A 57,671-nucleotide genomic window follows, 5' to 3' on the forward strand; every position below is an offset into this window, starting at 1 on the left:
CGGCGACCCTGCGTCCCCGGGTCACCGTCGGCACCGCCGGCCGGGCGCTGCCGACGGCCGCCGCCGACCAGCTGGTACGGGTGGTGGTGGACACCCAGGCCGCCCTGCCGGACATGTTCGAGCTGACCTTCGCCGACCTGGACGGCAGGGTGCTGCGTACGGCCGGGCTGGAGCTGGGCACCGCCGTGCAGGTCTTCGGCCCGACCGGGGACGGCTCGGCCGAGCACCGGCTGATCAGTGGCGAGGTGACCGCCGTGGAGGGGCACTTCGTGGACCTCAGCGCCCACGTGGTGGTGCGCGGCTACACCCACGACCACCGGCTGCACCGGGTGCGGCGGACCCGTACCTTCCTCAACCAGTCGGACGCCGACGTCGCCCGGCAGGTGGCGACCGCCGCGAAGCTGTCGGTCGGCACGATCGACGCCACCAGCGGCCGGCTGGCCCACCTCTCCCAGGTCGCCCAGACCGACTGGGAGTTCCTCAGCGCCCGCGCCCGGGAGATCGGCTACGAGATCGGCGCGGACGGGGACCGGTTCCACTTCCGCCGGGCGGCCACCGCCCGCCGGGCCGGCAGCCCGGTGCCGTTGACCTTCCGGGGCAACCTGCGCCGCTTCCTGCCCCGGGTCAGCGCCGGCAACCTCGCCCCCGAGGTCGAGGTGCGCGCCTGGGACCCGGTCGCGGCGACGGCCGTGGCGAGCCGTGCCGCGACCACCGCCGACGGGGTGAGCCTGGCCGGCCGGACGCCGACCGGGGCGGCCGACACCTTCGTCCCCCGGGGCGCGCCGGCACCGCCACGGGCCGGCAACAGCGCGGTCGGTGACGTCGGGCCGGCCCCCGGACCCCGCGCGCACGTCCTGGTCGGTCGGGGACTGCCCGTGCCCGGCCGGGCCGACGGCGCGGTCACCCAGGTCGCGAAGGGGCTCGCCGCCAGCATCGGCGGCGGGTTCGCCGAGGCGGAGGGGGAGGCGCTGGGCGACGCCCGGCTGGTCGCCGGCAAGGCGGTCAAGGTGGACGGGGTGCCCGCACCGTTCGCCGGCACCTGGACGCTCAGCGCCGCCCGGCACGTCTTCGACGAGGCCGGGGAGGGCTACCGCACCGAGTTCACCATCGGCGGGACGCAGGACCGGTCGCTGCTCGGACTGGCGAACACCGGCGGCGGTGACCCGGGCGGTCCGGCCCGGATCGACGGGGTGGTCTGCGGGGTGGTCAGCAACGTCAAGGACCCGCAGAACCTGGGCCGGGTCACCCTGGCGCTGCCCTGGCTGTCGCCGGACCACGAGACCGACTGGGCGCCGGTGGGGCAGCTCTTCGCCGGCCCGACCGGTGGCGCGTTCTTCGTGCCGGAGCCGGGTGACCAGGTGCTCGTCGCCTTCGAGTTCGGCGACGTACGCCGCCCGTACGTGCTGGGCAGCCTGCCCAGCCGGCACACCGGTTACGGCCTGGACGGCGGCCAGACGTCGTCGACGAAGCCGGGGTCGAGCGGGGTGAAGTCGGTGGGGCAGACCAGTTCGGTGATCCGGCGCGGCCTGCTGTCGCCGTCGGGCAGCCGGTTGGTCTTCCACGACGAGGTGCCGCCCGGCGGCAAGGGGCAGCCGACCGCCGCCGACGTGGTGCTCGGCACCAGGGGCGACAAGCTCTCGCTGGCGATGGACCAGGTGGCCGGCACGGTGACCCTGCGCTGTGCGCCCGACAAACCCGGCAAGTTGCTGATCGAGTGCACCGGACAGACCGCCGTCGAGATCAAGGCCGGTCCGGGCGGCAGCCTCACCCTCGACGGCGGCACCAGCCTGAAGCTCAAGGGCAAGACGGTCGACATCAGCGGTACGCAGGTCAACATCAGCGGCACCGCGTCGACCGCCATCAAGGGCAAACCCATCCAGCTCAACTGAGGAGTGCCATGCAGGCCGACGTCATCGGCACCGGGTGTGCCTTTCCGCTGCGGGTGCAGCCCAACGGTCGACTCGCCACGATCAGCGGCACCGCCCTGCTGGAGCAGGCGATGTGCGTGATCCTGGCGACCTACCCGGGTGAGCGCCCGATGCGGCCGGAGTTCGGCTCCCGGCTGCGGGACTTCGTCTTCGAGCCGGTCACCGGGCAGACCCGGCGGGCCGTGGCGGTGGAGGTGCGCGCCGCGCTGGAACGCTGGGAGACCCGGGCCGAGATCGACGACGTCACCGTCACCGAGGACCCGGCCGGCGGCGACGGGCTGCTGCACATCGAGATCCGCTACCGGGTACGCGACACCGACGAGCCGGGCACCCTCGGGCTCAACCTGCGGACCCTCCCCGGTGACCGGGAACTGACCGGTACGGGGGTGCTCGGCTGATGGCACTGCCCGCCCCCGACCTCGACGACCGGGGCTTCGCCGACCTGGTCGGTGACGCCCGCCGGCTGATCGCCGACCGCTGCCCGGAGTGGACGGACCTGCACCCGGCCGACCCGGGGATCACCCTGATCGAGACGTTCGCGTCCCTGACCGACCAGCTCATCTACCGGCTCAACCGGGTGCCCGACCGGCTCTACGTGAAGTTCCTGGAGCTGATCGGGGTGCGCCTGGTGCCACCCACGGCCGCCCGGACCACGCTGACCTTCTGGCTGTCCACGCCGGCCCGCGCCACCCAGGTCGTGCCGGCGGGGACGCGGGCGGTGACCGTCGGCGACGGCGGGGACCCCCTGGTCTTCGCCACCCTCGCCGACCTCGCCGTGCCGCCCTGCGCGCTGACCCAGCTCCGGGTCCGGACCGCCGACGGGATCACCGACCAGACCGGCGCCCTGGAGTTGGGCGGCCCGGTCGCCGCGTTCTCCCCGGTGCCGCAGCCCGGCGACGAACTGCTGATCGGGCTGGACCGGGCGGTCGGCGGCTGCGCGGTGCGGCTGGAGTTCGAGGGACGCGTCGACGGCGTCGGGGTCAACCCGCTGCATCCGCCGCTGCGCTGGGAGGCGCGCGGCGCCGACGGCTGGCTCGGCTGCGAGGTCGGGCTGGACGAGACCGGGGCGCTGAACCGTCCCGGCGCGATCCTGCTGCACGTGCCCGCCGGACACCAGGCGACCCTGGTCGACGGGGTACTCGCCGGTTGGCTGCGGGCCCGGGTGGTGACCCCGCAGGAGGGTCAGCCCGGCTACAGCGCCTCCCCGGTGGTCCTCGGGCTGGCCGCGAACACCGTCGGCGGCACCACCGGGGCGGTGCACGCCGACCTGGTGGACGACGAGGAACTCGGCGACTCCGAGGGGGTGCCCGGTCAGCGGTTCGCCCTGACCCGCCGGCCGGTGCTGGCCGGCTTCGGCGACCCGGTGCTGGAGGTCAGTTCCGACGACGGCTGGCAGCAGTGGTCGCCGGTCGAGCACTTCGCCGGCAGCGGCCCCGAGGACCGGCACTTCCTGCTCGACGGGGTGGCCGGCGAGGTGGTCCTCGGCCCGGCGGTCCGGCAACCCGACGGCACCCTGCGCCGCTACGGCGCGGTGCCGCCCCGGGGCGGTCGGCTGCGGCTGCGCCGGTACGCGGTCGGCGGCGGCAGCCGGGGCAACGTCGGCGTCGGCGCGGTGACCGCGCTGCGGACCTCGATCCCGTACGTCGCCGGGGTGGAGAACCGGCACCCGGCCAGCGGCGGGGTGGACGGCGAGACGCTGGACGAGGCCCGTCGCCGGGGCCCGCTGACCCTGCGCAGCCGCAGTCGCGCGGTGACCGCCGAGGACCACGAGGTGCTGGCCCGGGAGGCCGCCCCGGAGCTGGCCCGGGTCCGCTGCGTGCCGAGCAACGGGGACGGGCCGCCGGTGGCGCGGCTGCTGGTGGTGCCGGCGGCGCCCGCCGAGGACGGGCGGCTGCGGCTGGAGGACCTGATCCCGGCCGAGTCGAGCCTCGCCCGGGTGGCCGGGCGGCTGGACGCCACGCGGCTGATCGGCACCCGGGTGGTCGTCGAGCCGCCCCGCTACCGGGGCGTGACCGTGGTGGCCCGGGTGATCGCCCGGCCCCGGGTCGTCGTCGAGCGGGTCCGGGAGGAGGGCCTGGCCGCCCTGTACGGCTTCCTCAGCCCGCTGACCGGCGGTGGCCCGGACGGTCGGGGCTGGCCGTTCGGGCGTCCGGTGCAGGCCGGGGAACTCTTCGCCGTGTTGCAGCGGGTACGCGGGGTGGAGCTGGTGGAGGACCTGCGGCTGTTCACCGCGAACCCGGTGACCGGTGAGCGGGGCACCGAGGCGGGCCGGATCGACCTGGAGCCGGACAGCCTGGTCTTCTCCTTCGACCACCAGCTCCGGGTGGAGGAGAACTGATGCGGGGCCTGGTCGACGTCGTGATGCCGTACCCGATCGCCGGTTTCCTGCCCGCCCTGTTGCAGGAGGACGACCTGCTGGTGCGTTGGACCGAGGGGTTGGACGAGGTGCTCGCACCGGTGTTGTCCACCCTCGACTGTCTCGACGCGTACCTGGACCCGGAGCTGACCCCGCCGGATTTCCTGCTCTGGCTCGGCCACTGGGTCGGTGCCCAGCTCGACGAGAACTGGCCGGTCGAGCGGCAGCGCGCGATGGTGGCCGGCGCGGTGGCCGCGCACCGGCTGCGCGGGACGGTCGTCGGGCTGCGGATGGCCGTGGAGCTGGCCACCGGGGGCGAGGTGGAGGTCCTCGACTCGACCGGGGTGTCCTGGTCGACCCGGCCGGAGCCGCTGCCGGCCGTGCTGCCGCCGGCCCGGGTGCATGTCCGGGTGCGGGTGGACGATCCGGCGGCGGTGGCCCGGCACGCCCTCGACGAGCTGTGCCGCGCGGTCGTTCCGGCGCACGTGACGACGACCCTGGAGGTGCTCGACCGTGATCATCTGTCGTGAGTGCGGCAACCACAACGGTGACGCGGACACCTTCTGCGGTTCCTGCGGCAGCTTCCTGGAGTGGACCGGCGAGAAGACCGTGCCGAAGATCCCGGTCGAGACGGTCCAGGAGGCGGAGCAGGAGCTTCGGCAGAAGCCCACGCTGCTGCAACGTATCGCCGGGGTGATCGCGCCCGCGCCGGGCGGCTCGCCGGTCAACGAGGGTGTGGTGCGGGTCGGCGACGGGACGGGCCGGGGATCGTCCGGCCTGCCCGGCGGCCCGCCCGGTCTGCGTCCCGGCCCCCGGGGGCACGCCCCGGGCCGCCCGGGGTGGCCCCGCCGGGGGCACGCCCGGGTCCGCCCGGGGTGGGTCCGCCGGGGATGCGGCCGGGTCCGCCCGGCCTGGTTCCGCCCGGTGCCGTGCCGCCCGGCGTGCGTCCCGGCCCGCCGGGGACGACGCCGCCGGGGGGCCGGTCCGGTCCGCCCGGGTCGCGGCCGGGTCCGCCGGGGTCCGGTCCGCCGGGCGTCCGGTCCGTGCCGCCGGGGCCGGGCGCTCCCGGGGTACGGTCCGTGCCGCCGGGGACGTCGCCGGCCGGTTCCTCCGCCGCCGTCGCGTCCACGACGGACGGCGGTCCGGTGTCGGTGTCGACACCGCCGCGCCGGCTGCCACCGCCGCCGCCGGGGGTGCCGGCGGCCCGGCTGCCGGACCGGGCGGCCCGCACCGTGCCGCCGGGTGTCCGTCCCGGTCCGTCCGAGGTGGACGCTCCGGCCGAGGACGCGTCGTCGTCGGCCGGCGGCGTCCCGGCCGGTCCGTCGGACACCGCCGCCGGGGCGAGCGGGTCGCCGCGCCGGCTGCCGCCCCCGCCGCCCGGGGTGGCCGGGGCGAAGCTGCCGACCGCCCCGAGGAATCCGGCGTCCCCGCCCCGGCGCGACACGCGTGCCGCGCCGCACACCAGCGCCCTGGTCGCCGCCGACGGGTCGGTCGACTCCGTGCTGCCCGGCGCGCCGGCCACCGGCGGGCGGGTCGGCTCCCGGGCCACCGCCGCCGCGTCCGTCGAGCCCGAGGAGGTCAGCCCGCAGGCGGTCCGGCCCCGGGTGGCCACCGTCGGCGCGAAGGCGTCCGCCCGGCGGCGGCAACCCGGTGACCTCATCTGCGGCGAGTGCGGCGAGGGCAACGCGCCGACCCGCCGCTTCTGTAGCCGGTGCGGTGACTCGCTGCGGACCGCCGAGGTGGTGCGTCGACGCTGGTGGCAGCGCCTGCTGCCGCGCCGTGGCCCCCGGGTCACCGCGGCCGGGACCCGCCCCGGCGCGCCCGGCGGCGGCCGAGCGGGTGGGGTCGGTGGCGTGCTGCACGCCGTCTACCAGCGGTCGAACGCGGTCGCCGCGGTGCTGCTCTTCGCGATCGGGGTGGCGTACCTGATCTATCCGCCGCTGCGGGAGCGGGTCAACGGGGCGGTCTCCGGGCCGGTGACCGGGGCGCGGGACTGGGTCGACCGGAAGATCAACCCCCGGTTCGTGGCGGTCCGGCCGGTGGAGGTGACCGGCGGCGCGTCGGTCCGCGACCACGGGCCGGAGCTGAGCGTCGACCAGTACCGCAACACGCACTGGCAGGTGCGCTGGGACCGGGAGAAGCCGCCGACGGTCACCCTGCGCTTCGCGGCGAAGGTCGACCTGGAGCGGCTGATCGTGACCGCCGGCACGGCCGAGGACTACACCGCGACCCACCGGCCGATGACCCTGCACCTGGTCTACTCCACCAACCGGTCGGACACCCTCACCGTCGAGGACACCGGGGAGCCCCAGACGTTGAGCCTCGACGAAGCCGACGGGGTCACCAGCGTGCAGATCCAGGTCACCGACGTGCACCGGGCCGAGAAGGGCACCGACGTCACGGTCAGCGAGTTCGAGTTCTTCGCCCGGGAGTGAGCGGTCGCCGGGCAGCGGGTGACGTCGGGGCACCGGGCTCCGGCGGCGGCACCCGACAACCACCACCACCGTCGGCCGACCGGCCCGACGGTCCCACGTCGGAGGTGTATCCGTGACAGAAGTCGCCATCGCCCTGAACACCACCGCGAACATGATCGGGTTCGCGCAGGGTCAGGCCAAGGGCCTGACGGACGGGGTGTTCCAGGTCAACGGGTTCAGCAACGCCGGGTTCCGGACCGAGCTGCCGCTGAACCAGTTGATCTCACCGGTGCCGATCGCCCACGGCCAGATCGTCATGGTCCAGGGCGGCCAGTCCCGGCAGCACGTCTACTGGCTGCGCTACGTGCGCCGGGGCATCGGGATCACCGACAAGAAGCGGGTCTGCGTGGAGCTGCTGGTGCGCTTCACGACCTTCGACTACGTACCGAAGGACGGTGAGGGTGGCCCGACCGCGCAGGAGCGGGCGATCCTGCGCGACTACCCGCTCTGGGGGATCACCGACCTGAGCGTGTCGCTGATGGCGACCGGCCGGGGGCGGAACCCGTTCAACAAGTTCAACGAGTCCGGCAGCCTGACCTTCGACGTGGCCGCCGTCAACGACGGCATGCCCCACCTGCGGATCAACTACCGGGTGCAGCACCAGGCGAAGAACCTCCTCGGCGCGCCCCTCGGGTTGAGCCACAACGACGTCGGCGCGTTCCTGGTGCACAGCAACGGCAGCTTCGAGATCAACCCGGGGGAGGGGCGGACCGAGAAGCACTTCCGGATCACCCCGCTCAGCGGCAGCGTGCACGACCGCCCGACCCGGGTCGTGCCGGACGACGAGGACGGCCAGCCGGTCACGACCGGCGTGCTCAGGGCCCAACGCATCGAGCTGGGTGGGATCGACCACGGGGGCCGGATGCTCGACCCGCACGAGCACAAGGGCATGAAGGTGATCGGCTTCGAGCGGATGGACGGCCCGAACACCGTCACCGTCCGCAACGACGGTCAACCGCCGGTGGTCGCCACGGCGGCGGACGACGAGGGGCACGAGGCGTCGCTGCGGCTGGAGTACGTCCGCGACGGCGCGGTGCTGGGCCGGAAGGTCCGCACCAAGATCAAAGCGTTGCTGCTGCTGCGGTTCACCATGGTCCCGTACGTCACCGCGCCCGACAACGGCCACCGGCAGATCGTCTACGTGGACGGGGTGCGCTACACCGCCTTCCGCAACGTCTCGTTGCAGGTGCTGGAGGTGGGGCGCGGCGATCCGGCGGTGGTCGGCGAGAAGGGCCGGCAGTACGACGTCGACGCGGTCAAGAACCGGCACCACGAGGAGTCGACGCTGTTCTTCGGGCCGTACGTCGAGGAGGTGCCGGGGCAGGTCGGGGTGCAGCTACGCATCGACTGGACGGCCGAGCACGCCGGCGCCGACGGGCGGAGCCGCCAGCACAGCAACAAGGGGCAGTTCCGCCTCGGGATCGACCCGTCCGGCAGTCCGGTGCTCCGCCTGCTCGACGCCGACAGCAACAAGTACTTCACGGTCACGGGCTGAGGGGGAGACGACCGATGAACTATCCGGAGACCTTCGACACCACCGGCCCGGCCGGCCTCGACGACGCGTACGCCTATCTGAGCTGGGCGGCGGTCAGCGCGCACGGCATCCTCGCCGAGCAGCCGGAGGCCGGCTGGGAGCTGGTGCCGGACCTGCTCGGGCAGGGCTGGGGCGACCCGGGGTGGTACCAGCGCAACGGTTGGCTGGCCGACTTCTACGACACCGTCTACCACCACGCCAGCGCCTTCCCGCCGGTGCAGATCTTCGCCGTCGACGAGATGGGTGAGCCGGCGACGGAGATGGCCCGGGTGATCGACTCGGTGACCCAGAACTGGATCGCCGCCGCGCACCAGGCCGCCGACCAGGACGGCTACGACCAGCACGACTACGACCAGGCCGGCTACGACCAGGCCGGGCAGGACTACGGCCAGCAGGAACACGACCAGCACGGCCAAGGCCAGCAGGGCTACGGGCAGGACGGCTACGACCAGGACGGCTACGGGCAGCAGGACCACGGGCCGGACGGGTCGGCGTACCCCACCGGGCAACCGGAACCGGCCGACCAGGTCGGGCCGGCCGACCAGGTCGGGCCGACGCCGGAGCCGCTTGCCGACCTCGACCCGGAGACCGCCCGGGAGGTGCTCGACCGGGTGGTCGACGACGAGGTGGACGACCTCTCCGTGGCCGACCAGCGGGTCCTGGCCACGGTGCTGACCGTCGAGAAGTTCCAGTACCTGGCCCGCGAGTACGACCTGGTGTGACCCGACCGGTGCCGGGCCGGGACCACGTCACCAGCGGTTCCCGGCCCGGCACCGGCGGGCCCGATGGACCGACCGGCCATCGTCGCGCCCGGGTCCCGTCGACCGGTCGAGCAGGGACGTCACCCCGTGACCAGCATCGAGTACGAGCCGGAGGAACTGTCCGGCAACCGGTTCGCCGTGACCGGCTTCCGGGACGCCGGCCTGCCGGTCGGGGAGTTCCTCGCCGACGAACTGTGGCCCGACGAGTTCGACGGCGCGGTGTGGCTGGACCGGGGCACCCGGACCCACCGGCACTGCTACTGGCTGCGCTACCGCTACCAGGGGCCGGGCGGTCGCAAGCTGGTCGCGGCGGAGTTCCTGGTCCGGTTCGGCACCTTCCCCTACCAGCCCCGCCCCGGCACCGACCGGTACTCGCCCCGTTCGGCGGCACCGCCGCCGGGCCTGTGGGGGATCGAGGACCTCAGCATCGCGCTGCGGGACACCGGTGCCGGCGGCCGGAATCCGTTCAACAAGTTCAACGACCCCGGCCACCTCGTCTTCGAGCCGACGATGGTGTCCGCCCCCGCCGCCGGCACCGGTGCCCCGGTGCCCGCGATCCGGATCGGGTACCGGGTCCGGCACGCGGAGAACCCGGTGCTCGGTCCGGCGGTCGCCCCGGGCCACGAGGAGACCGGGGCGCTGACCGTGCACAGCGACGGCGCGATCACGCTGGAACCGGCGTCCGGGCCGTCGTCGTGGCGGCTGGTCCCGGTCAGCGGCGCGGTGCACGGGCGGCCGCTGGTCGGGGCCGACCCGCCGCCCACCCGCAGCCTCACCGTCTACCAGGCCACCGGCGTCACCGTCCCGCCGCCGGTCACCGCGATGCGGGTGCTGACCGGGCGGGCCCGCCGGGGCGCGGTCGAGGTGCAGGGATTCGAGCGGGTGGCCGGCCCGCCGCAGATCGAGGTGTGGCACGACGGGCATCCGCGCTGGTACCGCGCGTCGATGGGCGTCGACACCCGGGACGACGGCATGATCGTGGAGTACGCCCGGCCCGGTGACCCGGCCGAGGGCCCGAGGGCCGGTCGGGTCCGGGCCCGCCTCGCGTTGCGCCTGCTCACCTGCTCGTACCTGGTCGAGTCGAACGAGTTCGCCGACGCCGTGGTCTTCCACCACGGCCGCCGGCACCCCGGGTTCGCCGACGTGTCGCTGCGCCCGCTGCCCGACGACGCCGACCCCACCCCGCCCGGGACGGTCGGCTCGCGGCTGCGGTTCGTCCCCGAGTGGTACGACGGCCCGGACGGCGACGTGCCGGGCCTGCTCGTCCGCTGGTCCGAGGTGGCGGTGGCCCCGGCCACGGGCCCCGGCACACCGCTCGGCGGCGCGTTCCTGATCACCGTGGACACCTCCGGCGGGCCGGTGGTCCGCTTCGGCGACGAGCAGACCTACCGGCACCTGACCGTGACGAACTGAGCGGAGGACACTGTGCCGAGTCGGATGCGGCTGGTCGGGTACCGGCCCGACCCGCCGGTGGGTGACGCCTTCACGGTGACCGGGTTCGGCGGCGCCGGCTTCCCCGAGCAGGCGACGCTGCGGGACCTGGTCACCCCGGCGCAGCCCTACCTCGCCGGCACCGGGATGGTCCGGGGCGACCGGCAGCGGCGGCACTCGTACTGGCTGCGCTACCTGCGTCGGCGGGGCGGCCCGACCGGCCCGAAGCGGGTCTGCGTGGACCTGCTGGTCCGGTTCACCACCTTCGACTACGTGGCCGCCGACGTCGGGGCCGGCCCGGCGTCGTCCCGGCAGGCCGCGTTGGCGTCCTTCCCCTGCTGGGGCGTCGCCGACCTGAGCGTGTCGCCGCACGCCGTCACGGCCGGGCGCAACCCGTTCAACAAGTTCAACGAGGTGGGTTCGCTGGTGTTCACCGCCCGGCTGGAGGCCGGCCACGGGACGATGCCGGCGGTCCGGGTCGGCTACCGGGTGCACCACGAACGGACCACTGTCGACGGGGTGCTGCTGACCCCGGAACACGACGAGGTGGGGTCGTTCCTGGTGCACAGCGACGGGCTGTTCGAGGTGGCCGACCGGTCCCTGGCGACCCGGACCCACTTCCTCGTCACGCCGGTCGACGCCGGGGTGCACGACCGGCCGCCGGTGCCGCCGGCCGCCGCCCGGCGACCCGACTCGGCCCGCCCGGTGTGGCACGCGACCGGGCTCACCGCCGCCCCGGCCGAGTCGGCCGGGCCCCGGCTGACGCCGTACGCCGACGACACCGTCGTGGTGACCGGCTTCGACGGGCTGGACGGCCCGCAGACGCTGACGGTCCGCGACGCGACCGGTGAGCAGCGGACGGCGATGCTGGACCCGGCGGCCCCGGAACCCGGCGCGTTGCTGCTGGCCTACCGGGCCGACCGGGGGCCGGGCCGGGCCGGTGGCGTCCGGCTGCTGCTGGGGCTCCGGTTCACCATGCACCGTTTCCTGGTCGCCCCGCCCGGCGTCGACCGCGGCACCGTCCACCGGGCCCCCGAGGGCGGCGACGCGCCCGTCGACGCCTACTACGGCGACGACCCGACGGCCAACCGGGAGGCGTGGCCGGTGCTGTGGCACCGGGGGCGGCGGCACACCGGCCTGCGGCAGGTCGCGCTCCTGGTGTCCGGGGCCGACGGCGGGCCCGGCCCGGACGCCGTGCGCAACAGCACCGGAGCGTGGACGCGGCTGGTGCTCACCCCCGACTGGGAACCGGGCGGCGACGACCGCGCGCCGCGACTACGGATCGGCTGGCACGCGTCGCACCAGGACGACACCGTCCCGGTCGAGGGCCGGTTGGCGTTCGACGTGGACGGGACCGGCCGGCCGACCCTGACCCCGCTGGACGACGAGAGCCGCCGCCGGTTCACCGTCACGGGCTGACCGGCAGGTCCTCGTCGCGGGCGGGCCGCAGCCGCCGGGACAACTCGGCGATCTCCCGCCGGTACGTGGCCTGCTGGGCCGCGTCGACGCCGCCGTCCGCGCCGAGCGCGACCAGCAGCCGCAACGCGCGGACCTGGCCGAGCAGGTGACCGGTCTCCCGGTGGGTCGCCAACGCCTCCTCGGCGGTGCGGGCGGCGGTCATCGGGCCGGTGGCCCGCAGCGCCTCGGCCGCCACCATCAGCGCGTGCCCCTCCCACACCCGGTAACCGGCGGCGCGGGCCACCGCGCGGGCCTGCCGGGCCAGCGCGACCGCCTCCGTCGGATCGGTGTCCCGGTGCACCTCGGCCAGCCCGATGAGCGCCTCGACCTCCTCACCCCGGGCCCCGCCCGCGCGGGCCAGGTCGAGCGCCCGCCGGTGTTCGGTGGTCGCGGCCGGATCGCCGTTGCGCAGGTGGATCGCGCCCAGCACGTTACGGGCGGCGGCCTGCTGGGCGGGATCGCCGATCAGGTCGGCGAGGGCCAGCGCGGCGTTCGCCAGTTCGGTCGCCGGGCCCAGGTCACCGGTCTGCGCGCGCAGCGCCGCCAGCCGGCGCAGGCTCTCCGTCTCGGTCGGCCGGTAGCCGGTGCGCCGGCTCAGCTCCAGCGCCTCCCGCAGGTGGTCGAGGGCCTCGTCGTGCTGGCCGAGGGCGTGCTGCACCTCGCCCAGGTTGCTCAGGCTGATCCCGGTGCTCATCCACATCCCGGTGCTGCGGGTCAACGCCAACGCCTGCCGGAACACCTCGGCTGCCTCGCGGAGCCGTCCCATGTCCCGGTAGATCACCCCGAGGTTGCCGAGGCTGGTGCTGAGCCGTTCCGGGCCGCCGAGACGTTCGTGGATGCTCACCGCGAGCCGGGTCAGCTCGGCCCCCTCGGCCAGCCGGCCGGCCCGCAGGTGCACCAGCCCACAGGTGCCGTACGCCGCCGCCAGGCCCTCCGGCCAGGCCGCCCGGTGCGCCGCGTCGATCATCGCGGTGGCGTGGGACAGGCCCACCCCGTACTCGCCGCGACGCAGGTGCAGGCTGGCCAGCCCGAGCCGGCTCGCGGCCTCGCCGGCATGGTCGCCGGCCTGCTGCGCGGCGCGCAGCGCGCTGGTCGCGGCGACCAGGCCGTCGCGGTGCGGGCGGAACTGGAAGTAGCCGCGCAGCGCGTCCGGGATCCGCCAGGCGGCCGGGTCGGCGTCGTGTTCGGCGGCGTGCGCGATCACCCGCATCAGGTTGGTGTGCTCCTCCTCCAGCCAGGCCATCGCCCCGGCGGAGGTGGGGAACGGCGACGCCCCGGCGACCGGTCCCGTCCCGTCGGGCGGCAACCGCACCAGGTGCGGGTAGACGGCGACGGCGGCGGCCTCGGTGCGTTGCCGGTACCAGCCGTAGAGACGCCCGGTGGCGGCCCGCAGCTGCGGCCCGGGATCCTCGGCGGTGGCCCGTTCCCGGGCGTAGAGCCGCAGCAGGTCGTGGAACGTGTACCGGCCGGGTGCCACCTGCCCGACGAGGTGCGCGGCGGCGAGCCGGTCCAGCTCGCGGGCGGCCGTCGGCTCGTCGATCCCGGCCAGCGCGGCGGCGGCGGCCACCGTGACGTCCGTCCCGGGTGCCGTGCCCAGCAGCCGGAACAGCCGCCGCGCCGGGGCGGGCAGGGCGGCGTACGACAGGTCGAAGGCCGCCCGGACGGCCGCCTGGTCGTCGCCCTCGATACGCAGGTCGGCGAGCTGGTTGCCGGCGGTCAGCCGGGCGGTGTGCGCGCTGATCGACTGGTCGGGCTGGTCGATCAGGTTGGCGGCGGCGATCCGCAGGGCCAGCGGCAGCCGGGCGCAGACCGTCGCCAGCTCGGCGATCTCGGTGGCGCGGGTGACCCGTTCGGTCGGGATGATCCGGGTGAGCAGGGTGCCGGCCTCGGCGGCGGTGAGCACGTCGAGGTCGATGCGGCGCGCGCCGTCGACCGCGACGAGCCCGCTGAGCCGGTCCCGGCTGGTGATCAACGCCAGGCAGCCGGCGCTGCCCGGTAGTAGCGGGCGCACCTGGTCGGCGCTGGCGGCGTTGTCCAGCACCACCAGCATCCGGCGACCGTCCAGCATGGTACGCAGCAGCGCGGCGGCCTGCCCGGCGTCGACCGGCACCTGCTCGGCCGGTACCCCGAGCGCGTGCAGGAACCCGGCCAGGGCCTCCTCCTCGCGGACCGGGCTGGCCGTCGAGTAGCCGCGCAGGTTGACGTAGAGCTGCCCGTCCGGGAAGTGCCGACGCACCCGGTGGGCCCAGTGCACCGCCAGGGCGGTCTTGCCGACCCCGGCCATCCCGGTGATGGCGGAGATGACCACCGGGCCCCGGGTCGCCGTCTCCCCGGTCAGCAGCGCGTCGAGCGCGGCCATCTGGGTGCTGCGCCCGGTGAAGTAGGCGACGTCGGGGGGTAGTTGTGCGGGTGGGCGGTGGCTGGGCGGGCGGGCCGGCGGTGACGCCTCGGGCCGGTGCGGCGCGACGCCGGGGCGTACGGCCGGGGCGTCACCGACGGCCGGGCGGGCGACCACCCGGGGCAGGTCCTGACGCAGGATGCGCAGCTGCGCCTCGCGTAGTTCCGGGCCGGGTTCCACGCCGAGCTGCTCGGCGAGGCGGTCCCGCAGCTTACGGTGCAGGGTCAGCGCCCGGGCCTGCTGGCCGCAGGCGGCCAGGGCGAGCATGAGCCGGGCGTGCACCTGTTCGTGCAGGGGTTCGTGGCGGGCCACGGCGTGCAGCTCCCGGACCGCCCGGTCGGGCAGTCCCAGGTCGACGGCGAGCGTCGCGTAGGTGACGGCGGTGGCGATGCGGCGTCGGTTCAGGGCGACGGCGGTCGGGTGCTGGGCCAGGCCCGGTGCCGCGTCGGCCAGGACCGGCCCGCGCCACAACGCCAGTGCGCCGGCCAGCCGGTCCAGGCTGGCCAGGTCGCCCGCGACGCTGCCCTCGGCGCGTTCGATCACGGTGGCGAACTCGCTGAGGTCGAGCTGGGTGGGGTCGACCCGGAGCCGGTAGCCGCCACCGACGTGGGTGATGGTGGTGCCGGCGTTCCCGGGCCGGTCCAGCACCCGGCGCAGCCGGGCGACGTAGGTGTGCACGAGGTTCAGGCAGCTGTCCGGCGGGTCGTGCCCCCAGAGCACGTCGACGATCTCGTGGCGGGACACGATCGTGTCCGGGTGCAGGGCGAGCAGGCCGAGCAGCATCCGTTGCCGGTTGGCGCCGAGTGCGACCGGTTCGGCCCCGACCTGGATGCGCAGCGGGCCGAGCACGTCGATGCGGAGGGTGGGTGCCGACGCGGCGGGTGGTGCGGGGCCGGGCGGCTTGAGGTGGGGCAGCCCGACGGCGTCGGCGATGCGTCGGAGGGATTCGGCGCGGGGGTTGCGGACCCGGCCCTGTTCGATGTCGCGCACCGCCCGGACACTGATTCCTGCCCGTTCGGCCAACTGCTCCTGGGTCAACCCGGCACCCAGCCGTCGTCGTCGGATCTCACCACCGCTGTCGGCCATCAACCGGCCTCCCTGTCATGGCTGCGCGTCCTTCCCACCAGCGCGGCCAGCACATGATTCTGCCGGTTGACCGGTCGGATGACCATGATCTTCGACACTCAATCACCGGGTTGCACACGGCCGAAACCTGCCGATCGGGCAGCAGCGGACGCCCGTCGGGGCAACGGTTCTGCCGGTTCTGCCGGTGCTCCGGCGGCTCGCTTCTGGACGGTCGGGCATTTGGGCAGCTCAAAACGTTGCCGCCTGGCAAGGATGTCGATTCGACGGCGTCCAGCCGGCCTCCAGTGCGCGGCCGGCCGCCGTCTCTACCGTGGACCACGGACACCGCCACCACCCGCTGGCCGGTGTCCACCTCGGCGAAAGCGACTTGCACCCGGTCACGGAACCGCACGGCACCGGCCTCCGGACCACCCATCTGTCCCCCTGCTGAACGGCAGCCTGGCAGCTGACGCTCGACTCAGCCCGGAAGCTAAGGAACCGCCATGAACGGACGTGCCCAGACCTACATCCGTACCCCCGATCCGATCTCCACGGCCGGGATCACCGCGGCGCTGCGCGGCCGGGCCGAGATCGAGGTCGTGCCCGCGCAGATGATCACCGCCGAGACCGTCGGCGTGGTCGCCGCCGACACCCTCGACCACGGCACGCTCGACGTGCTCCGGGCCGTACGCCGGCTGGGCTGCCGGCGGTTCGTACTGGTCGCCGCCGTCGAGTCGGACTCGGCCCTGATCCCCGCGGTGGAACTGGGGGTACGCGCCCTCGCCTCACGCGCCGAGGCGACCGGGCACCGGCTCGCCCAGCTCGTGGTCAGCACCGCCTCCGGTGGCGCGGCGATGCCCCCGGAAGTGCTCGGGCTGCTGGTCAAGCAGGTGACCCGGCTCCAGCAGACGGTGCTCGCCCCGCGCGGCATCGACGTCAACGGGCTCTCGGTGCGGGAGAGCGAGATCCTGCGGCTGGTGGCGGACGGGATGGACACCCGGGAGGTGGCGACCCGGCTGAGCTACTCGGAGCGGACCGTCAAGAACGTGCTGCACGACATCACCAGCCGGTTCCAGCTGCGCAACCGTACGCACGCGGTGGCGTACGCGGTCCGGGAGGGGCTGATCTGACGGTCGAGGAGGACCCGACGTGGCGGACGGGCGGGTGACCCACGACGACCTGGGCGCCTGGCTGATCAAGGGTAACGCCGACCTGGTCGACCTCGCCGGCCGGCGCTACCAGCGCACCGGCAGCGTGGTGACCATCCCGCCCACCTCCCGCTCCGCGATGGGGAACGGCCCGTCGGTGGCGAGGCGCAGACCGGGCAGTCGGGCCCGCAGCCGGTCCAGCCCCACGGCCAGGATCGCCCGGCCGAGCCGCCGACCCGGGCAGTAGTGGCGGCCCCCGCCGAACCCGACGAACTTCGGGCCGTCGCGGTGCGGCAGGAGCGCCTCCGGCTGCCGGTAGACCGCCGGGTCGTGCAGCGCGGAGATCCAGGCGAGGAGCACCGCCGTGCCCCGGGGCACGGTTCCGGAGGGCAGCGCCAGGTCGGTGGTCGCGGTCCGCAGGGCGGCCACGTTGCCGGCGTACACCAGGCGGAGCAGCTCGTCGGCCATGGCCGCGGGGTCGGTCCGCCGCCGGACGAACGCCCGCCAGTCGGCGGCGTCGTCCCCCAGCAGCCGCAGCATCGCCCGGCCGAGCACGGTCGCCGGGGCCTCCACCCCCGCCGACAGCATCAGCCTGGTCAGGCTGACCAACTCGTCGGTCGACAGCCGGATGCCGGTGTCCGGTGGGTCGACCAGGTCGGCCAGCAGCGCGGCGTCCGATCCGCCCGAGACGACCCCGCGTACGTATTCGCCGAACTCGGCGACGAGCCGGGCCCGTTCCTGCGGCGTGCCGGGATGCGAGTGGGTGTACGCCCCCGACCAGCGGCGGATCCGGTCGCAGTCGTCGGCCGGGATGCCGAGCAGCCGGGTGATCGACAGCAGCGGGAGCCGGTCGGTGTACCCGGCGACGAGTTCGCCCCCACGGCGGCCGTCGGCGGTCATCGCGTCCACGAGGGCGTCGGCGACCTGCCGGACCACCGGCAGGTGGGCGGCGACCCGCTCGTGGTTCATCGCCCGGGTGGCGACCCGGTGCACCGCCGCGTGGGACCGTTCGGACTGGTTGATCAGCAGATCCGGGTCGTACAGGAAGTTGGGTTCGCCGCTGCGCCTCGGTGCGTCGGTGAGCAGGTGGTTGCGGGACAGCGCCGGGCTGGTGACGGCGGCGGCGACGTCGGCGTGCCGGACGAGCAGGATCGCGCTGTCGCCGCTGGGCAGGCGGACCCGGCCGAACGGGCACTGCTCGCGCCGCCGGGCGAAGTCGGCGGCGGGGGCGAGCCCCGACGCGGGCGGCAGCGGAAAGGCGGGGAGGTCGTCGTCGTCCATCAGCGCTCCTTCGGTCGGCGGACGCGGGGGTGGGCACCGGCCGGCGCGGGGACCGGCACCGCTTGGCGTGCGGTGGCGCGGGCGCTGCCGGTGCGCGCGGGACGGGGGTCCGCCGCCGGGGTCACCGCCCGACCAGCCGGGCCAGGTGGGTGAGGCCGGCTCTGGTCGCCTCGGCCGGCACTCCGAAGTCGATCAGGCAGGCGACCTCGTCGACGCCCGCGTCGGCGAGCCGGCGCAGGGTACGGGCGCAGGTCGGCACCGAGCCGAACAGCCCGCGTTCGGCGAGGAACCGGTCGAGCACCCGGCCGATGAGGAAGTCCGCCTCGTCGTCGGTGACGGTGCCGTCGTGGAACGCCGAACCCGGCAGCATCCCGGCCACGAGGTCGAGCGAGGACCGCAGGTAGCGGGTCATCGGCTCCCGGGCCAGCGCGGACACGCCCGCGTCGTCCGGCCCGACGAGGGTGTGCAGCATGAGGGTGACCTGACCGCGCCCGGGGTGCAGCCGCCGGTACCGCTCGATCTTGGGACGTAGCTCGTCGAGGCTCTGGGTGAGCAGGTGGGTGAGGACGCCGACGCCGAGCCGCCCGGCGAGTTCGAAGGTGGCCAGGTCACCGGCGCTGGTGATCCAGACCGGCAGGTCGGCCTGCACCGGCCGGGGAAAGACCTCGACGTCGACCCGGCTGCCGGTGCCGTCGGTGCGTGCCGCCGTGCCGCCCCGCCACAGGGACCGCACCTGGTCGATCAGCTCCGGCAGTTCCGCCCTGCGGTGCGGGTACCGGTCGGGGGCGAGGACGAAGTCGACGGCGTGCCAGCCGGAGGCGAACGCGACCCCGGCCCGCCCGTGCGAGATCCGGTCCACCACCGCCCACTCCTCGGCCACCCGCAACGGGTCGTGCAGGGGGAGCACGACACTGCCGGCGCGGACGCCGACCCGCCGGGTGACCGCCGCGACGGCGGCGCCGGTCACCGCCGGGTTCGGGTAGGGGCCGCCGAACCCGTGGAAGTGCCGCTCCGGCGTCCAGACCGCCGTGAAGCCGTGCTCGTCGGCGAACCGTGCGCCGTCGAGCATCAGGTCGTGGGCGTCGTCGGCGCTGGCGGAGAAGAAGAACAGGCTCAGGTCCACGGGGGCGGCTCCTCCGACGGCCGGACGACGGGTGACTCCGGCGCGGCGAGGCTGCGGTCGAGCACCGCCAGGACGTGGTCGATCAGGGCGTCGGCCCGGCGGCGTGCCCCGGCCGACGCCGGGAACTGGAACGTGACCCGGGTCTGCTCACCGTCGGCGATCATGACGTGCAGGGCGTTGCGGGCGACCCCGTTGAACGGCGACCAGTCCACGGTGGTGGCGAGGCCGGGGAAGACCGGGCCGGGGGCGATCCGCCGGTAGCTGACCGAGACGGCGGCGGTGGCCAGGAACGGCCGCGTCCCGGGCCGGCACCTCGCCAACGGGACCGTACGGTGGGCGTAGAGCTGGCGCAGGCCGGCACGGACGGTCGCCAGCGCCGCCGCGTACGGGCCGGTCGGTGGCGTCGGGAGGGTGAGCGGAAGCTCGTTGACGTACATGCCGATCCGGCCCGCCTCGGCCGGCGTACGCACCGACAGTTCGAGCGCGATCGAGGTGGGCCCGTCGTCGGGGGCGAGACAGCCGGCGAGCACGGTGAGTAGCAGCTCGAACCGGGTCGCGGCCAGGGCGACGGCCGCCCCGGCCAGCAGCGCCCGGGTCCGGGGGGTGAGGAGACGGACGACCGCGTCCCCGCGTCGGGCACCGCCGGGCAGGTCGACCGGTCGCGGCGGGTTCCGCCACCAGTACTCGGCGGCCGCGACGACCGGGTCCTCCGGTGGCCCGTGCTCCCCGGGGCCGGCGGGGTCCCCGGTGCAGGCGGGGTGCGCCGCCGTCGCCGGTGCGTCGTGGCCGTAGCGCGCGGCCAGGTCCCGCAGCAGCACGTCCTTGGACCCGCCGTCGACGATCAGGTGGTGGGCGGCCAGGACGAGCACCCCCCGGTCGTCGGCGAGGGCGAACCACCAGACCCGGGCCAGCGGCCCGGCCGACAGGTCGAACCGGGTGCGGACGGCCCGCTCGACCCGCCCCCGGACGGTCCCGTCGGTGACCCGTTCGACGGTGAGCGTCAGCGGGTGCTCGTCGACCGCCAGCCAGGGCAGGCCGTCGAGGTTGTGGCAGCCGGCGGTCAGCAGCGGGTGCCGCGCGGCCAGCGCCGTGCAGGCCCGCGCCAGCCGGCCCACGTCGACCGGGCCGCGCAGGTCGGCGGTGACCGCGACCGTGTACGCCGACCCGAGGGCGGCCACCTGCTCGTTGAACCAGACGCCCCGTTGCAGCGGTGAGGTCGGCACGAGACGCGTCACGGCGATCCGGCGATCCGGTCGGCGATCCAGGCGGCCTGCTCGGCCAGGCCCGGCCGGGCGTACAGGGCCGACACGGGGGTGGGGACCGCGAACTGGTCGGCGACGAGGCGGGCCAGCCGCAACGCCGACATCGAGTTCCCGCCCAGGGCGAGGAAGTCGTCGTCGCGGCCCACGGCGGCCACCCCCAGCACGGCGGCCCAGATGCCGGCCAGTCGCCGTTCGACCACGGTCACCGGGTCGGCGGTGGGCATCGACCCGGCCGGCGGGAAGAGGTCGCGCAGCGCCCGTACGACCACCTTGCCGCCGTCGTTGCGCGGCAACGCGGCCACGCAGACGACCCGCTGCGGGATCTCCGCACCGGACAGCCGGCCGGCGAGGAAGGTCCGCAGGTCGGCCGGCACGGCACCGGTACGGGTCACCAGCACGGCGGCGGGCCGTTCGCCCAGCACCGGGTCGGCGAGGGCGGTCACCGCGCAGTCCCGGACGTCGGGGTGTTCGCGCAGCGCCTGTTCGACGGTGAGCGGGGAGACCTTCGTCCCGCCGGAGTGGATGGTCGACGCGTCGCGGCCGGCGAGGTGCAGGTAGCCCTCGTCGTCGAGCCGGCCCCGGTCGCCGGTACGGGTCCAGCCGGCGCGGAACGTCCCGGTGTCGCCGCCGTCGAGGTAGCGGCGCGGTGGCGCGTCGGAGCCGATCCAGACTTGACCCGTCTCGCCTGCGGGGACCTCCCGGCCGGCGTCGTCGGTGATCCGTACCGCGCCCCGGCCGACGGCGTCCGGGCGTCGGCTGTCGAACACCATCGTCGTCCGGGCCGGTGCGGCCTCGGTCGAGCTGTAGGTGTTGACGATGGTGGCGTACGGCAGCACGTCGGCGAGGGCCCGCGCGACGGACCCGGGCAGCACGTCGCCGGTGGTTCCCACGAGCACCACCGACGACAGGTCACGGCGGTGGAGTTCGCCGGAGTCCAGCAGTTCCCGGGCCATCGCCGGGACGAGGAAGAGCGTGCCGACCCGGAACTCCTCGACGGCGGCGCAGACCTCGGCGGCGTCGAACCGGGGCACGACGAGCGCGGCGGGTTCGGCGGCCAGGCCGGTGAGGAGCATGGTCTGGGCGGCGTTCGTCCCGAGCGGGAACGCGTGCAGGAAGTAGCGGGAGTGGGCGAGCTGCCGCCGGCCGGGCGCGGCGTCGTGCCCGTGGGTGAGGTTGCCGTGGGTGGCGACGACCGGCCGGGCCGACCCTTCGGTCCCCGAGGTGAAGATGATCTGGGCCGGGCCGTCCGGGGTGGCCCGGTCGGGGACGGCGGCGGCGTCGGCACCGGCCGGCCCGCGCTGCCAGCCACCCAGCTCCGGGGGTACGGCGCAGCCCTCCCGGATGGTCCCGACCGCCCCGGCGGCGGTGACCCGGTCGACGAGCTGCCCCGGCGGCAGCCGGGCCGACAGCGGCACCGCCACCCCACCGGCCCGCAGCACACCCAGGAACGCGGTGGCGAACCCGAACCACTCCCGTTCGTCGAAGAGCAGCGCGACCCGTTGGCCGACCCGCAGCCCGTCGGCGACGAGCGCGGCGGCGAGTGCGTCCGCCGACCGGTCCCACTGGCCGAAGGTCAGGGCCGAGCCGTCCGGACGGCACAGGGCGACGGCGTCCGGGGTGTCCGCCGCACGCTGCCGCAGCAGGCCGGGCACGGTCGGCCCGCCGCTCATCGGGCGTCCGGTGTCCGGTCGCCGGCCACCGCCGCGATCCGCCCCACGGTGCCGGCCCGCATGATCTCCTCGATGGTGAGCCGGACGCCCAGCCGCCGTTCGATCCGGAACGCGACCTGGGTGGTCAGCAGCGAGTGCCAGCCGACGTCGGTCAGGTCGTCGTCCAGGCCGACCCCGTCGATGCCTACCAGTTCCTCGACGATGGCGGCGATCGCGCGTTCGGTCGGGGTGTGCGGCGGTCGGGGCCGCGCCGGCACCGCCAGCTGCCGCCGGTCGACCTTGCCGGCGGCGGTGAGCGGCAGGGCGTCCACCACCACGACCAGGTCCGGCACCAGGTGGGCGGGGACGGCCCGGGCGAGGGCCGCCCGCAGCGCCGTACCGGAGGGGTGGTAACCCGGTGCCGGCACGACGTGCGCCACCAGCGACACCGGGTCGGCGTCCGCCGGGGCGGGGGAGACGGCCGCCGACCGGACCCCGGGCAGCCGCCGCAGCGCCGCCTCGACGCCGGCCGGTTCGACCCGGAAGCCGCGTACCTTCACCTGCGCGTCGAGCCGACCGAGCAGGTGGACCGTGCCGTCGGCGTCCCGGCGTGCCCGGTCCCCGGTGCGGTAGGAGCGGCGGCCGTCGAGCATGCGGAACCGTTCGGCGGTGAGGTCGGGGGCGTTCAGGTAGCCGCGCGCGACGCCGACGCCGAGGATGACCAGCTCACCGGGCCGGCCGTCGGCGACGACGTGTCCGTCGGGGTCGACGACGAGGACGTCGTGCCCGGCGATCGGACGGCCCACGGGCACGTGCTCGCCTGCGGTGTCGGCCGGGGTGACCCGGTGCAGGGTGCTGGCCACGGTGGCCTCGGTTGGCCCGTAGCCGTTGACCAGCTCGCACCGGTCGACCCAGCGGCGCGCCGTGGCCGGCGACAACGGGCTGCCGACGCTGAGCACCGTGCGGAGCCGGGGGAGGTCGTCCTCCGGCAGGGTGTCGAGCACGGCGGCGGGCAGGATCGCGTGGGTGACGGCCCGCTCCGCGAGCAGCCGCGCCAACGGCGCACCGACCAGCGAGTCCGGGTCGGCGACCTCCAGCGGGCAGGCGGCGCCGAGACCGAGCAGGAGTTCGAAGACCCAGCCGTCCGCCGCCGGGCCGGAGTGGAGCAGGACGCGGGCGTCGTCGCCGAGTTCGCCGAACCAGCGCCGCTGGGCGACCAGGAGGTTGGCGACCGCGTCGTGGCCGATCATGACCAGTTTCGGGGTGCCGGTCGTGCCGGCGGTGGGGATGACGTAGGCCAGCCCCGTCGGGTCGACGGTGGCCGGCAGGTCACCCGGGGGTGTCGCCCCGGGCCGGGTCGGGTCCACCTGGCGCATGCCCGGTGCCCGGTGGAGCACGGACGTCGACACGACCACGGTGGCGTCCGCCGCCGTCGCGACCGCCTGGTTCCAGGACGGCGGGCTGGCCGGGTCGAGCGGAAGCAGGACGCCGCCGCTGCGCCAGGTGGCGAGGGCCGCCGTGACGAGGGGGAGGCCGCGTTCCAGGACGACCGCCACCATGGTCGCCGGCCCGTCTCCGGCCCCGGCCAGCGTCCCGGCGAGCGTGTCCACCCGCTGTTCCAGCTCGGCGTACGTGACCGTTGCGGTCCGGTCGGCCAGGGCCACCCGGTGCGGGAACCGGCGGGCCAGGCTGGACACCCGGTCGCTCACCGTGGCGAAGTCCGTGCCGCGCAACGGCGACCCCCTCGTCGACTCACCCAGCCATGCACGTCGATCTATCGGTGAGGCTGTCACGACCGTGCCGGCGGGTCAAGGCGTGGCGGGCAGGCCGGGGGTGCTCCGTCCGGCCCGGGGTGGTCGACGTCCGCCGGCCGGGCGGCCCCTGACCGGCGGTCCCGCCCGGCCCTTGACCTCATGTCCGGTGCAGGTTGTCGGATGGGGCCATGCGTGCGATTCGCCTCCACCGGTTCGGTCCCGCCACCAATCTCGTCCTCGACGACCTGCCCGACCTGGCACCCGGCCCCGGGCAGGTGCGCATCGCGGTGGCGGCCAGCGGGGTCCATCTGCTCGACACCGCGCTGCGCCGGGGCGAGGCGGGTGGCCCGCTGCCGCTGCCGGCGCTGCCGACGGTGCCGGGCCGCGAGGTCGCCGGCACGGTCGACCTCGTCGGGGCCGGGGTGGACGGGGCGTGGCGGGGCCGGCGGGTCGTCGCCCACCTGGGCATGGTCCCCGGCGGGTACGCCGAGCAGGCGGTGACCACGGTCGAGTCGCTTAACGTCATACCGGAGCAGATGGCGTTCGCCGACGCGGTGGCGCTGGTCGGAACGGGCCGGACCGCCCTCGGCGTCTTCGAGTCGGAGCCGCCGACGGCGGACGACGTGGTGCTGGTGCTGTCGGCGGCCGGTGGGATGGGCTGGCTGCTGGTGCAGGCGGCCCGGACGGTCGGCGCGACGGTGGTCGCCACGGCCCGGGGCGCCCACCGCACGGCCCGGCTCGCCGAGCTGGGTGCGGACGTGGTGGTGGTCGACTACGACCGGCCGGACTGGACGGACCTGGTCCGGGCGCGGGCCGGCGGGCCGACCCTGGTGTACGACGGGGTCGGTGGGGCGGTGGGCCGGGCCGCCCTGGAGTCGACGGCGGCAGGCGGCCGGTTCGTGATGTTCGGCTGGTCGGCGGGGGAGCCGACCCGGGTCGGCACGGCGGATCTGGTGGAGCGCAGCCTGACCGTCGGGTGGCTCGGGCAGCGGGTACGTGACCGGCCGGGCGGGATCGCGGGGTTGGCGGCCCAGTCGGTGGAGCTGGGTGGTCGTGGCTGGTGGCGTCCGCTGGTGTCGACGTACCCGCTGGCGCAGGCGGCTGCCGCGCACGCCGACCTGGAGGGGCGGCGGGCGTTGGGCAAGGTGGTGCTGACCGTCGGCGGGTGATCCCGCCGGTCGTCCGGGCCCGTCGCCGCCCCGCTTCGCGGCAGCGGTGGCCGATGAGCCACGTCGATGTAACGATATTTGTGGGAAATGCGCTCCGCCGTATTCGCCCGCGCGGGAACTCCCGTGCCGCTTACGCTCTCCCGCATCGACGAGCGTCCGTCGCGGTACGGCCGGCTGGTGTCGGACCCGAACGAGGGGGCGGGTCCGACGACTGTGGACGCCGTCGGCTCCACGGCTAGCCGCCCCGGCGGGCTACCGGCAGCGCGCGGGGTTCCCGGCGGACCTCCGCCGGGGACCCCGACCCGACGCGCGGACGACGGCCGGCGGCACCCGCCGCCGGCCGTCGGCACATGGGCCCCGGCCCGGCATCGCCCCGGCCCGGCGACGTCCCGGGCCGGTCACGGTCAGCCGGGAAGCTGGTCGACCCGGGCGAGCACCTTGTCGATCAGGCCGTACTCCCGGGCCTGCTCGGCGGTGAACCACCGGTCCCGGTCCCAGTCGGCCTGGATCTCGTCGAGGGTGCGCCCGCTGTGCCGGGCGATCAGCTCCTGCATGGTCCGCTTCACGTGCAGCATGTTCTCCGCCTGGATGGTGATGTCGGCGGCGGTGCCGCCCATCCCCCCGGACGGCTGGTGCATCATGATCCGCGCGTGCGGCAGGGCGAACCGCTTGCCGGCCGCCCCCGCGCAGAGCAGGAACTGCCCCATCGAGCCGGCCAGCCCCAACGCCAGGGTGGCCACGTCGTTGCGGACGTACCGCATGGTGTCGTAGACGGCCATGCCGGCGCTGACCGAACCACCCGGCGAGTTGATGTAGAGGTAGATGTCCCGCTCGCTGTCCTCGGCGGCGAGCAGCAGGATCTGCGCGCAGATCTGGTTGGCCGAGGCGTCGGTGACCTCGGTGCCCAGGAAGATGATGCGTTCCCGCAGCAGCCGCTCGAAGACCTGGTCGCCGAAGGCCGGCTGCCCGCCGTCCAGCATGCGCACGTCGTACCCGATCATGGTGACCACCCTCCGCGTCGCCGGCGGGCGACCTCGCTCCGCCCCGGGAACCGGCGGGTCCAGCCTGCGCCGCCGGGCGGTCACCGCCCCAGCCTTTCTGCCCCCGGCAGATCCGCCGTCGGCAGAACCCGGCCGGCCTACCCGACCGGCAGCCGCCGTCGGCCCGTCCGGGTCCACCGCCGCGCCGGCACCCCGGTGGTACGCGCGGCGGGGCGGGCGGTCGACGCCACGGCGACCCCCCGGGCGGGCGTGGCGACCGTCGTCACCGCGAACCCGATCCCGGTACCCCCGACGGTCGACAGCACGCCGCCGCCACGGGCCGACAGCACGACGCCGGGGGTCGACCCGGTGCCGCCGCCGAGGGTCGGGGGCATGCCGCCGCCCGGGGCCGGCCCCCCGCCGACGGCGGCCACGATGCCGCCGCCGAGCCGGAGCACCACCCCGGCCGGTCGGCCGACCCGGAACGTGGCCCGGCCACCCCGGGTGCGGGGCGGCCCGAGCCGGGTCGCGGGCCGGCCGACGACCGGGCGGCCGAACCCCGTGACGGGGCGGCCGAACCCGGCGACCGGGCGGCCGAAGCCGATGGTGGGCCGGCCGACCGCCAGGTGGGCGGCGGTGCCGTCGCCGCGGGCGGCCGGCACCCGGTCCAGCCGGGCCAGGCCGCCGCCCGGTGGCACGGGCACCCGACGCTCGACCCGGCGCAGCTCGTCGCGGGCCTCTTCGAGCAGGTCGGACAGGTTGATCCCGAGCGCACGGCAGATCGCCGCCAACACCTCGGAGGAGGCTTCCTTCCGCCCGCGCTCGACCTCGGAGAGGTAGGGCAGGGACACCCCGGCCGCGGCGGCCACCTCGCGCAGGGTGCGGCCCTGACGCAGTCGTACCCGGCGCAGCACGCCACCGATCACCCGACGCAGCAGCGACATGCGGGCCTCCTCGTGGCCGGTGTCCGGGGACCCTCCCATCATGCCGGTTTCCCGGGCCCGGCACCGCCCGCCGCGACCGTGAGGGGGCGTTCACCGCAGGTAGGGTCGGCGACCCGGCCGGTCGGTCCGCCTGCCAACCGCTATGTTGTGCTCGTGCAGGCGACCCAGGGGGAGCAGGACCGACCGTGATCCATTTCCCGGCGCAGCGGCGGGGTCCGCTCAGCGCCTTGAGTCTCCGCCTGGCCGCCGCCCTGGGCCTGGTCCTGCTCACCGTCGCGGTGGTCTATCTGGACCGTGGCGGCTACCGCGACGTGGACGAGAACGGGCTGACCCTGCTCGACTGCTTCTACTACGCGGTGGTCACCCTCTCCACCACCGGGTACGGCGACATCACCCCGTACGACCAGTCCGCCCGGTTGGTGAACGTCCTGTTCATCACCCCGGCCCGGGTGATCTTCCTGATCATCCTGGTCGGCACCACCCTGGAAGTCCTGACCGAGCAGTACCGGACCGGCCGTCGGCTGGGGCGGTGGAGGAGAACCGTGAAGGACCACGTCATCATCTGCGGCTACGGCACCAAGGGCCGCAGCGCGGTCTCCGCCCTGCTGGAGAACGGGCTGGACAAGTCCCGGATCGTGGTGGTGGAGCGCAGCGGGACGGCGTTGCGGCAGGCCACCTCGGCCGGACTGGTCGCCATCGAGGGCTCCGCCACCCGCTCGTCGGTGCTGGAGGAGGCGCACGTCCGCAACGCCAAGGCGGTCATCATCGCCACCGACAGCGACGACGCCTCCGTGCTGGTGGCGCTGACCACCCGGCAGCTCACCGCCGGTCAGGTACGCATCATCGCCGCCGTACGGGAGGCCGAGAACGCCCCGCTGCTGCGGCAGAGCGGCGCGCACCACGTGATCGTGTCCTCGGCGACCGCGGGTCGGCTGCTCGGCCTCTCGACCTCCGCGCCGCCCCTGATCGACGTGGTGGAGGATCTGCTCACCCCCGGGCAGGGCATGGCGCTGGCGATGCGTTCCGCCGAGCGGCACGAGGTCGGCAAGTCCCCCCGCGAGTTGGAGTCCCTGGTCATCGCCCTGGTACGGCGGGGCAAGGTGGTCACCCTGGCGGACCGGGCCGGCGCGGTGATCGAGACCGGCGACATGCTGGTGCACGTCCGCGACGACCGCCCCACCGCCACCACCACCCCCTCCTGACCGACCCGTACCGCTTCTTCCGGGCATCCGCACCGCCACCCGGCGGTCCGCCGACGTGGCCGTGCCCCGACCCCGGGACACGGCCACGTCGCACCGGTCGGCCGACTAGCTGATCGTCCAGGTGTCGCCGGTGTGGAGGAGGGTGGTGAGTTGTTGTTCGGGGGTGTCGGTGGTGGTGTTTTTGGCGGTGGTGATTTGGTGTTGGACGAGGGTGTCGTAGGTGGGGCGTTGGGTTTGGCGGAGGATGCCGATGGGGGTGTTGCGGAGGTCGGGTTGGGTGAGGCGGGTGAGGGCGAAGGCGTAGGCGGGGTCGGTGATGGTGGTGTCGTGGGTGATGATGTTTTCGGGTGGGGTGGTGGCGGTGTCGCGGATTTCGAGGCCGTATCCGTGGGGTGGGTGGACGACGCAGTGTTGTCCGTCGCGGCCGAAGGTGATGGGTTGGCCGTGTTCGAGGCGGATGAGGTGGTCGTCGCGGGTGTCGGGTTGTTTGAGTGGGTCGAAGGCGCCGTCGTTGAAGATGTTGCAGTTTTGGTAGATCTCGACGAAGGCGGCGCCGTGGTGTTCGGCGGCGGCGCGGAGGACGGTTTGGAGGTGTTTGCGGTCGGAGTCGATGGTGCGGGCGACGAAGGTGGCTTCGGCTCCGAGGGCGAGGGAGAGGGGGTTGAAGGGGGCGTCGGCGGAGCCGGCGGGGGTGGATTTGGTGATTTTGCCGGTTTCGCTGGTGGGGGAGTACTGGCCTTTGGTGAGGCCGTAGATGCGGTTGTTGAACAGCAGGATGGTGATGTTGACGTTGCGGCGTAGGGCGTGGATGAGGTGGTTGCCGCCGATGGACAGGGCGTCGCCGTCGCCGGTGACGACCCAGACGGACAGGTCGGGGCGGGTGACGGACAGTCCGGTGGCGATGGCGGGGGCGCGGCCGTGGATGGAGTGCATCCCGTAGGTGTTCATGTAGTAGGGGAAGCGGGATGAGCAGCCGATGCCGGAGATGAAGACGGTGTTGGCGCGGGGGATGTTCAGTTCGGGCATGAATTGTTGGACGGCGGCGAGGATGGCGTAGTCGCCGCAGCCGGGGCACCAGCGGACTTCCTGGTCGGATTTGAAGTCTTTGGTGGTGAGTTTCACGGCGACGGGTTCAGGCATTTTTGCAGACCTCTTCCAGCATCGTCTCCAGTTCGGCGGCGGTGAAGGGTAGGCCGCGGACCTGGTTGTAGGTGATCGCGTCGATCAGGTAGCGGGCGCGGATGATCTGGGCGAGTTGGCCGAGGTTCATCTCGGGGATGACGACGCGGTCGTAGGTGGCCAGGACGTCGCCGAGGTTGGCGGGGAGGGGGTTGAGGTGACGCAGGTGGGCCTGGGCGATGGGTTGGCCGCGGTGGCGCAGGGTGCGGCAGGCGGCGCCGATCGGGCCGTAGGTGGAGCCCCAGCCGAGGACGAGGGTCCGGGCGGTGCCGTCGGGGTCGTCGACGTCGAGGTCGGGCACGTCGATGGCGTCGATGCGGGCGGCGCGGGTGCGGACCATGTAGTCGTGGTTGGTGGGGTCGTAGGAGATGTCGCCGGTCTTGTCGGCTTTCTCCAGGCCGCCGATGCGGTGTTCCAGGCCGGGGGTGCCCGGTACGGCCCAGGGGCGGGCCAGGGTGTCCGGGTCGCGTAGGTAGGGCAGGAACGTGACGCCGTCGTCGTGGTTGGGGGCGGTGGCGAAGGCCACCCGCAGGTCGGGCAGGTCGTGCACGTCGGGTAGGAGCCAGGGTTCGGAGCCGTTGGCGACGTAGTTGTCCGACAGCAGGATCACCGGGGTGCGGTAGGTGACCGCGATCCGGGCGGCTTCCAGCGCGGCGTGGAAACAGTCCGACGGTGACTTCGCGGCGATCACCGCGACGGGGGCTTCGCCGTGCCGGCCGTTCAGGGCCATGTTCAGGTCCGCCTGCTCGGTTTTCGTGGGCAGGCCCGTGGACGGGCCGGCGCGTTGCACGTCCACGATCACCAGCGGCAACTCCAGGGCGACAGCCAGGGAGATCGTCTCGGACTTCAACGCGACCCCGGGGCCGCTGGTCGTGGTCACGCCGAGAGCGCCGCCGTAGGAGGCGCCCAGAGCGGCGCCGACCGCCGCGATCTCGTCCTCGGCCTGCATCGTGACCACACCGAGTTTCTTGTGTTTCGACAACTCGTGCAGGATGTCCGACGCCGGGGTGATCGGATACGCGCCGAGGAACACCGGCAGACCCGACCGCACCCCCGCCGCGACCAGACCCAACGACAGAGCGGCGTTACCGGTGATGTTGCGGTAGGTGCCCGGCACCATCTTCGCGGGTTTCACCTCATACCGCACCGAGAACGAGTCGGTGGTCTCGCCGTAGTTCCAGCCCGCCTTGAACGCCGCGATGTTCGCCGCGACCAGATCCGGCCGCTTGGCGAACTTCCGCTCCAGAAACCGCAACGTCGAGGTGTACGGGCGGGAGTACATCCACGACAACAACCCCAACGCGAACATGTTCTTCGCCCGCTCGGCGTCCTTCTTCGACACCGACAACTCCGCCAACGCCCCCACCGTCATCGACGTCAACGCCACCGGATGCACCACGAACCCATCCAGAGTGTCGTCCTCCAACGGACTCACCGCGTACCCGACCTTCACCAGATTCCGCTTCGTGAACTCATCGGTGTTCACGATGATGTCCGCACCCCGACGCAGATCAGCCAGATTCGCCTTCAACGCCGCCGGATTCATCGCCACCAACACATTCGGCGCGTCACCCGGCGTCAGAATGTCGTAATCCGCGAAATGCACCTGGAAACTCGACACCCCCGGCAACGTCCCCGCAGGCGCCCGAATCTCCGCCGGGAAATTCGGCAACGTCGAAATATCATTACCCAACTGCGCCGTCTCCGAGGTGAACCTGTCCCCCGTCAACTGCATCCCATCACCCGAGTCACCCGCAAACCGGATCACCACCCGGTCCAACTGACGGATCTGCTTGGTCACGCCTGCACCTCGCTTCGCTCGGCCCCGCCGCGCGTGCGGCTGCACATGATGGTGACCCCGCCTTGCCCGGCCACGCGACCTCCCTGATGCGCCGCTGCGCCCGGTCCGCCCGTGGCGGGCCGGACCGCTGTCATCTCTCGCCTCCGAGCCTACGTCCCGGGCTTAGGGCATCCTTGGTGGAGGTCCGACACCTGGGAACCGGATCGGTGAAATCTGTACTGCTATGCGGCGATTTGTGGTGCCCGCCGTAATCGATATCACCGCGACCGTCCGGGCGGCACCGCGACCCGCCCCGACCGCCGGACGGTCAGTCCGGCCGTCCCGTCGGCGGCCGGTCCTCCGCCACCTCGGCCGAGCGCCGACGCAGCGCACCGGTCGCCAGCACGAGGGCCAGCACCACCAGCAGGACGGAGAGCGTGATCAACGCGAGCGCGGTCCGCTGGGCGGAGGACATCCCGCTCAACGCGACCGTCCCGCCCTGCGCCGCGATCAACCCCTGCGAACCGGTCGGCGCGGGGGTGCCCACCGGCGGGGTGGACAGCGCGGCGGCGGCGGTGATCCGGAAACTCATCTGGACCTGCCGGGCCGCCCCGCTCTCCGGGTCCAACCGGCCGGTCAGCGCCCCGGCCAGCGGGGCCTCGCGCTGGGCGTCCGGGGTGGCGGCGACGGTGAACCGGAGCGTCTGCGTCCGCCCCGCCGGCACCACCCCGAGGTCGCAACGGGTACGCGTCGGGGCCAGTGGCGCACAGCCGGCCGGCGGGTCCAGCACGCTGACCCCGGCCGGCAGCGTCACCTCGACCCGCCCGGCGGCCGGCACCCGGCCGGTGTTGCCCAGGTGGGCCGTCAGCACGGTGGGCCCGCCGCTGATGTCGAAGGCCACCTCGTCGGCGTCGAGCAGTATCCCGGGCACCGGCGGGCCGGCCGGGAAGAGCACCGCGAACCCCTCGTCGTCCTGCGCGGTGCCGCCGTCCGGGCCGGTCGCGGTGACCCGGACCGTGCCGCTGAGGGGCATCCGCCGCCAGGCGGTGCCGCTGACCCGTACCCGGATCATGCTGCTGAACTGGTCGCCCGGCGCGGTGGCCCACTCGCCGCAGTGCCATCCGCCGTCGCCGCTCGCCCCGCAGCCCGGCGTCCCGGCGTCGGTGAGCCCGGCCGGCAGCGTGTAGGCCAGCCGGAGCCGCGCCGGCACGGACCCGGTGTTGGTGACGGTGACCCGCAGGTCGGTGACCGTGCTGCCGGCTGCCCAGTAGTCGTCGTCGAGGGTCACGTCCCCGGTGCCCACCCGGACCCCGGTCCGGCCGCCGCCCGCCTGGCCGGGGCGCGTGGGCCGGCCGGGCAGCGGCGGCCGGGCGGTCGGCGTGGTGGTGGCCGTCGGCGCGGGCGCGGTGGTCTGCGGTGGCGGGCCGGTCGGCTCCGGCGCGGCGGTGGTCGGCTCCGGGTCCGGCGGCAGGGTCGGTGGCGCGCCGGTCGGGCCCGCCCCGGTCGCCGTCGGCCCGACCGGGGGCGTGGTCGAGTCGGTCGGGTCGCCGCCGGGGGTCCCGGCGTCGGTCGGGTCGGTCACCGCCCTGGTCACGGTGGGTGAGGCCGCCAGGCCCGGCGTCACCCCGAGCGCGACCGCCAGCCCGGCCGCCAGGGTCGCCACGGCCAGAGCGGGGGTACGCCGGGCGAGGGACCGCCGAACGGCACGCGCGTCCACGCCGGGCATCTGACCTCCGTGACCCTGGGTGAGAGTTCATTATTCGGTAACAGTTGCGGCGGGGCACTAGTACCAGCGGAAAATATTCGGTGACGGCCGGGTCGCCCTCGCGTCGTCCGGTGCGGCCCGCCGCCCGGTAGGCTCAGCCACCGTGACCGGTTACCTGGGCTCGTACGCGACGCTCGGGCTGCTGCTGCTCGCTGCCGTCCTCTTCTTCGTCACGGCGTTCTCGGCCAACCGGGTGTTACGTCCCGGCCGGCCGGCCGACCCGGTCGGCAAGCGGACCGGCTACGAGTGCGGCCTCGACCCGGTCGGCGGCGACTGGGCGCAGATGCAGATCCGCTACTACGTGTACGCGTACCTCTACGTGCTGTTCGCCGTCGAGGCGGTCTTCCTCTTCCCCTGGGCGATGGTCTTCGACCGGCCCGGGTTCGGCGCGGTCACGGTCGCCGAGATGGGCGTCTTCGTGGCCGTGGTCGCGCTCGGCATCCTCTACGCCTGGCGCAAGCGCATCCTGCACTGGACCTGACCACCGCGCCGGCCGGGGCGGGCCATCCGGCGCCGGCCGGTCAGGCCAGGCCGCGGCGGGTGAGCGTCGGCGGCCGGTCGCCCCGGATCGAGGCCACCATGTCCAGCACCCGCCGGGTGGGCAGCACCTGGTGGGCGCGGAACACCTGCGCGCCGAGCCAGGCCGACACCGCCGTCGCGGCCAGGGTGCCCTCCAACCGCTCCGGCACCGGCAGGTCCAGCGTCTCCCCGATGAAGTCCTTGTTCGACAACGCCACCAGCAGCGGCCAGCCGGTGCCGGCCAGCTCGGCCAACCGGCGGGTGATCTCCAACGAGTGCCGGGTGTTCTTGCCGAAGTCGTGCGCCGGGTCGATCAGGATGCCGTCGGGGCGTACCCCCAGGGACACCGCGCGCTCGGCGAGCCCGGTCACCGTCGCGACCACGTCGGCGACCACGTCGGTGAAGGCGGCCCGGTGCGGCCGGGTCCGGGGCGTCAACCCGCCGGCGTGCGAGCAGACCAGCCCGACGCCGGTCTCGGCGGCCACCCGGGCGAGCGCCGGATCGGCCCCGGACCAGGTGTCGTTGAGCAGGTCCGCACCGGCCGCCACCGCCTCGACGGCCACCTCGGCCCGCCAGGTGTCGATCGAGATGACCACCTCGGGGAACGCGGCCCGGACGGCGGCGATGGTGTCCACCGTCCGGCGGATCTCCTCGGCCACGTCGACCTCGTCGCCCGGCCCGGCCTTCACCCCGCCGATGTCGATGATCTCCGCGCCCTCGGTGACCGCCCGCTCCACCGCGCGCAGGGCGCTGTCCTGGGCGAAGGTGGCGCCCCGGTCGAAGAACGAGTCCGGCGTCCGGTTGACGATCGCCATCACCACCGGCTCACCCGGGGCGAAGGTCCGCCCCCCGAGTCGCAGCGCCCCGGCCAATTCCGCCTCCCGCAGGTCACCGGCCGGACGACCCGGCCGACGCCGACGCTATCCGGTCGCCCGACCCGCCCCCGGGGCGGTACGACCCCGGCGACCCGGCCCGTCGCCGGGCCGTCCCGGCCAGAAGATCGGTGACGATGATGGTGGTTGGGGTCGCTCCGGAGGGTGTCCCCGTGCCACGATCTCTGTATGGGTCAGACTCTGCTCATTCTGGTCGTCGCGTTGACCGTGGCGGCGGTCGTGTTCGGCGTGACGGTGCTGATCTCCGGTCGGGACGGCCTCGCGCCCACCGAGCCCGACGGCAGAGCCGTCCCGCTGCCGGGTGGCCGCCCGCTGCGGGAGTCCGACGTCGGCGCGCTGCGCTTCGACACCGCCCTGCGCGGCTACCGGATGGACCAGGTCGACCAGGCGATGCGCCGGGCCGGCTACGACATCGGGTACAAGACCGAGCTGATCGGGGTGCTGGAGGCCGAGATCACCGCGCTGCGGGAGGGCCGTACCGCCGACGCCGACGCGCTGCGCCGTACCCGGGAGGAGGCCGCCGGCGGCGCGCCCGACGCCTCCCCGACGCCCGCCGACGTGCCCGCCGACCCGGACGGGCCGGCCACCGGGGCCGCGACGACGCAGCCACCGGCCGGGGCCGTCCGCCCGTCCACCGGGACGACCGACACGCCCGCTACCGACGACCCGCCGACCGGGGCGACCGCCGCCGACGACCCGCCGGCCGACGACCGCCCCGGCACGGACCGGGCCGGGGAACCCGACGCGGACCGTCCCGGCGGCGCGGTGGTCCGCTCGGAGCCGGTGTGACCGGACCCGATCCGGCCGGCGGCGGGTTGGCCGACGAGGCGGCCCAGCCCGGTGCCGGCGAGTTCACCGCCACGGTGATCGTCGACGCCCCCGCCGAACGGGTCTTCGCCGCGCTGACCGACTGGGAGGGGCAGTCCGACTGGATTCCGCTGACCCGGGTCCGGGTGGTCGAGGGCGACGGCGGCGAGGGCAGCCTCGTCGAGGCGGTCACCGCGCTCGGGCCGGCGGCGCTGCGCGACGAGATGCGGGTGGTCCGGGTCGACGCCCCGTACGAGGTGGGCGTGGTGCACTGCGGCAAGCTCCTGCGCGGCCCGGGGGTGCTGCGCTGCACCCCGCTGGCCGACGACCGCACCCAGGTGGTCTGGCACGAGTGGTTCCACCTGCCCGGCGGCACGGCCGGCCGGGTCGCCTGGCCGCTGCTCTGGCCGGGCTCCAAGGCCAGCCTGACGCTGGCCCTGAAACGCTTCGCCCGCCTGGTCGAGTCCGGCCGGCTGCCCCGCCCACCCACGCCCTGACGCCCCGCAGCGCGGCCGGCCGGGTCGCGTCACCCGGCCCCGATGCCGGGTGTCAGGCCCCTGGCCTAGCGTGTGACGGGTGACTGACCTGGTGACCGGCCCCGACGGCCTGCCCCGCTGCGCCTGGGGGGCGAGCACCCCGGACTACGCGACCTACCACGACACCGAGTGGGGCCGCCCGCTGCGCGGCGACGACACCCTCTACGAACGGCTCACCCTGGAGGCGTTCCAGTCCGGGCTGTCCTGGCTGACCATCCTGCGCAAACGGCAGGCGTTCCGGCTCGCCTTCGCCGATTTCCGGATCGAGCGGGTCGCCGCCTTCGGCGACGCGGACGTGACCCGGCTGCTCGCCGACGCGGGCATCGTCCGCAACCGCGCCAAGATCGAGGCGGCGATCGCCAACGCCCGCGCCGCGCTGACCCTGCCCGCCGGGCTCTCCGCCCTGCTCTGGTCGTACGCGCCGCCGCCCCGGCCGGCCCGGCCCGGGTCGTTCGCCGAGGTGCCGGCGTCGACCCCGGAGTCCGTCGCCCTGGCCAAGGCGCTCAAGAAGCAGGGCTTCCGCTTCGTCGGCCCCACCACGGCGTACGCGCTGATGCAGGCCACCGGCATGGTCGACGACCATCTCGCGGGCTGCCACGCCGGTGCCGTCTCCTCCCGTGATGGGATGGGGTCATGACCGTGACCGACCACCGCAGCACCGGCCCGACGGACGTCGACGGCGGGCCGGGCGGCGACGCCTGGGCGGTGCTGCTCCCGGCCGGGCGGCACGACGCCGAACGCCTCGTCCACCACGACACCCTGGAGCTGGCCGTCCCGGCCGGCGGGCCCGCCCCCCGCCCCGGTGACCGGGTGGCGGTGCTGGCCGACGGGCCGCCCCGGCTGGTGGCGCTGGGCCGGGTGGCCCGCAACGACGAGCGGGCGTTGCTGGTGACCTACACCCGGCGGTCGTTCGACGCGCCGGTGCCGGCCGGGCAGGTGGCCGTCGCCGGCCCGGTCACCCCGCTCGACCCGGGCACCTACCGCGAGCTGGTCGACCGGCTCGGCCCGCCGCCGTCGCGCCGGACCTGGCTGGTCAGCCTCGACCTGCCGATCGAGGCCGAGTCGCGGGCCGAGGCGGTCCGGCTGTTCTGGTCGTACGTGCAGGAGCTGGGCCCGGCCGAGCTGCCCGCGTTCGTCTCGCCCAGCGGCGACGAGCTGGCCATGCAGGCGTTCGTGCTGGGCGTCGAGGCCAACCAGGACCCGGAGGAGGACGACTAGCCGCCCGCCGACCGGGTATGGGCGCACCGGTGCCGGCGCCCGGTCGGCCGGTCGAGGGAGGGCCGATGCGGTTCCAGGACAAGGTCGCATTCGTCACCGGTGGTGCCTCCGGGCTCGGCGAGGCCACCGCCCGGCGGTTCGCCGCCGAGGGTGCCCGGGTGGTGGTCGCCGACATCAACACCGAGGGTGCCGAGCGGCTCGCCACCGACCTGCCCGACGCCCTCGCGGTCACCGTCGACACCGGTGACGCCGACGCGGTGGAGCAGGGCGTCGCCGACGCGGTGCGGCGCTACGGCCGGATCGACCTGATCTTCAACAACGCCGGTATCGACGGCCGGCAGCAACCCCTGCACGAGATGGACGTCGAGAACTGGCAGAAGGTCCGCCGGATCAACGGCGACGGGGTGTTCCACGTGCTCAAGTACGGCATCGAGGCGATGCTGCGCGGCGGCGGGGGCGCGATCGTCAACACCTCGTCCACCACCGGCCTGGCGGCGCAGGAGAACATCTCCCCGTACACATTCACCAAGGCCGGCATCGTGGGGCTGACCCGGTCGGCGGCGGTGGAGTACGCGGCCCGCAACATCCGGGTCAACGCGGTCGCCCCCACGGTGGTGATGACCCCGCTGGTACGGCACTTCATCGACAGCGCGCCCGACCCGGCGGAGATGCGGGCCCGGATGGAGTCGTTCAACCCGAAACCCGGCATCCCCAGCCCGGACGACGTGGCCGGTGTGGTGCTGTTCCTCTGCTCCGACGACGCGGCCTGGATCACCGGCCATACGGTGCCCATCGACGGCGGGTACGTGGCCCGCTGACGCCGGCATGTCGTCGCGCGCCCGCCCGGCCGGCCCACCCGGCTCAGTTGCCCTGGAAGACCGGCTTCTGCTTGTTGACGAACGCGGTGGTGGCGGCCCGGTGGTCGGCGGTGCCGCCGCAGATCGACTGGGCCTGCGCTTCGGCGGCGAGGGCGTCGGCGAGGGTGCCCGCGTCGGCGATGGAGAGCTGCCGCTTGATCGCCCCGTACGCGACGGTCGGGCCGGCGGCGAGCCGGGCGGCCAGCTCGTGCGCGGTGGGCAGCACCTGCTCGTCGTCGTCGACCAGCCGGGTGAGCAGGCCCAGCCGGGACGCCTCGTCGGCGGCGACCGGCTCGGCGAGCATCAGCAGCTCGACGGCCTTGGCGTGGCCGACCAACCGGGGCAGCGTCCAGGACGCCCCGGTGTCGGCGGCGAGGCCCACCCCGGCGAACGCCATCAGGAACTTCGTCTTCGGCCCGCCGATCCGGAAGTCGGCCAGGAACGCCAGCGAGGCGCCCGCCCCGGCGGCCATGCCCCGGACGGCGGCGACCACCGGCTTGGGCAGGTTGGCCAGCCGGGCGGCGATCGGGTTGTAGTGCGCCCGGACGGTGTCCAGCGGGTCCCGGCCCGGCGACTCCAGGATCTGTACGTGCTCGCGCAGGTCCTGGCCGGCGCTGAACGAGCCACCCGAGCCGGCCAGCACCACGGCCCGGCAGGACCGGTCGGTCTCCAGCGCGGCCAGCGCGTCCCGCAGCGCCTCCTTGAGCGCCACGTCGAGCGCGTTCATCGCGGTGGGGCGGTTCATGGTCAGGGTGACCACGCCATCGGTGCGGTCGACGAGCAGCGGCTCGGTCACGTCTCTAACGGCCCTTCTGTCGGGGGACCCGGTTGCCGGCGTCGAGGCACTGCTCGACGTACCGGTCGGCGGCCGGCCGGAGCCGGGCGGCGTGCCGGTCGAAGAAGCTGGCGGCGGCGGTGCCGGGCCAGCGTTCGGGGAGCAGTGCCGGAGGGAGTTGAGGGTCCTGGAACAGGAAGGTACGCCACGCGTGCACCAGCCGGAACCGGGCCGCGTACGCCTCCTCGTCGCCACTGCGTACGGTCACCCCGGCGAGTTGGGCGCGCTGCTCGGCGACGAACCGCTCGTACGCGTGCCCGATCTCGCCGAGGTCCCAGGCGCGGCGGACCACGCCCATCGCCCCGGGGGTGCCGGCGGCGTGCGCGGCGGTGAACCGCTCGTAGCGCACCCCGGCCTCCTCCAGCAGCAGGTCGACGTCCTCGCTGGCCCGGGTCGCCACCCAGGTGTGCTCGTCGAGGGTGCCGTAGCCGAGGAAGCTGAGGTTGGCGGCGAGCCGCTGCCGGTCCCGCCGGGCGGTCGGGGTGGACAGGACGAGCAGGTCGAAACGCCCGTCCCAGGTGATCCGGCCGGTGCGGTAGATCCGGGCGGCGGCCTCGTCGAGCCGGCGGACCGCCTTCGGTGTGATCGAATACCCGGGCCCGGAGGCGAGCCGCAGCGGCTCCAGCCAGCCCTGGCGCACCATCCGGGACACGGCGGTCCGGACGGCCGGCGGGGCGACGCCGAGCGGGGCCAGCAACTTCACCAGGGCGGCGACCGGTGCGCGCCCACCTCGCGTGCGGAGATGGTCGCCGTACAGGTCGAAGAGTGCCGACCGTGCCTGCATGACCGCACATTGTGACAGGCCTTCTCAAGATAAGCTAGATGCTGTTACATCAATGCTGCTCCGGTTTGGGTCCGGCGGTGTTCATCAGGGAAAATCGTGGTCGACGCCCCCGCGTACCTTGCGGGTGGTCATCACGAAGTGGCTGTGGGGCAGTACACCGACCCTGATGTATAGGTCTGAGGGGAGACAACATGGCGGCGATGAAGCCGCGGACGGGCGACGGTCCGCTGGAAGTCACCAAGGAGGGTCGGGGCATCGTCATGCGGGTCCCGCTGGAGGGCGGTGGCCGGCTCGTCGTCGAGATGACTCCCGACGAGGCCAACGCGCTCGGTGACGCGCTGAAGGCGGCTGCCGGCTGATCGGCCGACACTCCGCGCGGTGCCGCGCGGAAGGTCCCTGGTCCCTGAGTCACCGGCACCGCCGGTGACTCAGGGACCTCGTCTGTCCCCAGCGGGTCGTCGAGGTCCCGCACCGCCAACTTTTCCCGGAGGTACGGTCCAGCGTGCTCGCCATCAGTCTCGCCGCCACCCCCGACGGGTCGGACGTCATCGTCCTGCCCGTCCGCGCCGCCACCGACGCGGACGACGCCGCACCGGCGCTGGTCGCCACCGCGTCGCCGCCCACCGACGAGGTGCGGGCGCAGGCGCGGGCGCTGCTGCCGGTCACCCGGCTTACCGGGCGGGCGGGCGAGACGCTGACCCAGCTACGCCCCGGTGGTTCCCCGGCCCGGCTGCTGCTGCTCGGCGTGGGCGACGGCGGGGAACGGGCCTGGCGGACGGCCGGCGCCGCGCTGGCCCGTGCCGCCGTAGCTGAGACACATGTCACGTTGGCGGTGCCGGTCGACGCGTCCGCCGGGGTCGTCCGGGCCGTCGTCGAGGGGCTGCTGCTCGCCTCGTACCGGTTCCGGCTGACCGAGGCGGGGACGACGCCCGCGCTGGCCGGGGTGACCCTGCTGACCACCACGCCGGACGCGTACACCGGGGCGGTCGAGACGGCCCGGACCACCGCCGCGATGACCCGCCTCGCCCGGGACCTGACCAACACCCCCTCGGCGGTGAAGAACCCGCAGTGGTTCGCCGCCCAGGTGGCCGAGGCCGCCGCCGACCGGCCCGACCTGCACCTGCGGGTACGCGGGCCGCAGGAGCTGGCGGACGAGGGCTTCGGGGGCATCCTCGCCGTCGGCGCCGGCTCGGCCAGCGGCCCCCGCCTGGTCGAGCTGGACTGGCGGCCCGCCGACGCCCGGCAGCACGTCGTCCTGGTCGGCAAGGGGATCACCTTCGACACCGGCGGCATCTCGATCAAGCCGGTGCCGGCGATGAAGCTGATGCGCAAGGACATGGCCGGCGCGGCGGCGGTGGTCGCGGCCACCCTCGGCGCGGCGGCGCTGCGGCTGCCCGTCCGGGTCACCGCGCTGACCCCGCTGGCCGAGAACATGGTCAGCGGGTCGGCGTTCCGCCCCGGCGACGTCATCCGGCACTACGACGGGACGACCAGCGAGACCACCAACTCCGACGCCGAGGGGCGGCTGGTGCTCGCCGACGCGCTCGGCTACGCGGCCCGGGAACTCCGCCCCGACCTGCTGCTCGACCTGGCCACCCTGACCGGCGCGAACGCGGTGGCGCTGGGCAAGCGGACCGGCGCGCTGTACAGCGACAACGACGAGTTGGCCGCCGCCGTGCTGGCCGCCGTGGCCGACGCGGGCGAGGCGGCCTGGCGGATGCCGCTGCCCGCCGACTACCTCGAACACCTCGGCAGCGACCTGGCCGACCGGCACAGCTCCCCGGACCGGGGGGCCGGCTCGGTGATGGCCGCGCTCTACCTGCGCGAGTTCACCGGGGAGCTGCGGGACCGCTGGCTGCACATCGACATGTCCGCGCCGTCCTGGGCCGACGGCGACGACGCCGAGCTGACCCGGGGCGCGACCGGCTGGGGCGTCCGGGGCCTGCTGCGCTGGCTGGCGACGCTGGACTGAGCCGCCGCCGGACCGGGTGCCCGTCCCGCGCCCCGGCGCGGCCGGCGCCCGGTCCTGCTCAGCGCCCGGTCGTGCTCAGCACTTGACTGCGGCCAGCAGGCCGTGGCCGACCGGGAGCAGGGCCGGAATCCACTGCTCGGCCTCCCGGATCGCCTTGACCGTCTCCCGCATGGTCACCGTCTCGGCGTCCCGGGCGGCCGGGTCGCCGATCCGGCCACCGGCGAAGCCGCCGTTGAGGGCGAGCACCCCACCGGGGCGCAGCAGCCGCAGGGCGGCGTCGACGTACGCGGCGGAGCCGGTCGTCTCACCATCGACGAAGATCAGGTCGTACGCGCCGTCGGCGAGCCGGGGCAGCACGTCCAGCGCCCGGCCGGTGATGATCCGGGTACGACCGGACGGGAAACCCGCCTCGACGAAGATCCGCCGGGCGATCCGCTGGTGCTCGACCTCGACGTCGATGGTGGTGAGCACCCCGTCGGCGCGCATCCCGCGCAGCAGCCACACCCCGCTGACCCCGGTGCCGGTGCCGATCTCCACCACCGCGCGGGCGTTGCCGGCGGCGGCGAGCAGGCGCAGCGCCGACCCGGCGCCGGGGGTGACCGCGTCGAGGCCGACCTCCCGGGCGAGGCTCCGGGCGGTCCGCAGCACGATGTCCTCTCCGACGTACGACTCGGCGAACTGCAACGACTGCGCCGTCGGGCTGCCGGAACTGGCGACCGTGGCGATGGGACACCTCCGGGCGGTGGTGATGGTGCGGGGTGCGGGTGGGCGCTATGAGCCTAGAGGCGAGGCTCCTTCGGCGCAGCCGCGAGTCCACCCGTGACGGTCCGGACGGCGCGGCGGCGGCCCGGCGGGTGGGGCACGGCACCGGTCCGGGCGGCGCGCAGCCGGGCGGTGGGCGGGTGCGGGCGGACAAGAGCTGACTCCGCCCGGCGCATCCGTGCAATCCTGGATGGGGTGCCCCCTGCGCCGTGACCGCCACCCCCGGTCGTGGCCCGGGGCACCGGGGGACGACTGGGAGGCACCGACGTGACCGACGGCTGGGACTGGCGAGCGCCCGGCGGGACTCCGGGTTCGGCGGGGCCGCCGCCCGGCCCGCCGCAGACGGCCCCGACGACGCCGTACGGCGGTGCCGGCGGGTCGGCCTCACCCTGGTGGTCCGACGCGCTCGCCGACCCCTGGCGGGACCCGTACGCCCCGGCTGCGGTCGTGCTGCCCAGCGTGCCGGCCGCCGGCGCCGCGCCGGAGCCGGTCACCGACCCGGATGCGCCCGGCCGGCCTCGGCTGCGCCAACTGCTGCTCGTCCCGCTGATCGTGGCGTTGCTCGCCGGCACCCTGGGCGGTGCCCTCGGGTACGCCTTCGCGGTGCGCGGCGGTGTCGGCGGCGGGGTCACCCTGGGGGCCGGCCCGGCCGAGGGTCCCGCGCTGGCCCAGCGTCGCCCGGACTCGCTGGCCGGGGTCGCCGGCCGGGTCCTGCCCAGCGTGGTGACGATCCGGGTGGCCGGCCCGGCCGGCACCAGCGAGGGGTCCGGGTTCATCGTCAGCACCGACGGTTACGTGGTCACCAACGACCATGTGGTCGCCGACGGCACCGGCCGGGCGTCGGTGACCTTCAACGACGGCAGCAGCTCCCCGGCGACGGTGGTCGGCCAGGACCCGGAATCGGACATCGCGGTGATCAAGGTGAACCGCACGGGGCTGCGGCCGATCGAGTTCGGTGACTCGGACGCGCTCGCGGTGGGGGACCCGGTGCTGGCCATCGGTTCGCCGCTGTCCCTGGCGAACACGGTCACCGCCGGCATCATCAGCGCGTTGGACCGCACCATGCAGGCGGGGGAGCCGGGCGGGCCGGTCCGCTACTACGCGGCGATCCAGACCGACGCGGCGGTCAACCACGGCAACTCGGGTGGCCCGCTCGTCGACTCCGCCGGCCGGGTGATCGGGGTGAACTCGACGATCAAGTCGCTGGTGGCGGAGGGGCAGGAAGCGGGGAACATCGGGCTCGCCTTCGCCATCCCGATCAACCAGGCGAAACGGATCACCCAGGACATCATCGGCACGGGCAAGGCCCGGCGTACCGTGATCGGGGCCCAGGTCGCCGGGACCGGGACGGCCACCCGGGCGGGCGTCGGGGTCCGCCTGGCGGCCGTGGAACCGGCCGGTCCGGCGGCCGGCGCGGGGCTGCGGACCGGGGACGTCGTGCTCAGGCTCAACGGTCGGCCGATCAACGATCCGACCGACCTGATCGCCCTGGTCCGCAAGTTCGCCCCCGGGTCGGTGGTGACGGTGGAGTACCGGCGCGGGTCGACCCGGCAGAACGCCTCGGTGACGCTCGCCGCGGACGCCAAGTGAGGGCCGTTCACCCCCTCCCGAACCGGGGCCTGACGTGCGTAGGCTTGGGTCGACGTGACGAGGAGGCCCTGCGGTGCTCGACAACCTGAACTGGTGGGAGATCGGCGTCCTGCTGCTCCTGGCACTGCTGATCTTCGGGGACCGGCTGCCCAACGTCATCAGCGACGGCCTGCGGATGGTGCGTAACCTGCGCGCGATGGCCCGCAACGCGACCGGCGACCTGAGCCGTGAGCTGGGCACCGACATCCAGCTGGAGGACCTGCACCCGAAGGCGTTCATCCGCAAGCACCTGCTCAGCGAGGAGGACGAGCAGGCGATCCGCAAGCCCCTCCAGGGCGTCTACGACGACCTGCGGGCGGACGTCACCGGGGTGCACGAGGAACTCAAGGGCGTCGCCGACCGGATCGACCCGAGGGCCGCCGCCCGCAAGAGCACCGCGACGAGCACCGCCACTCCTGCTCCCGCGCCGGCCCCCCGCCCCAGCTACGACGACGCCACCTGAGCGGCAGCCCGGCAGCGCGTTGATCCCCGCAACGGGGCCCCGGTAGCGGTATCCCCCGGTGGGGATACCGCATCATCGGCCCAGCCGGGTCGATCACACCCGGGACGCGGTCAGCGTCCGGCGGGCTTGAGCCCCAGCGACTTGCCGAGCAGCGACTCCCGGCGTACGGCCAACCGGTCGGCCACCTGGTGCAGCGCCTTCGCGGCGGGCGCGTCCGGCGCGGCCAGCACGATCGGGGTGCCGGCGTCGCCGCCCTCGCGGACCCGGGTGTCCATCGGGATCTGACCCAGCAGCGGCACCTGCGCGCCGATCGTCCGACTCAGCGACTCGGCCACCGCCGCGCCGCCGCCGGAGCCGAAGACCTCCATCCGGGACCCGTCCGGCAGCTCCAGCCAGGACATGTTCTCGATGACGCCGACGATCCGCTGGTGGGTCTGCAACGAGATCGCGCCGGCCCGCTCGGCGACCTCGGCCGCCGCGGCCTGCGGGGTGGTCACCACCAGGATCTCGGCGTTGGGCAGCAACTGGGCGACCGAGATGGCGATGTCACCGGTGCCCGGGGGCAGGTCGAGCAGCAGGACGTCCAGTTCACCCCAGTAGACGTCGCCGAGGAACTGCTGCAACGCCCGGTGCAGCATCGGGCCCCGCCAGACCACCGCCGCGTTGCCCGGGGTGAACATGCCGATCGAGATGACCTTCACGCCGTGCGCCTGCGGCGGCATGATCATGTCTTCCACCCGGGTGGGCTTGCCGTCCGCGCCGAGCATCCGGGGCACCGAGTGGCCGTAGATGTCGGCGTCGACCACGCCGACGGACAGGCCCCGGGCGGCCAGCGCGGCGGCCAGGTTGACCGTGACGCTGGACTTGCCGACGCCGCCCTTGCCGCTGGCCACCGCGTAGACCCGGGTGCGGGAGCCCGGCTGGGCGAACGGGATCACCGGCTCGGCGGTGCCGGTGCCCCCGCGCAGTTTGCCCTGCAACTCCTGCCGCTGCTCCGGGCTCATCACCCCGAACTCGATCTCCACGCCGCTCACCCCGGGCACCGCGCCGACGGCGGCGGTGATGTCCCCGCGCAGCTTGTCCTTCAGCGGGCAGCCGGCCACGGTGAGCAGCAGCCCGACCCGGACCACGCCGTCCTCGCCGATCTCGGCGGAGCGGACCATGCCGAGGTCGGTGATGGGCCGACGGATCTCCGGGTCGTTGACGGTGGCCAGCGCGGCCTGGATCGCGTCGGAGAGGGTGCTGACGGGAGCTGACATGCGGGCAATGCTACGTCGGGCGGCCGGGGCGTCCGCCAACAGCGGGGCCGGGTGTGAGCGAATCGATCGGCCGGCCGGGGCCACCCCGTCCCACCGGACAAAGCCGGACGATCGGGTACGGGTGCCCGGCCCGCTCAGCTGTCCGGGCGGTGACCGTCGCGGGCGTAGTCGCCGTCGAGATCGTCGCGCGGCTCGTCGAGCGGCGGCTCACCCCCGCCGGACCGGCCCTCACCGCGCGGCCGTTCCGGCTGCCGCAACTCCCGTTTCTGCCGCCGCTGCGCCGCCGCGTCCAGCTCCTCGGCCAGCCGGGCCAGCTCCGAACGGAGGAAGTCCCGGGTCGCCACCTCACCCAGGGCGATCCGCAGCGCGGCCACCTCCCGGGCCAGGTACTCGGTGTCCGCCTTCTGCATGGTCGCCCGGCGACGGTCCTCCTCCAACGCCACCCGGTCCCGGTCGGTCTGCCGGTTCTGCGCGAGCAGGATCAGGGGGGCCGCGTACGACGCCTGCAACGACAGCACCAGGGTCAGGAACGTGAACGTGTACGGGTCGAAGCGCAGGTCCGCCGGGGCCAGGGTGTTCCAGCCGAACCACAGCGCGATCACCACCGTCATGTAGACGATGAAGTTCGCCGTGCCCATGCCCCGGGCGATCCCCTCCGACCAGCGGCCGAACGCCTCCGGGTCGAACCGGGGCAGCTTGACGCCCCGGGGCTCGCGCGGCTGGTCCAGCCGCTCGGTCCGCCGCTGGTCAGCCATCGGTGTCACCGCCTATCGGCGTTGTGGGCAGCTCCGTCGACTCGTCCGCGCCCGGGGTGGACACGGCGTCGCGGTCCCGCCAGTCCCGGGGCAGCGAGTGGTCGAGCACGTCGTCGACGGTGACCGCGCCGACCAGCCGGTTGTTCCGGTCGACCACCGGCATCGCGACCAGGTCGTAGGTGGCCATCCGGCGGGTTATCTCCGGCAGCGGGGTGGTCGGCCGCAGCGGATCGATGTCGTTGATCACCACCCCGCCGAGCAGGTCGGCCGGGGGTTCGCGCAGCAGCCGCTGGAAGTGCACGATGCCCAGGTAGCGGCCGGTCGGGGTGGTCATCGGGGCGCGGGTCACGAAGACCTGCGCGGCGATCGCCGGGGAGAGCTGCTCCTCCCTGATCCGGGCCAGCGCCTCGGCGACCGTGGCGTCCGGCGGCAGGATCACCGGTTCGGAGGTCATCACGCTGCCCGCCGTACCGGAGGTGTACTTGAGCAGTTGGCGGACCGGGTCGGCCTCGTCCGGTTCCATCAGGTCGAGCAGCACGTCCTGCTCCGGCGGGGGCAGCTCGTTGAGCAGGTCGGCGGCGTCGTCCGGGTCCATCTCCTCCAGCACGTCGGCGGCCCGTTCCCGGTCCAGCGCGGCGAGAATCTCCACCTGGTCGCGTTCGGGCAGCTCGCTGAGCACGTCGGCGAGACGTTCGTCGTCGAGGGCCGCCGCGACCTCGTTGCGCCGGGCGTCGGGCAGATCCTGCAGCGCGTTGGCCAGGTCGGCGGGGCGCATGTCCTCCAGTACGGCCAGCAGGTTGGCCGTACCCCGGTTGTCGGCGATGCCACTCAACCCGCGTACCCGGTCCCAGTCCACCTGGTGCAGGTGGCCACGGCGGGTCAACCGGCTGGACTGCTCGCGGACGGCGACCCGGGACAGCGACCACTCGCCGCCCCGGCTGCACTCCATCGCCACGTCGACGACCGCGCCGGGCTGGCCGCCCGGTTCGAGCTGCACCCGCCGGTCCAGCAGTTCCTGGAGGACGAGCAGCTCGTTGGGGCGTTTGGAGAAGCGGCGCAGGTTGAGGGTGCCGCTGCCGAGCACGATCGCGTCGGCGTCGATGGAGGTGATCCGGTTGATGGACAGGAAGATACGGCGGCGCATCGGCATCTCGGCCACCAGACCCACCACCTCGGGCGGGCGCTGGGTCGGCCGGATCCGGGCCACGGCGTCGCGGACCCGCCCCACCTGGTCGCCGTTCGGGTCGAAGACGGCGACTCCGGCGAGTCGAGCGATGTAGACCCGGTTCGGCGTGCTCACGGCCACCAGCCTAAGCGCCTAATGTTTATCACCATGTCGACCCTGGCCTACGAGATCGTGGACGTCTTCACCGACCGCCCGTTCGCCGGCAACCCCTTGGCCGTGGTGTTCGGCGCCGAAGCGCTGGCCACCGAGCAGATGCAGGTGCTGGCGATGGAGTTCAACCTGTCGGAGACGGTGTTCGTGCTGCCGCCGACCCAGGTGGGCGCCACCTACCGGGCCCGGATCTTCACCCCGACCGGGGAGTTGCCCTTCGCCGGTCACCCCAGCGTCGGCGCGGCGGTCACCGCCAGCCGCCGTGGCCTGTTCCCCGCCGGGTCGGTCAGCCAGGAGTGCCACGCCGGGGTGCTGCCGATCGAGGTGACCGCGACCGGCGCCACCCTGACCGGCGGCACCCCCACCCTCGGGCCGGAACTCGACCCGGAACCGCTGCTGGAGATGGCCGGGCTCACCGCCGCCGACCACGCCGGCCCGGCCCCCCGGGTGGCCGGCTGCGGGCTGGAGTTCCCCTACCTGCCGGTGCACCCCGACGCGGTGGCCCGGGCCCGGGTCAACACGGTGGCCGCCCAGCGGTACGGGGTGGAGCACGTCAGCGTCTTCTCCTGGGACGCCGACACGCGTACCGCCCACGCCCGGGTCTTCGTGCCGGGGCTCGGCGTGCCCGAGGACCCGGCCACCGGTTCGGCCGCCCTCGGGCTGGGGGTGTGGCTGGTCGCCAGCGGTCTGCTCCCCGGCACCGGCCGCAGCGATTACGCCGTCCGGCAGGGCGCGGAGATCGGCCGCCCGTCCGCCCTGGCCTGCACGGTGACCGCCGAGGACGGGACGGCGGTCGGCACGACCGTGACCGGCCAGGTGATGCCGGTCGCCCGGGGCGAGATCCTGGTGCCGCCGTTCGTCGGGTGACCGGGCTACCGTCGCCCCCGTCCGGGCCGGCGACGGCAGTCGGGTGCCGACCGGGTGGGAGCTGCGAGAGGATGCGGGTGTGACGGACGAGGTGGACGCCTCCCGGTCGACGCCACTGGTCGACGAGGCGATCAAGAAGGCGGCCGTGGCCTGGGTGGGGATCGGCGACGGGCCGGCGGTCGCGCTGTGGTGCGTACCCCTGGAGGGGTCGTTGTTCGTGGTCAGCGGGCCGGGGGAGCAGACCGCGCCGGGGCTGGCCGACGCCGCCACGGCCCGGGTGACCCTGCGCGGCGACCACGGCGGGCGCATCGTGACCTGGCCGGCCCGGGTGACCCGGCTCGCCCCGGGCAGCCCGCAGTGGGAGACCTCCGCCCCGCTGGTGGCGGCGAAGCGGCTCAACGCCTCCGGCCCGACCGCCGACCTGGTGGCCCGCTGGGCGGCCGACGGCTGCGCGCTGACCCGGCTCGTCCCGGACGGCGCGCCGGACGCCGGGGACGCCCTGCCGGACACCTCGCTGGCCGCCGAGCCCCGGGGCGCGGCCGTGGTCCGGGCCACCCGCAAGCCGTTCCGCCTGCACCGGGTCCGCCGCCGCTGACCTGCGGCCCGGCGCGGTGTGGCCGCCGCCGCCCGTGTGAGGATGACCCACCGTGTCCTCCGCCCCACCGCCGCCGCGTCCGCCCGTCGACCCGCTCACCGTCGGCGTCCTCGTGCTCGCCGTCGCCTCGGTCTCGTCGTCGGCCCCGCTGATCGCCTTCGCGGCGGCACCGGCGCTGGCCGTGGCGTGCTGGCGGAACCTGCTCGCGGTCACCGTGCTCGCCCCGTTCACGCTGGCCCGCCGCCGGGCCGAACTGCGTGCCCTGACCGTGGGGGCGGGCCGCCGGGAAGGCTGGTACTGCGTGCTGTCCGGGGTGGCGCTGGCCGCGCACTTCGCCACCTGGATGCCGAGCGCCAAGCTCACCTCGGTCGCGGCGGCCACCGCGCTGGGCGCCACCCAACCGGTCTGGCAGGGGCTGATCGCCCGGTGGCAGGGCCGGCGGCTGTCGTACCCCGTCTGGGTCGGCATCGGGGTGGCGGTGACCGGCGCGGTGCTGGCGACCGGCGCGGACGTCGGCGTCTCCGGCCGGGCCTTCGCCGGTGACCTGCTCGCGGTGGTCGGCGGGATGTTCGCCGCCGTCTACACCGCGTTCGGTGAACGCGCCCGCGCCACCATCAGCACCACCACCTACACCACCATCTGCTACGGGGTGTGCGCGGCGATCCTGCTGCTGGTCTGCCTGGTCACCGGGGTACGGCTGCACGGCTGGGGCGCCAGCACCTGGCTGGCGATCGTCGGGCTGGTGGTGGGGGCCCAACTGCTCGGCCACTCGATGTTCAACCACGCGCTGCGCCGGGTGTCGGCGACCACGATCAGCGTGCTGATCCTGCTGGAGGCCCCCGGTGCGGCGCTGATCGCCTGGGCCTGGCTGGGGCAGTTGCCCCGCCCGTACGCGCTGCCCGGGTTGGCGCTGCTGCTCGCCGGGGTGGTCGTGGTGGTGCTTGGCGGTGCCCGTACGGGCCGGCGTGCCGCCCCGGCCGCGCTGCCCGCCGACGCCGCCCCACCGGCACCCTGACCACCTGCGCGGTTGCCCTGACCGCCCGGCCAGGTCGCCCGCCGGTGGGTCCGTTCGTCGCGAATCCGCCCGAACGGCGGGCACGGGTCCCGTCCGCACGTGAGAGTGCGGGGGGAGGTGGGGCGATGGCGGGGCGCAGCGCGGACGACGACCGCAGCGGCACCGTGGTCACCCCGTCGGCCGAGTTCCCGCCGCTGGACCCGGCCGAGGTGGACACCCTGCGCCGGGTCGGCGCGCACTGGCGGGTCGATGCGCCACCCACCCTGCCGGTCGACCCGACCCTGGACCGCTACCGGAACCGTCCCACCCCGGGCCGGTTCAGCCGGCTGGCCCCGATCGCGCTGTTCCGGCCGGCGCCGGGCCCGGCGGGCGGGCGGGACGGGCTGGTCGCCGCCGAACCGGCCGACCAGCCGCACTCCCCCCTCGGCCGCCGGCTGGGCCGGGTCCGCCGGGTGTTCCTCGGCCCGCCGCTGGCCAGCGCGGCCGTGCTGCACGAGCGGATGCGCAAACTGGTGGCCCTGCCGGTGCTCTCCTCCGACCTGCTCAGCTCGGTCGCGTACGGGCCGGAGGCGCTGCTGACCGTGCTGGTGCTGGCCGGCAGCGGGGCGTTGGGCCTGGCGCTGCCCCTGTCGGCCGGGCTGGTGCTGCTGATGGTCGCCGTCGGGGTCTCGTACCGGCAGACCATCCCGGCGTACCCGCACGGGGCCGGGTCGTACCTGGTGGCGGGGGACAACCTGGGGGTCGGCGCGGGGCTGACCGCCGCCGCCGGGCTGATGCTCGACTACGTGCTGACCGTGTCGGTGTCGATCGCGGCGGGCGTGCACGCGATCACCTCGGCGCTGCCGGGGCTGACGCCGTTCGCCGTGCCGCTCGGGGTGCTGGTGATCCTGCTGCTGCTCGCCGGCAACCTGCGCGGGGTACGCGCCGCCGGCAACCTCTTCGTCCTGCCGACGTACGCCTTCGTGGCCGCCGTGCTCGGGTTGCTCGTGGTCGGCTACCTGCGGGCGGCGGGCCGGGGTTTCGCGCCGGTGGCCCCGCCGGTGGTGCCGGCGACGGAGGGGCTGGGGCTGCTGCTGGTGCTGCGGGCGTTCGCTTCCGGGGCGGTGTCGATGACCGGCATCGAGGCGGTCTCCAACGCGGTCCCCGCGTTCCGTGCGCCGGAGTGGCGCAACGCGCGGACCACGCTGGCGTGGATGGTGGCGATGCTGGTGGTCCTCTTCGCCGGGCTGACCCTGCTGATCCACCTGGCCGGCCTGGTGCCCCGCCCCGACGAGACGCTGCTGTCCCAACTCGCCCGGCTCACCTTCCCCACCGGCCCGTGGTACGCCGTCGTCCAGGTGACCACCGCGCTGATCCTGCTGCTGGCGGCGAACACCGCGTTCAACGACTTTCCCCGGCTGCTGTTCTTCATGGCCCGCGCCGGTCACGCCCCCCGCCGCTTCCTGCACCTGGGCGACCGGCTGGCGTTCGGCAACGGCCTGGTCGCGCTGGCCGGGACGGCGGTCGTCGTGTTCGTCGCGTTCGGCGGTCACACCGAGAAACTGATCCCGTTGTACGCGGTGGGGGTGTTCCTCGCCTTCACCCTGTCGCAGAGCGGCATGGTGGTGCACTGGCGGCGGCACCGGGGCGGTGGCTGGCGGCGGCGGGCGGCGGTCAACGGCGTCGGCGCGGCCCTGTCCGGTCTGGTGCTGCTCACCGCGGCGGTGGCGAAGTTCACCGAGGGCGCCTGGGTGGTGGTGGTCGCCGTACCGCTGCTGGTGCTGCTCTTCGCCCGGATCCACCGGCACTACCGCACCCTGCACGCCGCCCTGGCCCTGCGTCCTCCAACTCCCGTCCCCGCCCCGCCGGCCGCCGCCTGCGGACCCGCCGCCGGGCCGCCGGAACCCGCCGCCGGACCGTCCGGCGCACCGGCGGGCAGGCCCGTCGAGGGCGAGGAGGTGCCGCAGGAGCTGCGCCACCTGGTGGTGGTCCCGGTGGTACGCCTCAACCGCGCCTCGATGCGCGCCCTGGCGTACGCCGTGTCACTGGGCCGGCCGACGCTGGCGGTGCACCTCGCCCCGGAGGACGCCGAGGCGGACCGGTTCCGGGAGCAGTGGCGGGCCTGGGGGGACCACGTCCGGCTGGAGACGATCGTCTCGCCGTACCGGGCGGTGGTCGGGCCGCTGGCGCACTACCTGGAGGCGCTGCACGCCGCCGCGCCGGAACTGGTGCTGACCGTGGTGGTGCCGGAGGTGGTGCTGCGCCGGCCGTGGCACCGCCTGCTGCACAGCCGTACCGGCCAACGGCTGCGCCGGGCGTTGCGGGCGCTGCCCGGGGTGGTGGTGACCAGTATTCCGGTCCACGTCGTCGACTAGCACGGCCCCGGTGACTCCGGTCGGGTCAGGCGGTGATGCCGACGGCGGCGGCGCTGGCGGCCCAGAGGCGCGCGGCGAGCGCCGGGTCGGCGGCTCGCGGCCAGGGCCGGCGCAGTCGCCGGTCGGCGTAGTAGCCGCCGTCGACCAGCCGGGACGCCGGCTGGTTGGCGAGCCAGACGAGCGTCTCCGCGCCCTTCTCCGGGCTGCGGAACGGCATCACCCGCATGCCGAGGGCGACCAGCCGGCTGTCCGCGCCGAACCGGGTCCGCACCACCCCCGGGTGGAACGAGTACGCCGGGATGTCGGGCCAGCGCCGGGCGGCCTCGGCGGCGAACAGGATGTTGGCCTGCTTGCTGGTGCCGTACGCACGGATCGGCCGGTAGCGGCGTAGCGCGGCGTTGAGGTCGTCCGGGTCGAGGGTCCCGCTGCGGTGCGCGCCGGAGGCGGTCACCACCAGCCGGCCGACCCGGTCGACCAGCAGGTTGCTCAGCAGGAACGGGGCCAGGTGGTTGGCCTGGATCGACAGCTCGAACCCGTCGACAGTGGTGAGCGGCTCCAACACGATCGCCCCGGCGTTGTTCGCCAGCACGTCGATCCGGTCGTACGCCGCCCGCAGCCGCTCGGCGAGCCCGCGTACGTCGTCGAGCACGGCGAAGTCGGCGCGGAACAGTTCGGGGCGTTCGCCGGACGCCTCGCGTACCCGGTCGCCGGCGGCCTGGAGGCGGGCCGGATCCCGGCCGACGAGCGCCACCCGGTCGCCGCGCCGGGCCAGTGCCACCGCGGCGGCCAGGCCGATGCCCGAACTGGCCCCGGTCACCACCACGGTCCGCCGCCCGGTGACGTCTTCCACAGGTCCATCCACCCCGGTCACGGCACGAGGTTACCGTGGCGTCACCACGTTCACGGGGGTCGTCGGGTTCTCGTCACGTGCGGGTGACCGGGTGGGCCGCCCAGGGTGCCCGGGGCGGCCCCACCGCTCAGTACGAGGTGCCGTAGCCGGTCGTCGACTCCTGGTTGGCCAGCCAGACGAAGAAGACCACCATGGCGATGGTGGCCAGCACCGCGATGACGGTGGAGATCCACCCGACGACGATGCCGGCGGTGGCGAAGCCCGCACCGCCCTCCCCCCGCTCCCGGATCTGCCGCCGGGCCACGTGGCCGAGGATCGCGCCGATGAGGCCGACGTAGCCGCCGAGCCCGTAGCCGCACAGCCCGATCGCACCGATGATCGAGACGATCATCGAGGCGATGGCGAGGCCGTTCTGCGGCGGCGGGGGCTGGTAACCGCCGTAACCGGCGTACCCCATCGGCTGCGGGTAGCCGACGGGCTGCGGGTAGGCGGCAGCGGCGGCGTACGGGTCGACCGGGGCGGCCTGGGCGGGGATGTGCGGCGCGCCCGCGTACGGGTCGGCCGGGGCGTACGGGTCCTTGCCGACCGGTGGGGCGGACATGGGCGGGCCACTGGCCTGCAGTGTCGGGTCGGGTTGCTGCGCCGACCAGGCCGGGTCCGACCAGCCGTCGGAGGGCGGGGGGTAGGTCATCTGATCTTCTCCGTCGCATGTAGGTGCGCCGTCAGGGTAGCCAGGACCGCACAGTGGCGAGGTCGGCCCCGTGGTGGCTCGTTGCCCCCGTCCGGTCGAGCGGGCAGGATGCCGGCATGGCTATCGACGCGCGTGGGGCCGACCGATCCGGCAGCCGACCGAGGCGGGACGTGAGCCGCCCCGGCCTGGCCCGGCGCACCCGCGCCACCACCGGTGGCAGCCAACCCGGCCAGGACGAACCGGTGCCGCTGCCGGACCCGGTGACCATGCGGCTGGACGGCCGGGTCGCCCTGGTCACCGGCGCGGGCAGCGCCGACGGCATCGGGTACGCCACCGCCCGCCGACTGGCCGACCTGGGCGCCCGGGTGGCGATCGTCTCCACCACCCGGCGTATCCACGAGCGGGCCGGTGAGCTGGGCGTGACCGGTTTCGTCGCCGACCTGACCGACGAGTCCGAGGTCGGCGCGCTCGCCGACGCGGTCGCCGAGCAGCTCGGTGACGTCGAGGTGCTGGTCAACAACGCCGGCCTGGCCAGCCGGGCCAGCCCCGAGGTGCTCCGCCCGGTGGCCCAGCTCAGCTACGACGAGTGGCGCGGCGAGATCGACCGGAACCTGACCACCGCGTTCCTGTGCAGTCGGGCCTTCATCAGTGGGATGGCCGAGCGGGGCTGGGGGCGGATCGTCAACCTCTCGGCCACCGCCGGGCCGGTCAACGCCCTGCCCACGGAGGCGGCGTACGCGGCGGCCAAGGCGGGGGTGGTCGGGCTGACCCGGGCCCTGGCGATGGAGATGATCGCCGACGGGGTGACGGTGAACGCGGTGGCCCCCGGCACCATCTACACGGCGGCCTCCACGATGGCGGAGATCAAGCAGGGGCTCGGCACCCCGGTCGGCCGTCCCGGCACCCCCGACGAGGTGGCCGCCGCGATCAGCTTCCTCTGCTCGCCCGCGGCGTCGTACATCACGGGGCAGATGCTGGTGGTGGACGGCGGTAACAGCGTCCGGGAGGCGCAGTTCCGCTGATCAGTAACCGGTGCCGCTGCTGCTGCCGACGCCGGCCACCACGACGAGGGCGAGCCAGCCGCAGCAGACCAGCACCCCGATCGCGGTGAACGCGTAGCTGAGGACCAGCCCCCAGGTGGCGAGCTGGTCGCCGTCCTCGCCGGTACGCCGGATCTGCCGTTTCGCCAGGTGGCCGAGGACGATGCCGGCCGGGGCGAAGACGAAGGCGAACACCAGGGACAGGATCGCCATCACGTTGGTCCCGCCGACACCCGGTGGCCCGTACGGCCCGGGTGGTGGGTAGCCCCACTGCTGGTCGCCCGGCGGCTGCCCCCACGACGGTGGCTGCTCCCACGCCGCTGGCCCGCCCGGCGGCGTGCCCGCCGGCTGCTCGCCCGACGGCGGCCCGGTCCAGCCGGGCGACCCGGAGGGTGGGGCTGACCCGCCCGGCTGGCCGCCGCCCGGGGACTCACCGGCCCGACCCGACTCCGGTGGGCGGGCCTGGGCCGACGGCTCGGTCGGCTGAGCCCAGGGTGACGGCTCGGGCGGTTGGGCCCACGCCGACGGCTCGGGCTCCGTCGGGCTCCACGGTCCGTCCGGCGGGACGGGCGGGGTGGCCGGCTCGTCGGGCGGCCGGTGGGGTGGCTCGTACGGTGACGGTGGCTGCTCCGGCTCCCCCGGTGGCGTACTCACGGTGCCCGCCCTCCGCCGCAGGTCAGTGGCCTCTCTCCGGCGGACGCTACCGGCCGGCGGCGCGGCTTTTCACCCGGTTGACGCCGGGTCACCTCGTCGGGGCGGGTCGGGGACCGGTCAGGGCAGCCGGGAGAGGCCGGCGGCGGCCCGCTCGACGATCAGGCAGCGGTCCTCGACGTAGTCCATGCCGGCCGCCTCGGCGATCCGCCGCGCCTCGGCGGAGACGATGCCGAGCTGGAGCCAGACCGCCGGCGCACCGATCGCCGCCGCCTGCCGTGCCACCTCGACGGCGTCCCGGGCCGGGCGGAAGACGTTCACCAGGTCCACCGGGTGCGGAATGTCGGCGAGCGACGGGTAGGCCCGTTCACCGAACAACTCGTCCACGGTCGGGTTGACCGGGATGATCCGCCAGCCGTACCGCTGCATCTGCGCCGGCACCCGGTGCGCGGCCTTGCCCGGGTCGCGGGACGCGCCCACGACGGCGATCACGGCGGAGTCGGCGAGAAGCTGCTGTGCGGTCCGCATCCGCCGAGCCTAGCCCGATTGCGGGCGGGCGGGACCGGCCCGGCCGCCGGGGTCGGTGCGGGGGACCGGGGTGTGGCGTGCTTCCGCCGCCGCGCCCGACCGGCCCGCTCACAGCAGGGCGAGCTGTTCGGGGGCGGGTGCGGGCGGTGCGGCCGGCACCCGACGGGTGTCGCCGGGCTCGCCCCGGTGCAGGCCGTGCCGGCGGGCCGCGATCCGCACCCGGGCGGTCAGCTCCCGCTGGTACGCCTGCGGCGGGTAGGCCCCGGACCGGTACAACTCGCGGTAGCGGGGGACCAGGTGCGGGAACTCGCGGCCCAGCCAGTGCGCGTACCACTGGCGGGCGCCGGGGCGCAGGTGCAGGGCCAGCGGGGTGACGCTGGTGGCACCGGCGGCGGCGATGGCGGCGAGGGTGGCGTCGATCGACGCGTCGTCGTCGCAGAGGCCGGGCAGGATCGGCGCCATCAGCACCCCCACCTCGAAGCCGGCGTCGGTGAGCCGGCGGACCGCGTCGAGCCGGCGGCGCGGGCTCGGGGTGCCCGGCTCCACCGCCCGCCACAGCGCCTCGTCGACGAAGGCCACCGAGAACGACAGGCTGACCCGGGTGACCTCGGCGGCCTGGCGCAGCAGCGGCAGGTCGCGCAGGATCAGGGTGCCCTTGGTGAGGATCGAGAACGGGTTGGCGAAGTCCCGCAGCGCCGTGATGATCGGCGGCAGCAGCCGGTAGCGGCCCTCGGCCCGCTGGTAGCAGTCGACGTTGGTGCCCATCGCGATGGCCGCGCCCCGCCAGCGCGGAGCGGCCAGCTCACGGCGGACCAGCTCCCCGGCGTTGACCTTGACGATCACCTTGCGGTCGAAGTCCGCTCCCGCGTCGAGGTCGAGGTAGGTGTGCGAGTTGCGGGCGAAGCAGTAGACGCAGGCGTGGGTGCAGCCCCGGTACGGGTTGATCGTCCAGCTGAACGGCACCTGCGACCCGCCCGGCACCCGGTTGATGATCGACTTGGCCTGTACCTCGTAGAAGGTCATGCCGGCGAAGTCGGGGGTGTCGAACGTGCGGGTGACCGCGCCGGGCAGCGCCAGCGGCAGGGGTGGCGTCGCTGGCGCTGCCCGGTCGGGACGCTCCTCGTCCGGGGGAGCGGAGAGGTGGTCCCAGCGCATGCCGTTCATTCGAACATGTGTGCGAGCATGGCGCAAGTGAAACGCCGGCGGCCGGGCCGTGGGGCCCGACCGCCGGCGTCGGCGCTCAGTGCTGGTGGTTGGCGAGCTGCTTGCGGACGTCGTCCATGTCCAGGGCCTGGACCTGCTCGATCAGGTTCTCCAGGGCCGACTCGGGCAGCGCGCCGGGCTGGGCGAAGACGATCACGCCGTCCCGGATCGCCATGATCGTCGGGATCGAGCGGATGTCGAACTTGGCGCCCAGCTCCTGCTGCGCCTCGGTGTCGACCTTGCCGAAGGTGATGTCGGGGTGCTTCTCCGACGAGCGCTCGTAGACCGGGGCGAACCGCTTGCACGGGCCACACCACTCGGCCCAGAAGTCGACCAGCACGATGCCGCTGCTCTCGGTCACCTCGTCGAAGTTGGCCGTGGTCAGCTCAACGGTTGCCATTGGACTCTCCGATCAGCGCGGATTGCTTTTTCCGTCCCGTAGAACCAGGTCCTACCCCGGCAAATTCCCGGGTGGGACGCGCCGAAACCGGTCCGGGCCGGAGCCCCGATCATGCTCATCGAGCTGCATCTGTCGATGCGCGCGTGCGGACTGCACTTGCATGACGCATTTGCGTGACGGCCCGTGATGGGAGCGTTTCCAGGGAGATCGC

50 protein-coding genes and 1 pseudogene (1 of these 51 only partly in view) are annotated in these 57,671 nt (G+C 74.6%); 27 read left to right on the forward strand and 24 right to left on the reverse strand.

The window, feature by feature from the left end:
* The 9 genes from FJK98_RS03420 to FJK98_RS03460 all read left to right on the forward strand — a co-directional run.
* Positions 1–1,889: the 3' portion of a phage baseplate assembly protein V gene (locus FJK98_RS03420; RefSeq protein ID WP_145917720.1), read on the forward strand. Its footprint begins 37 nt before the window's first position; the window shows 1,889 of its 1,926 coding nt (coding positions 38–1,926); its start codon lies off the left edge, out of view; the stop codon is at positions 1,887–1,889.
* Positions 1,890–1,897: 8 nt separating this feature from the next.
* Complete coding sequence (locus FJK98_RS03425; protein WP_088643773.1) at positions 1,898–2,326, forward strand: GPW/gp25 family protein; 429 nt, start codon at positions 1,898–1,900, stop codon at positions 2,324–2,326.
* Positions 2,326–4,266: a putative baseplate assembly protein gene (locus FJK98_RS03430; RefSeq protein WP_145917721.1), complete on the forward strand. Its 1,941-nt coding sequence runs from the start codon at positions 2,326–2,328 to the stop codon at positions 4,264–4,266. Before FJK98_RS03425 ends, FJK98_RS03430 begins: the two co-directional genes overlap by 1 nt.
* Positions 4,266–4,814, forward strand: a complete 549-nt coding sequence (locus tag FJK98_RS03435) for a phage tail protein (RefSeq protein WP_145917722.1) — start codon at positions 4,266–4,268, stop codon at positions 4,812–4,814. The genes FJK98_RS03430 and FJK98_RS03435 overlap by 1 nt, the downstream gene beginning before the upstream one ends.
* A 621-nt stretch (positions 4,815–5,435) precedes the next feature.
* Positions 5,436–6,719, forward strand: a complete 1,284-nt coding sequence (locus FJK98_RS34610; RefSeq protein WP_145917723.1) for a zinc ribbon domain-containing protein — start codon at positions 5,436–5,438, stop codon at positions 6,717–6,719.
* Positions 6,720–6,831: 112 nt separating this feature from the next.
* Positions 6,832–8,253, forward strand: coding sequence for a hypothetical protein (locus tag FJK98_RS03445; protein WP_145917724.1), 1,422 nt, complete (start codon positions 6,832–6,834; stop codon positions 8,251–8,253).
* A 14-nt stretch (positions 8,254–8,267) separates the two neighbouring features.
* Complete coding sequence (locus FJK98_RS03450) at positions 8,268–9,014, forward strand: hypothetical protein (protein WP_145917725.1); 747 nt, start codon at positions 8,268–8,270, stop codon at positions 9,012–9,014.
* 126 nt (positions 9,015–9,140) lie between these two features.
* Positions 9,141–10,466 carry a hypothetical protein gene (locus tag FJK98_RS03455; protein WP_145917726.1) on the forward strand — a complete coding sequence of 442 codons (1,326 nt, stop codon included), beginning with the start codon at positions 9,141–9,143 and terminating at the stop codon, positions 10,464–10,466.
* A 12-nt stretch (positions 10,467–10,478) separates the two neighbouring features.
* Positions 10,479–11,903, forward strand: coding sequence for a hypothetical protein (locus FJK98_RS03460; protein WP_145917727.1), 1,425 nt, complete (start codon positions 10,479–10,481; stop codon positions 11,901–11,903).
* On the opposite strand, the gene FJK98_RS03465 is transcribed toward FJK98_RS03460, so the two are convergent.
* Positions 11,893–15,426 carry a BTAD domain-containing putative transcriptional regulator gene (locus FJK98_RS03465; protein ID WP_145917728.1) on the reverse strand — a complete coding sequence of 1,178 codons (3,534 nt, stop codon included), beginning with the start codon at positions 15,424–15,426 and terminating at the stop codon, positions 11,893–11,895. The genes FJK98_RS03460 and FJK98_RS03465 overlap by 11 nt on opposite strands.
* Positions 15,427–15,908: 482 nt before the next feature.
* Here FJK98_RS03465 and FJK98_RS03470 point away from each other — a divergent pair, with 482 nt between their 5' ends.
* Positions 15,909–16,535 carry a response regulator transcription factor gene (locus FJK98_RS03470; RefSeq protein ID WP_145917729.1) on the forward strand — a complete coding sequence of 209 codons (627 nt, stop codon included), beginning with the start codon at positions 15,909–15,911 and terminating at the stop codon, positions 16,533–16,535.
* Between the two features lie 105 nt (positions 16,536–16,640).
* Here the strand turns inward: FJK98_RS03470 and FJK98_RS03475 are convergent, their stop codons facing one another.
* From FJK98_RS03475 to FJK98_RS03495, 5 genes are all read right to left on the reverse strand, one after another.
* Positions 16,641–17,834, reverse strand: coding sequence for a cytochrome P450 (locus FJK98_RS03475; RefSeq protein ID WP_145917730.1), 1,194 nt, complete (start codon positions 17,832–17,834; stop codon positions 16,641–16,643).
* Positions 17,835–17,955: 121 nt separating this feature from the next.
* On the reverse strand, positions 17,956–18,957 hold the full coding sequence (locus FJK98_RS03480; protein ID WP_145917731.1) for a MupA/Atu3671 family FMN-dependent luciferase-like monooxygenase: 1,002 nt from the start codon (positions 18,955–18,957) through the stop codon (positions 17,956–17,958).
* Positions 18,948–20,192, reverse strand: coding sequence for a condensation domain-containing protein (locus tag FJK98_RS03485; protein WP_168222375.1), 1,245 nt, complete (start codon positions 20,190–20,192; stop codon positions 18,948–18,950). The genes FJK98_RS03480 and FJK98_RS03485 overlap by 10 nt, the downstream gene beginning before the upstream one ends.
* Positions 20,189–21,889 (reverse strand): AMP-binding protein, encoded by a 1,701-nt coding sequence (locus tag FJK98_RS03490; protein WP_145917733.1) that lies wholly within the window; start codon positions 21,887–21,889, stop codon positions 20,189–20,191. The genes FJK98_RS03485 and FJK98_RS03490 overlap by 4 nt, the downstream gene beginning before the upstream one ends.
* Complete coding sequence (locus tag FJK98_RS03495) at positions 21,886–23,601, reverse strand: non-ribosomal peptide synthetase (protein ID WP_168222376.1); 1,716 nt, start codon at positions 23,599–23,601, stop codon at positions 21,886–21,888. Before FJK98_RS03495 ends, FJK98_RS03490 begins: the two co-directional genes overlap by 4 nt.
* Positions 23,602–23,810: 209 nt before the next feature.
* Between FJK98_RS03495 and FJK98_RS03500 the strand changes: the two genes are divergently transcribed.
* Positions 23,811–24,791, forward strand: coding sequence for a zinc-binding dehydrogenase (locus tag FJK98_RS03500; RefSeq protein ID WP_145917735.1), 981 nt, complete (start codon positions 23,811–23,813; stop codon positions 24,789–24,791).
* A 404-nt stretch (positions 24,792–25,195) separates the two neighbouring features.
* Here the strand turns inward: FJK98_RS03500 and FJK98_RS03505 are convergent, their stop codons facing one another.
* Together FJK98_RS03505 and FJK98_RS34755 are read right to left on the reverse strand one after the other, a co-directional pair.
* A complete protein-coding gene (locus FJK98_RS03505) occupies positions 25,196–25,792 on the reverse strand; it encodes an ATP-dependent Clp protease proteolytic subunit (protein WP_145917736.1) in 597 nt (198 codons plus the stop codon).
* A gap of 396 nt (positions 25,793–26,188) precedes the next feature.
* Positions 26,189–26,715 (reverse strand): annotated as a pseudogene (locus FJK98_RS34755) (helix-turn-helix domain-containing protein); the annotation flags it as partial.
* A gap of 185 nt (positions 26,716–26,900) precedes the next feature.
* On the opposite strand from FJK98_RS34755, the gene FJK98_RS03515 reads away from it, so the two are divergent.
* The gene (locus FJK98_RS03515; protein WP_145917737.1) at positions 26,901–27,917 is read left to right on the forward strand and encodes a TrkA family potassium uptake protein; all 1,017 of its coding nucleotides are present in this window, start codon (positions 26,901–26,903) and stop codon (positions 27,915–27,917) included.
* Positions 27,918–28,022: 105 nt separating this feature from the next.
* Here the strand turns inward: FJK98_RS03515 and FJK98_RS03520 are convergent, their stop codons facing one another.
* The 3 genes from FJK98_RS03520 to FJK98_RS03530 form a co-directional block, all read right to left on the reverse strand.
* Positions 28,023–29,057, reverse strand: a complete 1,035-nt coding sequence (locus FJK98_RS03520) for a 2-oxoacid:ferredoxin oxidoreductase subunit beta (RefSeq protein WP_145917738.1) — start codon at positions 29,055–29,057, stop codon at positions 28,023–28,025.
* Complete coding sequence (locus tag FJK98_RS03525; RefSeq protein ID WP_145917739.1) at positions 29,050–30,897, reverse strand: 2-oxoacid:acceptor oxidoreductase subunit alpha; 1,848 nt, start codon at positions 30,895–30,897, stop codon at positions 29,050–29,052. Before FJK98_RS03525 ends, FJK98_RS03520 begins: the two co-directional genes overlap by 8 nt.
* 307 nt (positions 30,898–31,204) lie before the next feature.
* Positions 31,205–32,602 carry a hypothetical protein gene (locus FJK98_RS03530; protein ID WP_145917740.1) on the reverse strand — a complete coding sequence of 466 codons (1,398 nt, stop codon included), beginning with the start codon at positions 32,600–32,602 and terminating at the stop codon, positions 31,205–31,207.
* Positions 32,603–32,744: 142 nt separating this feature from the next.
* Between FJK98_RS03530 and ndhC the strand changes: the two genes are divergently transcribed.
* Entirely contained in the window at positions 32,745–33,122 is a 378-nt protein-coding gene (gene ndhC, locus FJK98_RS03535; protein WP_145917741.1) for an NADH-quinone oxidoreductase subunit A, read from the forward strand.
* A gap of 40 nt (positions 33,123–33,162) precedes the next feature.
* Here ndhC and folP read toward each other — a convergent pair whose 3' ends face one another.
* Entirely contained in the window at positions 33,163–34,032 is an 870-nt protein-coding gene (gene folP / locus FJK98_RS03540) for a dihydropteroate synthase (protein WP_145917742.1), read from the reverse strand.
* A 189-nt stretch (positions 34,033–34,221) separates the two neighbouring features.
* On the opposite strand from folP, the gene FJK98_RS03545 reads away from it, so the two are divergent.
* The 5 genes from FJK98_RS03545 (at position 34,222) to FJK98_RS03565 (ending at position 37,432) form a co-directional block, all read left to right on the forward strand.
* Positions 34,222–34,842 carry a DivIVA domain-containing protein gene (locus FJK98_RS03545; RefSeq protein WP_145917743.1) on the forward strand — a complete coding sequence of 207 codons (621 nt, stop codon included), beginning with the start codon at positions 34,222–34,224 and terminating at the stop codon, positions 34,840–34,842.
* Positions 34,839–35,357 carry an SRPBCC family protein gene (locus FJK98_RS03550; protein WP_145917744.1) on the forward strand — a complete coding sequence of 173 codons (519 nt, stop codon included), beginning with the start codon at positions 34,839–34,841 and terminating at the stop codon, positions 35,355–35,357. The genes FJK98_RS03545 and FJK98_RS03550 overlap by 4 nt, the downstream gene beginning before the upstream one ends.
* Positions 35,358–35,436: 79 nt before the next feature.
* Positions 35,437–36,033: a DNA-3-methyladenine glycosylase I gene (locus tag FJK98_RS03555; RefSeq protein ID WP_145917745.1), complete on the forward strand. Its 597-nt coding sequence runs from the start codon at positions 35,437–35,439 to the stop codon at positions 36,031–36,033.
* On the forward strand, positions 36,030–36,614 hold the full coding sequence (locus FJK98_RS03560; RefSeq protein ID WP_145917746.1) for a hypothetical protein: 585 nt from the start codon (positions 36,030–36,032) through the stop codon (positions 36,612–36,614). Before FJK98_RS03555 ends, FJK98_RS03560 begins: the two co-directional genes overlap by 4 nt.
* 65 nt (positions 36,615–36,679) lie before the next feature.
* Entirely contained in the window at positions 36,680–37,432 is a 753-nt protein-coding gene (locus FJK98_RS03565; RefSeq protein ID WP_145917747.1) for an SDR family NAD(P)-dependent oxidoreductase, read from the forward strand.
* Between the two features lie 43 nt (positions 37,433–37,475).
* Here FJK98_RS03565 and FJK98_RS03570 read toward each other — a convergent pair whose 3' ends face one another.
* Both FJK98_RS03570 and FJK98_RS03575 read right to left on the reverse strand, forming a co-directional pair.
* Complete coding sequence (locus tag FJK98_RS03570) at positions 37,476–38,267, reverse strand: enoyl-CoA hydratase/isomerase family protein (protein WP_145917748.1); 792 nt, start codon at positions 38,265–38,267, stop codon at positions 37,476–37,478.
* Between the two features lie 4 nt (positions 38,268–38,271).
* Positions 38,272–39,090: a PaaX family transcriptional regulator C-terminal domain-containing protein gene (locus FJK98_RS03575; protein ID WP_088647021.1), complete on the reverse strand. Its 819-nt coding sequence runs from the start codon at positions 39,088–39,090 to the stop codon at positions 38,272–38,274.
* 191 nt (positions 39,091–39,281) lie between these two features.
* Here FJK98_RS03575 and FJK98_RS03580 point away from each other — a divergent pair, with 191 nt between their 5' ends.
* On the forward strand, positions 39,282–39,449 hold the full coding sequence (locus FJK98_RS03580) for a DUF3117 domain-containing protein (protein ID WP_007455245.1): 168 nt from the start codon (positions 39,282–39,284) through the stop codon (positions 39,447–39,449).
* Positions 39,450–39,592: 143 nt separating this feature from the next.
* Positions 39,593–41,062, forward strand: a complete 1,470-nt coding sequence (locus FJK98_RS03585; RefSeq protein ID WP_145917749.1) for a M17 family metallopeptidase — start codon at positions 39,593–39,595, stop codon at positions 41,060–41,062.
* Between the two features lie 75 nt (positions 41,063–41,137).
* On the opposite strand, the gene FJK98_RS03590 is transcribed toward FJK98_RS03585, so the two are convergent.
* Positions 41,138–41,746, reverse strand: coding sequence for an O-methyltransferase (locus FJK98_RS03590; protein WP_228544213.1), 609 nt, complete (start codon positions 41,744–41,746; stop codon positions 41,138–41,140).
* A gap of 330 nt (positions 41,747–42,076) precedes the next feature.
* Here FJK98_RS03590 and FJK98_RS03595 point away from each other — a divergent pair, with 330 nt between their 5' ends.
* Together FJK98_RS03595 and FJK98_RS03600 are read left to right on the forward strand one after the other, a co-directional pair.
* Entirely contained in the window at positions 42,077–43,414 is a 1,338-nt protein-coding gene (locus FJK98_RS03595; RefSeq protein ID WP_205789479.1) for a S1C family serine protease, read from the forward strand.
* 73 nt (positions 43,415–43,487) lie between these two features.
* On the forward strand, positions 43,488–43,916 hold the full coding sequence (locus FJK98_RS03600; RefSeq protein ID WP_145917751.1) for a preprotein translocase subunit TatB: 429 nt from the start codon (positions 43,488–43,490) through the stop codon (positions 43,914–43,916).
* Positions 43,917–44,026: 110 nt separating this feature from the next.
* Here the strand turns inward: FJK98_RS03600 and FJK98_RS03605 are convergent, their stop codons facing one another.
* From FJK98_RS03605 to FJK98_RS03615, 3 genes are all read right to left on the reverse strand, one after another.
* Entirely contained in the window at positions 44,027–45,175 is a 1,149-nt protein-coding gene (locus FJK98_RS03605; protein WP_145917752.1) for a P-loop NTPase, read from the reverse strand.
* A gap of 134 nt (positions 45,176–45,309) precedes the next feature.
* Positions 45,310–45,930: a DUF1003 domain-containing protein gene (locus tag FJK98_RS03610; RefSeq protein ID WP_145917753.1), complete on the reverse strand. Its 621-nt coding sequence runs from the start codon at positions 45,928–45,930 to the stop codon at positions 45,310–45,312.
* Positions 45,923–47,230, reverse strand: coding sequence for a magnesium transporter MgtE N-terminal domain-containing protein (locus tag FJK98_RS03615; protein ID WP_145917754.1), 1,308 nt, complete (start codon positions 47,228–47,230; stop codon positions 45,923–45,925). The genes FJK98_RS03610 and FJK98_RS03615 overlap by 8 nt, the downstream gene beginning before the upstream one ends.
* Before the next feature lie 33 nt (positions 47,231–47,263).
* On the opposite strand from FJK98_RS03615, the gene FJK98_RS03620 reads away from it, so the two are divergent.
* From FJK98_RS03620 to FJK98_RS03635, 4 genes are all read left to right on the forward strand, one after another.
* On the forward strand, positions 47,264–48,133 hold the full coding sequence (locus tag FJK98_RS03620; RefSeq protein ID WP_145917755.1) for a PhzF family phenazine biosynthesis protein: 870 nt from the start codon (positions 47,264–47,266) through the stop codon (positions 48,131–48,133).
* Between the two features lie 61 nt (positions 48,134–48,194).
* Complete coding sequence (locus tag FJK98_RS03625) at positions 48,195–48,728, forward strand: hypothetical protein (RefSeq protein ID WP_228544217.1); 534 nt, start codon at positions 48,195–48,197, stop codon at positions 48,726–48,728.
* Positions 48,729–48,780: 52 nt separating this feature from the next.
* A complete protein-coding gene (locus FJK98_RS03630) occupies positions 48,781–49,743 on the forward strand; it encodes a DMT family transporter (RefSeq protein WP_145917757.1) in 963 nt (320 codons plus the stop codon).
* Between the two features lie 125 nt (positions 49,744–49,868).
* Positions 49,869–52,097, forward strand: coding sequence for an APC family permease (locus tag FJK98_RS03635; RefSeq protein WP_145917758.1), 2,229 nt, complete (start codon positions 49,869–49,871; stop codon positions 52,095–52,097).
* Between the two features lie 25 nt (positions 52,098–52,122).
* Here FJK98_RS03635 and FJK98_RS03640 read toward each other — a convergent pair whose 3' ends face one another.
* Together FJK98_RS03640 and FJK98_RS03645 are read right to left on the reverse strand one after the other, a co-directional pair.
* Positions 52,123–52,947, reverse strand: coding sequence for an SDR family NAD(P)-dependent oxidoreductase (locus tag FJK98_RS03640; RefSeq protein ID WP_145922546.1), 825 nt, complete (start codon positions 52,945–52,947; stop codon positions 52,123–52,125).
* Positions 52,948–53,074: 127 nt separating this feature from the next.
* Positions 53,075–53,638, reverse strand: coding sequence for a DUF4190 domain-containing protein (locus tag FJK98_RS03645; protein ID WP_145917759.1), 564 nt, complete (start codon positions 53,636–53,638; stop codon positions 53,075–53,077).
* Between the two features lie 185 nt (positions 53,639–53,823).
* Between FJK98_RS03645 and FJK98_RS03650 the strand changes: the two genes are divergently transcribed.
* Positions 53,824–54,660 (forward strand): SDR family NAD(P)-dependent oxidoreductase, encoded by an 837-nt coding sequence (locus FJK98_RS03650; RefSeq protein ID WP_194823078.1) that lies wholly within the window; start codon positions 53,824–53,826, stop codon positions 54,658–54,660.
* Here the strand turns inward: FJK98_RS03650 and FJK98_RS03655 are convergent, their stop codons facing one another.
* From FJK98_RS03655 to trxA, 4 genes are all read right to left on the reverse strand, one after another.
* Positions 54,661–55,332 (reverse strand): DUF4190 domain-containing protein, encoded by a 672-nt coding sequence (locus FJK98_RS03655; protein WP_145917760.1) that lies wholly within the window; start codon positions 55,330–55,332, stop codon positions 54,661–54,663.
* A 117-nt stretch (positions 55,333–55,449) separates the two neighbouring features.
* Entirely contained in the window at positions 55,450–55,857 is a 408-nt protein-coding gene (locus tag FJK98_RS03660) for a CoA-binding protein (RefSeq protein WP_145917761.1), read from the reverse strand.
* Positions 55,858–55,965: 108 nt separating this feature from the next.
* Entirely contained in the window at positions 55,966–57,012 is a 1,047-nt protein-coding gene (locus FJK98_RS03665; protein WP_145917762.1) for an Rv2578c family radical SAM protein, read from the reverse strand.
* 85 nt (positions 57,013–57,097) lie between these two features.
* Positions 57,098–57,460 carry a thioredoxin gene (gene trxA / locus FJK98_RS03670; protein ID WP_088647038.1) on the reverse strand — a complete coding sequence of 121 codons (363 nt, stop codon included), beginning with the start codon at positions 57,458–57,460 and terminating at the stop codon, positions 57,098–57,100.
* Positions 57,461–57,671: the final 211 nt, after the last annotated feature.

The organism is Micromonospora sp. HM134, from assembly GCF_007833915.1.
Taxonomy (GTDB): Bacteria; Actinomycetota; Actinomycetes; order Mycobacteriales; family Micromonosporaceae; genus Micromonospora; species Micromonospora wenchangensis.

Bases quoted from the DNA above. Each gene is read 5' to 3' on its own strand.
- FJK98_RS03660 (WP_145917761.1), bottom strand. From the start codon at position 55,857: ATGCGGACCGCACAGCAGCTTCTCGCCGACTCCGCCGTGATCGCCGTC.
- FJK98_RS03560 (WP_145917746.1), top strand. From the start codon at position 36,030: ATGACCGTGACCGACCACCGCAGCACCGGCCCGACGGACGTCGACGGC.
- FJK98_RS03465 (WP_145917728.1), bottom strand. From the start codon at position 15,426: ATGGCCGACAGCGGTGGTGAGATCCGACGACGACGGCTGGGTGCCGGG.
- FJK98_RS03520 (WP_145917738.1), bottom strand. From the start codon at position 29,057: ATGCCTGAACCCGTCGCCGTGAAACTCACCACCAAAGACTTCAAATCC.
- FJK98_RS03565 (WP_145917747.1), top strand. From the start codon at position 36,680: ATGCGGTTCCAGGACAAGGTCGCATTCGTCACCGGTGGTGCCTCCGGG.
- FJK98_RS03435 (WP_145917722.1), top strand. From the start codon at position 4,266: ATGCGGGGCCTGGTCGACGTCGTGATGCCGTACCCGATCGCCGGTTTC.
- FJK98_RS03530 (WP_145917740.1), bottom strand. From the start codon at position 32,602: ATGCCCGGCGTGGACGCGCGTGCCGTTCGGCGGTCCCTCGCCCGGCGT.
- FJK98_RS03605 (WP_145917752.1), bottom strand. From the start codon at position 45,175: ATGTCAGCTCCCGTCAGCACCCTCTCCGACGCGATCCAGGCCGCGCTG.
- FJK98_RS03580 (WP_007455245.1), top strand. From the start codon at position 39,282: ATGGCGGCGATGAAGCCGCGGACGGGCGACGGTCCGCTGGAAGTCACC.
- trxA (WP_088647038.1), bottom strand. From the start codon at position 57,460: ATGGCAACCGTTGAGCTGACCACGGCCAACTTCGACGAGGTGACCGAG.
- FJK98_RS03545 (WP_145917743.1), top strand. From the start codon at position 34,222: ATGGGTCAGACTCTGCTCATTCTGGTCGTCGCGTTGACCGTGGCGGCG.
- FJK98_RS03665 (WP_145917762.1), bottom strand. From the start codon at position 57,012: ATGCGCTGGGACCACCTCTCCGCTCCCCCGGACGAGGAGCGTCCCGAC.
- FJK98_RS03490 (WP_145917733.1), bottom strand. From the start codon at position 21,889: ATGAGCGGCGGGCCGACCGTGCCCGGCCTGCTGCGGCAGCGTGCGGCG.
- FJK98_RS03645 (WP_145917759.1), bottom strand. From the start codon at position 53,638: ATGACCTACCCCCCGCCCTCCGACGGCTGGTCGGACCCGGCCTGGTCG.
- FJK98_RS03470 (WP_145917729.1), top strand. From the start codon at position 15,909: ATGAACGGACGTGCCCAGACCTACATCCGTACCCCCGATCCGATCTCC.
- FJK98_RS03475 (WP_145917730.1), bottom strand. From the start codon at position 17,834: ATGGACGACGACGACCTCCCCGCCTTTCCGCTGCCGCCCGCGTCGGGG.
- FJK98_RS03505 (WP_145917736.1), bottom strand. From the start codon at position 25,792: ATGATCGGGTACGACGTGCGCATGCTGGACGGCGGGCAGCCGGCCTTC.
- FJK98_RS03450 (WP_145917725.1), top strand. From the start codon at position 8,268: ATGAACTATCCGGAGACCTTCGACACCACCGGCCCGGCCGGCCTCGAC.
- FJK98_RS03500 (WP_145917735.1), top strand. From the start codon at position 23,811: ATGCGTGCGATTCGCCTCCACCGGTTCGGTCCCGCCACCAATCTCGTC.
- FJK98_RS03610 (WP_145917753.1), bottom strand. From the start codon at position 45,930: ATGGCTGACCAGCGGCGGACCGAGCGGCTGGACCAGCCGCGCGAGCCC.
- FJK98_RS03620 (WP_145917755.1), top strand. From the start codon at position 47,264: ATGTCGACCCTGGCCTACGAGATCGTGGACGTCTTCACCGACCGCCCG.
- FJK98_RS03430 (WP_145917721.1), top strand. From the start codon at position 2,326: ATGGCACTGCCCGCCCCCGACCTCGACGACCGGGGCTTCGCCGACCTG.
- FJK98_RS03575 (WP_088647021.1), bottom strand. From the start codon at position 39,090: ATGCAGGCACGGTCGGCACTCTTCGACCTGTACGGCGACCATCTCCGC.
- FJK98_RS03425 (WP_088643773.1), top strand. From the start codon at position 1,898: ATGCAGGCCGACGTCATCGGCACCGGGTGTGCCTTTCCGCTGCGGGTG.
- FJK98_RS03635 (WP_145917758.1), top strand. From the start codon at position 49,869: ATGGCGGGGCGCAGCGCGGACGACGACCGCAGCGGCACCGTGGTCACC.